The organism is Priestia sp. J2, from assembly GCF_020790095.1.
Lineage (GTDB): Bacteria > Bacillota > Bacilli > Bacillales > Bacillaceae_H > Priestia > Priestia zanthoxyli.
The window spans coordinates 247,501-305,171 of the sequence record NZ_CP086208.1 but is presented as its reverse complement, the minus strand read 5'-3'; the positions used below and the strand labels follow the sequence as shown (position 1 = coordinate 305,171).

Genomic DNA, 57,671 nt, shown 5'->3' with positions numbered 1-57,671 from the left:
CGTATCCGCGTCTGGCTTCGCCATCCTGCATCAGCATCTCCTGCTGAAAAAGAAGCAGATACTCTGCAGCTAGGAACTTTAGTTGTGAATGAAAAAACGCGAGAAGTCACGCGTGAAAATGAAGCTATTGAGCTGACTCCTAAAGAATATGATTTGCTTGTCTATATGCTTCAAAACAACAATCAAGTGCTAAGCTTTGAACAGCTTCTTACAAACGTGTGGGGATTTGATTACTACGGCGACACGAATATTGTATACGTATACATTCGTTATTTGCGCAAAAAAATTGATGCTCCATTTTCAACACCCTACATTCAAACAGTGCGGGGCGTTGGCTATATGCTTAAGGAGTAGCTCATGAAACTGCAAACAAAGATTATCCTTACATCAACTGTGCTGCTTTTTATTCTGCTAGTGATTGCGAACAGCTCGATTTACTTCATTTTCAAGAAAACCATGGAAGACAATGCAATTGAACGTTTGCAAGCAGAAACAAGCAACGTAACACATGGTCTAAAACAAACAAGTTCGACGGTTAAACAAGCCAATTTGCTTCGTGCCTATTTGCCTCCTAACGGAATGATTCGTATTTTGCCTAAATCAGGGAGGCCTTTAGTTGTATCGGTTACTGATCAAACGAAAGAGCTTCAGGACTTATCCTATTCTTATTATTCAAATGAACAAACAACCATCAAAGAAGACGACGGCCACCTATACGCAATTTCGCATACTCCGGTCATTTGGACGAACGGTGAAGTCGTTTCTTTAGAAGTCACGGAACAACTCGAAGACGTGGAACAATCTTTACAGACGTTAAAATTCATCTTGCTTATTGCCTCTCTTGTTATATTAATTCCGACCATATTTGCCGGACGGCTTTTAAGTAAAATCATTTTGCGGCCTATCAAATCTCTTATTCATACTATGGAAGAAATTCAAGTGTCTCGCACATTCAAAAAAATCGCTCTCTCTTCCTCTTCTAAAGATGAGTTAGATCAAATGGCCAACACCTTCAATAATATGATGGATTTATTAGAGGAAAACTATAAAAAGCAAGAGCAGTTCGTATCCGATGCTTCTCATGAATTAAAAACACCCCTGACCGTGGTAGAAAGCTATGCCAATATGCTAAAACGATGGGGGATGAAGCGTCCAGATATTTTAGAAGAAGCCATCGAAGCCATTCACTCTGAGTCTTTACGCATGAAACAGCTTACGTCTCAAATGCTGGTGCTTGCGAAAGATGAGTCGCAGTGGGAGCTTCACATGGAACACGTAGATGCGGCGGCCGTCTGTAACCAAACAATCAAGCATCTAGAACAAGCTTTTGAACGAACCATTTATTTAAATATAAAAACGGATCATCCCGTCGTAACAGCGGATGAAAAACGCTTAAAGCAGCTGCTGTACATCCTCTTAGATAATGCCATTAAATATAGTGAAAAAGCGGTAGAGGTAACCATAACAAGAAGCGAAAGCTTTATGATTACGGTCACAGATCAAGGAATTGGTATTCCAAAAGAAGATTTATCAAACGTGTATGAACGCTTTTTTCGCGTAGATAAAGCAAGAAATCGAGAAACCGGTGGTTCAGGGCTTGGGTTATCCATTGCTCGAAAGATTGTAGAAGCCCATAGCGGACGTATTGAGATTAGCAGCGATGAAGGCAAAGGGACATCCGTAACGGTTTGCTTTCCTCTTTGATTTCTCACCGTTTCTTAGAGATTTTTAAGAATTGCCTGCTATACTATTTTTCATAATACTGGAGGTGAATGTATGAAGAAAACGGTGCTTTTTATACTTATCTTTCTTGCTGTTGGTTCAGCTTGCTTTTATGGAATAGCAAAAGCAATGAATCGATCTGATACCATTTTATCCGAGTCTGAAATCAGCCGTATGATTCAGCAGAAATATGGCGGCACAATTGAAAATGCAAGCTTTTCTCAAAAAGATGATGAACCGATTTATCTAATTACTTTGCTTAAAGGTGATATTCCATACCACATCACAGTAAATGGAGAAAATGGAGAAGTCCAGTCATTAATCAAACAAAAAGTAGAGAAACAAACGTCTACTCAAACTAAAAATGATACAGAAAAAGAACAAAAAAAGAGCGAGCAGCCACCCGTTTCTCCTACATCCGACGAGCCTCTCATTTCAATGGAACAAGCAAGAGATATTGCTTTACAAAAAGTAAAAGGAACGTTTTCCTCAGTTGAAATAGAAGAGGAAGAAGGCCAAACCTTCTACGAAGTCGAAATTGATCAGTCTAAAACAAGAGAAGCTAAAGTAATGATAAACGCTTACTCTGGGCATGTAGATTCCATCACCTACGAAAATGACGACGACTAAAAGTACAGCGGAAAGCTGTGCTTTTTTTATACACCTTTATTTATTTCTAAGAAAATTTTAAACTTCTTCTTCTTTTCCTTTAAAGTTCATGGGCTAATATAGTCTTAACAACAAATCAAGGAGGCCGTAACATATGAAAGTTATTACAACTGTTTTAGCCAGTGCAGTATTAGTCGGTGGATTAGGTGCAAGTGCATATGCCATGACGGATCAGTCTAAAAGCAATGACAAGAAGCAAACCACAACGATTGAAGAAGCAAAGGCAAAAGACATTGCTCTTCAAAAAACAGAAGGCGGTGACATTACAAATATCCAATTAGCCGTAGATGACGGCGTTAAACAATATGAAGTAGACATCACAAAAGGTAATAAAGAATACGATGTAGATATTGACAGCAACAGCGGTAAAATCATTGAATTTGATGAAGAACAAAAAGACGATGAAGATAAGAAAGAAGAGAATCTTCAAAACGTTTCCCCTGCTGTTTCATTAGATCAAGCGATAAAAACAGCTTTAAAAAGTGCTAAAGGAACCGTGAATGAAACGGATTTAGAACAAGAAAACAACCGTTTAGTATATGAAATTGAAATTGACACAGCCGATAAACGTGAAGCAACTGTTTCAATAGATGCCAAAAACGGTGACGTAATCAGTGTAGAAATAGATGATTAATAGAAAAAGCACGCTCCAAAAGGAGCGTGCTTCTTTTTTATACCGCTAATTTAATAACCGTTAACACAATACCAATCAAGAATCCACATAGAGCTCCGTTCACTCGAATCCACTGCAAATCTTTTCCGACATTGTTTTCCATCATATCCACAAGCGTTTCATCATCTAATTTATCTAAGTTTTCTTGAACAAGCTGCCCAATTTTTGAATGATTCTCGTCTACAAAACTCATGATTTGCTTTTGAATAGCCGTATCAATTGCTTCTTGACGCTGTGCATCCCCTTCAAGAGCATTCAGCCAGCTCTCTACGTAAGGAACGGCGTAGCTTTTCATAAATTCAGGGCTTTCAATAAATGCCGTCACTTTCGCTTTCATTTTATCGACGATTTCTGTTAATTTATTCGTTACATTTAATTCATTAATCGTTTTTTGTTTCCATGCTTCTAATTTCTCAAGAAGCTCTTCATTGTGCTCCAAGCCTTGCAGCTCTTTTCTAATTCCATTTACCAAAGCAAGGCGATATTCATCATCTTCATTACGAAGACGACCTGTAATAGAAAGCAGTAGATTTTGCAAAATAGACCCTAGCTTCTCTTCGTTAATCATGCTTTGAAATGATTTGAGAGCAAATTGTAAAATACCGTCAAGCTCAATATTATCAAGCGCATTTTTAGCAATACTTCCGAGCTGATACTGCGTTTCTTCTTTTTTAATCCAGCCCTCTCCCTTATTTAAAAGAACATCAAGTGCTTTTTCATCATACTGATTTCTAACCACTTCTCCAACAACCGAATGCACAATAGGCTTTAACTCTATTGCTGAAAGCGATGACTTGAGCTCTTTTTCAATAATAGGAACTACTTTCTCTGTATCCACACGATTAATCGCATCAACAAGCAGTGCTGTTCCTTTTTGTTGAATCGTTTCCGAATGAACACCTTTTCGAACAATCGGAAGCAAACGCTTTGTAAACGCAATTCTTTTTACTTTTTCTTGAATGCTTTCTTTTGACAGCCAGTCGTTTTCAAGCGTTGAGACTAACCCTTTTGTAATACGCTGCCTGTTTTTAGGAAGCAGCGCAGTGTGTGGAATAGGAATGCCTAAAGGGTGACGAAAAAGAGCCGTAACTGCAAACCAATCCGCTAAGCCCCCGACTAATCCAGCTTCGAACCCACCTTGAAGCAACCGACCCCAAATTGAATCACCAAAAGGCATGGTGGCAACGAAGCCCACTCCCATAATCGCCAAAGAAATCGTGGCCAAGTGCTTTGATTTCTTTTTTGGGTTTGTTGTAAATACATTATTTGATTCCATTGTAGTCCTCATCCTTTATTTATTTAACTAAACATTTCATCTAGAAATATGTAACGTGATACAGAAATTTTCGCAAAAAAAGAAAGACAAGCTTTTACCCTCGTCTTTCTAGTATATTGCCTTTTTGCTATACTTCAAACTTTTTTTCTTTTCGACTTTTATTAATAAATGAAAAAATGAGGAGTACGACCAGGATAACCGCACATACGCTTGATCCAATCACATTGTTTTTGTTAAACATAAACGATACAAAAATAACAAGCAGTGCTGCTGTTGCAAAGAGCGTTGTATAAGGAAACCACTTTAAGGCAAAAAACGGCTTTTCTTTATACCCTTTACGCAGCTTTAATTGAGCTAAACAAATGCTCACCCAAATGAGAATGATCGTGAAACCTGGAATAGTCATTAAATAACTAATTACATTATCCGGCGTCTTATAGGCTAAAAACAAACCTATTAAAATACAAGCAGCCGTAATCATCAAACCGTTAATCGGAATGCCATTTTTTGAAACTTTCAAGAAGCGCTTGGATGCTTCTCCGCTTTGAGCCATAGCATAGAGCGTACGCGAAGTTGCATACATCCCTGAATTGGCTGCTGATAAAACGGCCGTCAATAAAACGAAGTTCATAATGTGAGCCGCACCTGGCAGACCGGTAATACTAAACACTTGCACAAAGGGACTGTCTTGCCCCGATACAGAATTCCAGGGCATAAGGCCGCAAATAATTAAAATAGGCAAAATATAAAAGCCAATCACTCGCCATACTGTGCCTTTAATTACTTTCGGTAACACGTTTTTTACATCTTTTGTTTCCGTTACGGCCACACCAATTAGTTCAGCTCCCCCGTAAGAGAACATCACAATTAAAAAGGCGCTCAGCACACCGCTCATGCCGTGAGGGAAAAAGCCTCCATGAGCCGTATAATTTGCCCAAGGATTTTGCACATCGCTTGGAATTACACCGAATAAAATGAAAGCTCCCAAAATGATAAAAGCAGTAAGAGCAATTACTTTAATACCGGCAAACCAAAACTCAATTTCTCCGTAATACTTCACTTGAAATAAATTCATCCCTACAATCAGCACTGCACAGAGAAAGCTTAAGAGCCAAAGAGGTACAGAAGGGAACCAAAACTTCAAAAAGCTTCCTCCCGCAAGCAGTTCAACAACCGTCACAACAATCCAGTTCACCCAGTACAGCCACCCTACAATGAAAGAGGTTTGCGTACCGAATGCCTTATGCACTAAATTTTGTACGTTCATATTCGGATAGACAATTGCCATCTCCGCTAGTGCCGTCATTACAATAAATAAGATAAGGCCGCCAAATAAATACGCAAGTACAACACTTGGTCCTGCAATACCTAGCGTGTCAGCGCTACCTTTAAAAATGCCTGTCCCAATCATGCCGGCAAGTGCAATGAGCTGCACATGACGAGGCAACAGACCTTTTTTTAAATTTTGATCTTGTTTTTCCATAATGCCCGTCCCTTCTGTTCATTTTACGTGTTAGTTTAACCAAATCACTTCTTGCACAAAAACCCCTACCGGATATTCAGTAGGGGTTGGACCAACACTGTTTTTTTCTTCTATATAATGAATGAAAATAATCTCATTTAATCACTGTTACTTTAGTCATTTTATGCGTTGCAACAATGCATTGTCAATGTTATTTATTTTCCAAAAATAAAGTCAAAAGAGTATCTACACCCTTTTGACTTCTAGTCTTCGTGCAATGATTGATAAAGCATAGTTTACAATAAAATACATCATCGCAATGATCAAAAACATCGGCACCACGTAACTTTGTTTCTGTCCATAAATGATTTGAGCATTATGCAGCAAATCAGGAAGCGCGATGACCACTGCAAGCGACGTATCTTTTAATAATGAAATAAATTGACTAACTAAAGGAGGTACCATTCGTCGCAAAGCTTGTGGCAATACAATAAAACGAAGCGTTTGGTAATAGTTTAAACCTGATGAACGTGCCGCTTCAATTTGTCCTTTTTCAATTGATTTTAATCCGCTTCGGATAATTTCTGAAATCATAGCAGATTCAAATACAGTGAGGGCCACAATCGCTGCTGACGTAATTTCCATATCAATTCCGATTTCAGGTAAAGCAAAGTATGTAAAAAAGATGATTAAAAGAAGCGGCAAATTCCGGATAATTTCTACGACAAAAGCGAGTACATGAGACAGAACTGGAATGCGGGCATACCTTAAAATACCTACTATACTTCCAATAAGAAAACTTAACACAATCGAAATGAATGCCACTTTTAAAGTGACCCAAAATCCTTCTACTAAGAAGGAAAGGTGATCAGGAGAATAAGCACTCATAAAATCCATCACTTTCACTCCTTTCAGCTTGTTTTACCAAGACGTTTCTCAAGATAACCAACTCCTAAACTCAACGGAATGGTTAGAACTAAATAGAATAAGGCCACAAAAATATACACATCAAACACTACGTAAGTTCGAGAGGAAACAAGATCTGCCTGATACATTAAATCAAAACCAGCAACAATCCCTAGCACGGATGAGTTTTTCACTAAATTAATAAATTGATTCCCAAGAGGAGGAATGACAATTTTAATGGCTTGAGGCAATATAATGAATCGCATCGCCTGACCGTACGTAAGGCCGGATGAACGCGCCGCTTCAAGCTGCCCTTTTGGAACTGCCATAATTCCCGCTCGTATAGCTTCGGCGATAAAAGCTGCCGTATAAATAGTTAATCCCAGCACTCCGGCTGCTGTACCGCTGATTCCTGCCACAATAAAAATAAAAAAGACGATAACCACAAGTGGAATATTTCGAATAAACTCTACGTAGACAGTGCCAATTACATTTACTATTTTGAAAGGAGCTATTCGCATTACCGCAATGATTGTACCAAGTACAAAACTGGCCACTAAAGCAATCAGACTGGCGATAATGGTGTACTTAAAACCTTCTAAATAAAGATCCATATTGTTCGTCAGAATTGAAAAATCCAGCAATTTTCTTCCTCCTTTCAACTAAACAAGCAGGATGAGCATAATGCTGCTCATCCTGAGAAAAGAAAACTGTACGCTTATTGTTTGATCCACTTGTCGTGAATTTCATCATATTTTCCAGAGTCTTTCATCTTTTTAAGCGCATCGTTTAATGCATCTACAAGCTCTTTGTTTCCTTTTTTCACAGCAATGCCATAAGGCTCTTCTGTGAACGGCTTTCCTACTAATTCATAAGAAGGATCTTCATCAGCCATTCCATAAAGAATAGCATCATCAGTTGTTAAAGCATCTCCTTGCTTAGATTTTAAAGCGGTAAATGCTTCTGCATAGTTTTCAAACTCTAATACCGTTGTCTCCGGTGCTTTTTCGCGAATATTAATAGCTGAAGTTGATCCTTTAACAGCCAACACTTTAGTACCTTTCTTCAAATCATCAACGCTTTTAATTTTACTGCCTTTTTTCACAAGAAGAGACTGGCCAGCTTGAAAATACACATCCGTAAAATCCACTTCTTTTTTACGCTCATCTGTGATGGTCATTGTTGCAACAACAGCGTCAATATCTCCTTTTTGAAGAAGAGGAACCCTTGTTTTGGACGTAACTTCTTTAAATTCTACCTTGTTTTCATCTCCTAAAATCTCTTTAGCCAGCTGCTTAGAAATATCAACATCAAAACCTTCTACTTCACCCGTCTTTGGATTCTTTAAGCCAAACAAACGCGTATCATTTTTAACTCCAATGACAATTTTCCCTCTGTCTTTGATTTCAGTGAGCGCATCTTTTTTAGCTGATGATCCACTCGTTTCTTCACTTTTCCCTCCACAAGCCGCTAACATCATAGCCGCTGCTAATGAAAGCACGGCTGCCTTTAAAAACGTTTTTGATTTCTTCATATTACTCCCCCTATTAAACAATTAATGATTTAAAATACGGCTAAGAAATAAACGTGCCCTTTCTTCTTGCGGGTTTTCATAAAACTCAGCCGGAGTTGCCTCTTCTAAGATTTTTCCTTGATCCATAAATACAATGCGGTCTGCTACTTCTTTAGCAAACCCCATTTCATGAGTTACAACTACCATCGTCATTCCTTCTTTAGCCAATGTTTTCATGACATCCAGCACTTCTCCAATCATTTCTGGATCAAGAGCAGAGGTAGGCTCATCAAAAAGCATAATCTCTGGTTTCATCGCAAGTCCCCTCGCAATGGCTACACGCTGCTGCTGGCCGCCTGAAAGCTGGGATGGGTAGGCGTTGGCTTTTTCACCGATTCCTACTTTATCCAAATAGTATAGAGCTGTTTTCTTAGCTTCTTCTGACGACTGTCCCAGTACTTTCATAGGCGCTAAGGTGATATTTTCTAAAACCGTTTTGTGCGGATATAAATAAAAATGCTGAAACACCATACCTATATTGCGGCGCAGTTTGTTAATATTTGTTTTTTTATCTGCAACTAATATATTATTTACCGTCAATTGTCCGTTAGATATTGTTTCTAAATAATTTATGCATCGCAGCATCGTGCTTTTACCCGAACCCGAAGGTCCAATTACGACGACAACTTCACCTTTTTTAATCGTTAAATTGATATCTTTTAATACGTGAAAATCACCGTAATATTTGTTCACTCCGTCAAAAACAATCATTTTCCTCCTCCTAATCTGCGAACAACAATAAATATTTAAATTTTTAAAATATTTAAAATATGTTAAAAATTATATTCTTACCCTTAAAGCAAAGTCAACAGTTGACAAATTATCTCTTTTTTGTAATCAAAATGAACTATCTTCAAATAAAATATGCTAGAAAAATAAAAGGTTTTGTTGGCATTTGCCGATATGTAAGCATACGTTCGCTAGGCTGAAGGTACTTGTATAAGCTTAATCAATAGATTATATTAGTTAACGCATATCTTTATACGAATTGTCTTTCATTTTTCTAGGGCAGTTCTCTCTAATCAGCCCTTTTTCTAATTATCTGTCTATCACTTTATTATATTAATATATATAATTCTCTTAGCAGTAAATTAATAAAAAAGTAAATACAAGCTTCCATTCATGTTAGAGGTTCTGACATAAATATAGTGAAATTATATTATTTCTCTAAAAAACACACGCTTTATTAGCGTGTGTGGCCTTTTATATTTTCCGGACTCATTTGAAAATGCGGATAGTCTTTAAAACCTTGCCAATCTCCTCCCCATTCAAACCCTAAACTTTTTGCGATATCTACAACCTCCATCCAATCAGACCGATTATTGTTATTACCGTCATATTTCATGTCCCAAATAACTTGTCCGTCTTTTAACCCAATAGCAAAATCAATAGCTAGTCCATAGTTATGATAAGACTGGCCGCCCTTTGAATAGGTAACAATGTTGCCTTCTTCCGTCCTGCCTTTTGCATAAAGCTTATCTTGTTCTTCTTTTGAACGGAAACCTTCCGTAATGACAATCGAGATTCCTTGGTCGTTTGCTTGTTGAACAAGTTTATTTTTCTTTTCTTCTACGACAGGATGCAACTCAGCTGCTCCTGAAAAATCTTTTAACGTTGGACCTGGCTTTAACTCATCGCGAAACAAAAATAACAGGCTTACCGCTATCACAACTATCAAAGCTATTGCCAATTTTTTAAGAACGTTCATCTATATAAAGTCTCCATTCTTTTTTGCTGTTACTTAGATAAAATCATATCGAATTTCATTTTGTTATCCAATAAAAGAGCTGTAGTGTTCAACAAACGTCTATATTTTTTCGTTTTTTATCTATTTTCACCATTTTTTCACTATTGGTGGTTACATTAACAATTGTGGACAGCTCTGTACCACACCCCTATAACTTTTAAGGAGTGACAACAGCATGAAAAAGAAACTATTCGGTTATATCATGGCAAGCGGTTTAACACTAGGAGTTATGGCCGCTGCAAACTCCACGGTATTTGCAGCAAGCAAAGATGAAACAAGCTCTTCAACGGTTGTAGAGCGAACAAATGGCAATACAACAACTACGAGTGATGCAACACAACAAAAAGTTGATGATATTATGAAAAAAGCACAGGAAAAATTACAGAAACTCGGCGTAAGCTTACCTCAGCATCATAAAGAAGGCCCCTTTAGCAATTTAGATGCTGGTACAAAGGCAAAAGCCAAAGCTATTATGGATCAGCTTCGCGACGGCACCCTGACTAAGGAACAAGCTGAAGCCAAATTAAAAGAACTTGGCGTAGACTTCCCTGAACATAAAGGTGGTCCTTTTAGCAATCTAGATGCAGCCACTAAGAAAAAAGCCAAAGCTATTATGGATCAGCTTCGCGATGGCACGCTGACTAAGGAACAAGCTGAAGCCAAATTAAAAGAACTTGGCGTAGATCTTCCTGCTAAAAAGAAAGATTTTCTAAATGGTTTAGATGCTGAAACAAAAGCTAAGGCCGAAACCATTTTAGAAAATGCAAAAAAAGAAATTCAAAAACTCGGTGTCACAATGCCGTTTGAAAAGAACGAGCACAAAGCTCAATAACTAAAAAAATCTACTTGGCTGTTGAGAGCCAAGTAGATTTTTTATGATGCAGTTTTCCGTTTCACTAATGCCATGTATACACCTAATGCTAATAAATCACAGACCATAATCACAATGCCCATCGGCAGAGCATTTTGCCCTCCTCCAAGTCCCACAAGAGGAGCTACGGCTGCTCCGAGCAAGAACGGCAGCAATCCTAGAAGCGCTGAAGCACTCCCTGCATTAGAAGCTTGATTTTGCATAGCAAGTGAAAAAACGGTTGTGTTCACAATTCCTACGCTTGATACAACAAAGAAAAGCAAGATGCAGACCAAAATAACGGATGTGTGAGTAGCAATTACAGCCACTAAAAGCACGCTTCCAACGGCTGCTTGAAGCAATCCATACATGAGAAGAGTAGCTTCTTTTACTTTACCAGCTAAACGTCCTGTCACTTGAGTAGCTATAATGAGACCAAAACCGTTAATAGCAAAAACAAAACTGAACATCTGCGGAGACAGTCCATAAATGTCTTGAAGAACAAATGTAGAGCCTGAAATATAAGCAAACATAGCGCTCATAATAAAACCTTGCGCCAGCGCATATCCCACGAAGACACTATCTTTTAGCAATACGCTAAATGTACGCAGTACTTCTGTTAATCCACCTTCTTTACGGCGTTCAGCCGGCAGCGTTTCTTTCAAGCCAAATAAAACGGCAAAAAACATTAGTGCACCAATTACGGCTAATACACCAAATACTCCGCGCCACGACATAACCGTCAGCAGCTGTCCACCGGCAACCGGAGCCAAAATGGGAGCTAAACCATTTACGAGCATGAGCATGGAGAAAAACTTTGTTAAATCCGAACCTGAAAACAAGTCTCGCACGCTTGCTCTTGAAATAACCATTCCTGCTGCTCCCGCCATGCCTTGAATAAATCGTAAAACGATAAAAATCCAAATAGAAGGCGCAAACACGCATAACACAGAGGCAACTGCATAGGTGATTAATGCTGCTACAAGCGGCTTTTTCCTTCCCCGGATATCACTGAATGGCCCCATTACCACTTGCCCAAATGCCAAGCCTAATAAGCAAGCTGTCAGACTGACCTGGGCTAAAGAAGCTGACGTATGCAGTTCTTTAGCAAGCGTCGGCAGCGCTGGCAAATACATATCAATTGATAACGGTCCAAATGCGCTTAGTGAACCCAAAATTAAAATAAATAAAATGCGATTTCCTCGGCTTAAAGACATTCCTTGGGAAATACTTTGCTGATTCATCTATTGTTGTCTCTCCCTTCAGCAGTTTTACAATAGTCTCATCTTAAACCCTCCAGCAACTGGATAGTCAAGACGTAATTCGAATTTGAATTTCCGTCAGCCGCTCTTCTTCATGATGAGAAATAAATGAATCTACAATTCGCCGAATTAAAAAAGGCCCTTCTGCTTTGTATCCTTCGGCTTTAATAAAGTTCAGTAACGTATCGTAATAGACTCCTGTGGTATCTCTCTTTTCTCTCATATAAATAGATGCGTAATCGCCTTCAGGTATTAACGTAACGAGTTCATGCTTAAAAGAAACATCGCTTTCGACCAATAAAAAAATGCCATCGTAATCTGTAAATTGTTGTTTTTTTGTGTTTTCTACAGATAGTATAAACCCTACTTTCCCAATCATAATCGGGGTAATATGACTAATTTTCTTTTTTAAATCACGGAGAACACTTTCAGTTCCGTCTAACGTACCTACCTCTGCTTTTACTTGCACAACTTCACGAGAAGGAAGGTGTTTGATGAACGGGGCTCCTATTTGGTTAATATGTCTCGTCTGTTCTAATTCCTTCATTCGAGTTGTTAACTGGGCATTCACTCTTTGAAGGTGACGAATTTTTTCTTTTGTTACCTTCTGATATTCCGCTAAAGTTTCAATAAATTCATCCAAGCTGCTGTGCTCCATCTTTCTTTTAATTTCTTTTAACGGAACTCCCATCAGCTTTAAATAGACAATGATATCTAATTTTTTAAATTGTTCTAACGTATAGTAACGATAACCGGTTTGCGGATCAACTTCATAAGGCTCGAACAGGCCAATTTCATCATAATAGCGAAGTGTTTTAATTGGAATATCGTGCAGTCTGGCCATTTGCCCAATCGTAAATTTGTTTTGCACTATAAGTTCACCTTCTTTATGTAAAGCTGCTTGCACTTAAAGCAAGCAACACCGTAATTCTCATCATTCATTTAGTTCTTGTACAAGCTCTTCCACAATAAGATGTGCAGGCAGTTCTTTTGCCAGCGTAAATCCAGTTCCTGCCCACAAAGAAGTGTACTCTGGATTATTCATTTGTGTAGCTTTTGTTCGAATAGGCTTTGTCATGTAATGAATATGAGGGTAAGCGGATGGTGCTGATTTATCATAGGAAATAAAAAAAGCATTCACAAATCCTCTAGCACGTTTCCCTGTAAAAGCTCTTGTAACACCTGTTTCATTAAAACGCTTTTGAAGAATGCTTTCTTTATGAAGAGCACTCGCTCCGCTTTCTGGACAACAAATAAAAGCCGTACCTAACTGCGCAGCAGAAGCACCTTCCTGTAACACGCGTTTAATGTCAGACCCCGTCATCAAGCCTCCCGCAGCAATTAATGGCTTTTTAGTGATTAGACGGACTTCTTTTAGCAAATTTATAAGCGAAAAGTCCACCGAACTCTCTAAAAAAGTAGACCGATGGCCGCCGGCTTCGATTCCTTGCAAGCACAGCGCATCTGCTCCTGCTCTCAAAGCCACTTCGGCTTCTTGAGGTGTTGTAATCGTAACGAAAATATGACTTCCAATTCCCTTTAAGCTTGCTACAATCTCTCGATCCGGGCACCCAAATGTAAAGCTCACAGCAGGTACTCGATGTTTTTGAATGATGTCGAGCTTGGCACTCCATTCATCATCATCATTCTTTGGTATGCCAACTTGACACTCCAAATATCCAGCGGCTTTTGACAATTCTTTTTGATAACAATCAAGTGCATCAACTGCTACTTTTTCATTTGTCGGAACAAACAGATTTACTCCAAAAGGTTTTTTCGTAAGTGAGTGCATCTCTATAATTTCCTGCTCCAATTCACGCGCACTTTTATATCCCGCGGCTAAAAACCCTAGCCCTCCGCTATTAGATACAGCTGCAGCTAGTTTAGGCGTCGAAACTCCTCCTGCCATAGGAGCTTGTACAATTGGATACTCACATATATTTTCCACACTTATCACCTCAGCCCTTCATGCGTTCTCTCTTCATTCTACTACAACCCCAGAAAAAAAAGCCCTCCAAAAGGGCTTTTCTTCCATATATAGATTATGCTCATTTCAAAAATTGGGATCATAAATGACGCTTAGGAATGCGCACTACCTAACTATTCCCTCAAAGGTTCACCTATGCGGATGGCACTAACCCCGAAAGGGGAGTGACAGCCGCTTAGGTTTAGAAAGCCAGACCTGATTGTTTTTGGATCAGGTCTGGCTTTCTACATCGATTACTTATAGTGGAGGAACTTTACGCATACAGCTTCTGGAACCGTAACGTTAGATTGAAGAAGCGTTAGCTTTCCATTTTCTTGGTCTCTTTCAAACAGCACCAAGTTTCCTGTCTCTTGATTAGACGCCACAATAAATTGTTCCGTTGGATCTAAAACAAAATCGCGCGGCCAGTCGCCTTCAGTGCCTGTCCATTCTACGAATGTTAACTGTCCAGAATCCTGGTCTACTTTGAATGTTGCAATCGAGTTATGTCCGCGGTTTCCTGCATAGACAAAGCGGCCGTCTGAAGAAATGTGGATCGCACTCCCTTGATTATTTTCTGTAAAATCAGCCGGAATTGCTAAAGTAGCTTGTTGTTGAGTAAAGCTTCCTGTGCTTTCGTCATACGTTAAAAATAAAACTTCGGAGCTGAATTCTGTCATTGCATACGCATAGCGGCCATTTGGATGGAACGTTAAATGTCTAGGGCCAGAACCAACAGATATAGAAAGGCTGTTGACTTCCTTCAATTTATTCTCTTCCACTTCATATGTCACGATTTCATCAATACCTAAGTCCACAACGGCCACGTGCTTTTCTCCAGGAGTAAAATCGGCATAGTGTACGTGTGGTTTTCCTTTTTGTCCTTTTTTGAGGTCTGAATGAGGATGTTCCACTACGGATGCTACATATTCAATTTCTCCTGTTTCTTCATTAACAGAATACGTCTCAACGCTCCCTTTATGAAAGTTAGCAGATAAAACAAGCGTATTATCTTCATTCACTGAAACGTAGCAAGGAGGCGCGCCGTCTAGCAGCTGTTTGTTTACAAACTTCAATTGCCCTGTGTTTGGATCAACCTTAAAAGCAGCTACGCCGCCTTTTTCTCCTTCTTTAATAACTGTATAAAGATGTTCGTTGTCTTTGCTTGCATTTAAGTATGTAGGATTTTCAATTTTAGCCACGGCTTTTACTTCTACAATTTTTTTAGCCTTCGTATCTAACGTAAATGTATAGACACCTTCACTGCCTGCTTTTGTATATGTACCTGCAAATCCAATAAATTTTCCATGTTCACTCATTTTCCTATACCCCTCCTAAAGAATTGTTTTGTTTCATTTATTTTACTATATCATACCGCATTTGTTATAGAGAATGCTCCAATTCAACGTTCATTTATCAGTTTTCCCTACATGCCTAGCGTCAAACCCTTCCTTTTTAAGCCTGCATCTTGCATTTTCCTACCATTGGGCGTTATGATTAAGGATGATTTTATATCGCCCAATAGCAGACGGTTCCTGTATTTCTTAGATTTTCAAACAAAGAAGAATGGGCTGATGAATAGTCGACTTCCATCGCTATAACCGCTGCTCAACTTTTTTCGTAAAGTTACATCAAAAAAGGAGTGAACAACAATGATCACATTAAAAAGTGAACGCGAAATTAATTTAATGCACGAAGCAGGTAAATTATTAGCTTCTTGTCATAAAGAAATCGCTAAAATGATCAAACCAGGCATAACAACAATGCAAATTGATAAATTTGTTGAAGAGTACTTAGCAAAGCACGGAGCAACGCCGGAACAAAAAGGATACAAAGGATATCAATATGCAACGTGCGCTTCTTTGAATGATGAAATTTGCCACGGTTTTCCAACAACTAAACCGTTAAAAGACGGGGATATCGTAACCATTGATATGGTTGTAAATTTAAACGGAGGCTTAGCAGATTCTGCATGGACTCATACCGTTGGAGACATTTCAGACGAAGCACAGCGTCTAGTAGATGTTACATACGAAGCGCTTTTAAAAGGAATCGAGCAAGCACAGCCAGGAAACCGTACAGGTGACATCGGCCACGCTATTCAAAGCTATGTAGAAGGCGAAAAATTCTCTGTCGTACGCGACTTCACAGGACATGGAATTGGAAATACCATGCACGAAGCGCCTACAATTCTTCACTACGGAAAAGCTGGCAAAGGTACACGTTTAAAAGAAGGTATGGTTATTACAATTGAGCCAATGGTAAACGCTGGTACATGGCATTCTAAAATGGATAAAAACGGTTGGACTGCTCGTACAACAGACGGTAAATTATCCGCTCAATTTGAACATACGCTTGCGATTACGAAAAACGGTCCTCTTATTTTAACAGCACATTAAAAAACAGCCCTTTTGAGGCTGTTTTCTTAATGTAGAGGAAATTTAATAACAAAAACTGTGCCGCGGGAAGAAGTAGATAATAATTTAATCTGTCCTCCGTGGCTTTCTAGAATACGCTGAGCAATGGGCAGACCAAGACCTGTGCCACTATCTTTTGACGTGGAAAACGGCTGGTACAGCGACTGCTGCATATGAACTGGAATACCTTTTCCAGTATCTTCAATGTATAGACAGTAGCTATCTTCATGAACCTGCGAGTAGATTGTAATAACTCCCTCTCCATCCATGGCTTCCATACTGTTTCGAATTAAATTATGAAGAACTTGTTTGATTTGTTTTTCATCTACCTTTAATACATGCGGCTGCAATTTCACATCGAAAATAAGCTTATCTTTTTCTGTAAATTTGCTTGAGTGAGTAATCAAAGGCAATAACTCATTAATAATATCCTGCATGCTGACTTTTTTCATCACCGGAGTCCCAGGCTTTGATAACAACAGCATTTCTTCAATGATGTAATTAATCCTCTCTAGTTCTTTCATAAGCAGAGGCAGGTAAAAACGCTTTTTCTCCTCATCAGAAAGAGACTGATTCATAAGAGATATAAATCCATGAATCACGGCAAGAGGATTACGAATCTCATGAGCAGCTCCGGCTGCCACTTCTCCAACCAAGGCAAGTTTCTCAGACTGATGCATTCGCTTTTCTAATTCTTCGGTATCCGATATATCAATGAAATAAAAAATCCTTCCAATGCTTTCGTTCTTCTCATTAAACAGCTGCGTTTGAGAGGCTAAAAAGCAATAGCACGTCTCTTTCGTTCCAAATAATACTTTTTTATTTTCGTGAATTTCTCCCGAATTCAACATGCTCCAAAATTCAGTATTATATTGAGGACATTCCTTCATATACCGGCAAATATCCTTTTCATCGAGATCTAAAAACTGTTTTGCTGAGGTATTAGCAAATATACTATTTGTCTCATCTTCTATTGTGATAATTCCAACAGGCAGTGAATTTAAGATCTGCTGGCGATATGCTTTATCTTTAATGATTTTCCAAAATGAATCTTCTAAACTAACCGACATTTGATTGATAGAAGCCGAAAGCTGCTTCAGCTCGATTTGCTTTGTGTCTTGAAGAACAAGACCGTATTCTCCGTCTGCAATGTCATTCACTTTTTCAATCATTTGTTCAATTGGTTTCGTAAGGCTTGCACTCATACGATAAGAAACATAAAGAGAAGCCACAATAGCACTTACTGTTAAAATTAATAGTAAAATTAATGAATCTTTAATAATAACAGACAGTGTATCTGATAGTGTATCAAGTGAATCAACCGTCTCTTCTTTTGAACTATTAATATCTTTTTTTATCTGATGCAGATCCGGCAAATAATTTCTCTTAAGATACTCTTTTGCTCCCTCTATATCTCCGTACTTCAGCAGTCCCTGCACGTTATTAGAAATCTTGAAATCAAGCAGCTCAATTTTTTCCTTCAGTGGAATCAACGATTTTGGCACAGGCTGCTTATACTTTTCATTGTCTTCAATAACTCGTGTATCATATGATTGATATTCTTCTATCAAAGAGACAGTGGGGTTCTTTAGATTATTTTTCACAATGTATTCTTTTATGTTCAGCTGCTCTTCCCAATAAGAAAGCCACACCATTTGAGGAACATCTTCATCTTTAATTTCGTTGCTTACATGATTCATTTTATCAATGGCATGCACTAAAACTAAAGAGAACCCGCTTAACATGAATGTAATCAAAAGAAGAATCGTTAATATTTGGCTACGGAATGACATGTTGCGAAATAATTGATTCATAATCATCTCTTTCTTTTTCATAGTTACTTCGGCTGTGTAGACATTCTAACTTTCGAATATAATATTTGTTTTTCTTGTTTACTGTACATTGGTCCAAAAGGCGCAAGCTTATAAACACCATCCCGGGCATCAAGTTTGACTTCTCCAGATCGAAGGCCCTTTTTACTAAAATAGTCTTTCATAATCGCGTTGTAAGCTTGAGGAACATCATTTATCACACTTGTTAAAATAACAGACCTCCCCATATACGCCTGATCATCTAAATATCCTATTACGTACATTTTTTGTTTTTTCGCTTCTTGAATCACTTCTTGATTATATGAATTTCCTTTAGCATAGACGATATCGACGCCTTCATCTTTTAACTCACGGAGCAGCTTTACTGCTTTTGCTCCATCGTCTCGGCTGTTTACCACTCGATAATAAAAAGCAATTGAGGAATCAGACGCTTTTAGGCCTTTTTCAAACCCTGGATTTTTTTCGCGTGCTTCAAATGCATCAATTAATCCAATTTTTTTCGTTCGTGTCTTCATGGCAGCTGCCGTGCCTGCCAGATACTCTATTTTTGTTTGATCAAATGTATATACAGTTTGGTTTTTATAACGTGAAGTACCGTGAATGGTGACGAAATGAACATGAGGATACTTAGGAGCGAGTTCTGTAAAAACGGTAGAAAATTCTCTTCCATGTCCAATTACGACTTTTGTTCCATTTTGAATAACTTTTTCAGCAGCTTCCTTCATTTTTTGGTTCGTATTTACTTCGCTAATAACTTGAGCCGAAACGGGGTACTTCTGCTCGATGTTGATTTTTCCTTTATAAGCTAGACTGCCCCAGCTTTGATCTGTCAGTACATCAGAGGTGAGAATTGCAACGCTTGTGTTTTCTACTTTTTTTGTCGTTTGCTGACTTATAATCCCTTGTGTTTTCGAAACAATAATAATTAAAAACGAAGCGACAACAATCAGGGCAAGCAATAAAATCAGCCTTAACTGTCTTGATCGTTGCATAGACCTTCTCCTTTTTGTTTAGCATACTTTCATTATATAAAAAAAGCATCTAAAAAGACTACATCTTTAACGAAATTCCAACTTTTTTCGACATTTCTTTCATATCTTACCTTTTTTAACACTTTCACTCCAAAAGAAAAAGCAGAAAACATCTGTTTTCTGCTTCGGCCTTCAATCTTCATCTTTTACGTCCATATCTTCAGGGATTGGCTCATTTAGGTATTCTTCAATTTGTTTTTTATACTTTTCCATTTGCTCTAAATGAGTGTTAAACTGCTCTTTATTTAATAAGTAGTTTTCACCATCAAATATAGCCCTTACTTTTCCTTCTTGAATCAATTTCTGTACATATTCTTCAGGGAAAGATAGATACTCTGCTGCTTCTTTTATCGTTAAATACATCCTGCTCCACCTTTTAGACGTTATAGTGTACTTCTTCTGTAGCTTTAACCATTAACTCATACTGACGCAAGCGAAGCTGGAATAATGTTAACGGACCATAGTAAGCTTCAGGATTGGCTTTCATATGACTTAATACGTCTTGATTTTCATTAATATGCGCCTGTGTTTCTTCAATCGTTTCTTTTAGAACCTCTTTTGGCTTTTCAAAGAATAGTTCAATATCAACTTCTAAATTTTTCTCAAATAAATTAAATTGCATAAAAAACTTTGCCAGCATAGATTCTGTGATATCTTGATAGTCTTGACTTTCAATGTACTTTTTATATTGATTATAAAGCAGCGTTTGATTTTGAAGAATGGAAGAAAACAGTTTTCCTGCTCCTTTTAACAAAAGCTGCGTTGGATTAACGCGAAGTAAAATATTTTCTTCATCCAGCTGAACCCGATTAGCCATACGATTAACGTCGCGGCGCCAGTCGTCCAGCACTTTAAAATCGCAGGCTAACGTTAATTTTTGCTCATTGTACATCTTATTTAATGACTCTGCTACTTCTTCAATATCTACTTGACTCGCAATCAGCTCTTCATTTGATGTAGCAATCCAGTCCTTTAAAGAAATGCGGAACTTAGGTAGAACATCTTGCTGCAAGTGCTCTTCCACGCGCATATTCATTTGTTTATTCAGCTCAATATGAACCGTACTAAAATCACTGTCTTCCTTCACTAATTCTGAAGACTTTTTGAGTAAACGAGGAATTTTATTTTTTAGCTTTTTGCTGATATCCTCTTTGATGCCGTGATAAGCCGAAACAATACTACTTGCTTTTTCTTGTTCTAAGTCATCCACTCGATGCAAGAAGCCATTTAATCGCACAAGCATATCTTCGTTCCATTTAATACTTTCAATCAAATGATTTTCTGTGTGATTTCTCTTCTCCACTAAGCCCTTTAGCATGCTTTGAATAAAGAACAGCAGTCTGCGCGCACGCTCTTCTACTCCAACGTCGTTTGGATCGTAATAGAAATTAGCTTTAATAAACTGAGCCAAGTCTCCGTGGTGCTGACTCGATACGTAGTGAGGCGTATAGGCTAATACATGCGCCTGTGGGAAATCAGCGCCAATGCTTGCCTCAAATTCTTTTGTAATTCGCTCAATCGTTGCTTGATTATAAAGACTGTCCATATTGTTGATGACAAAATGAACTGGCGTATTTGGCGCATATTCTTTAATCTCCAGCAATAATTCTCTTTCTTCATCAAGCAGCGATTCTTTTGCATCAAGCACAAACAGTAAACCATCTGCTAAAGGAGCATATTTAAATGCATCCTGCTCACGCGCCTCTTGTTCTGTAAAGCTTGGCGTAACAATGCATGAACAATTATGCTTATCAAGGAACGCAAAAGGTTTTTTCACTTCTACAAGCGCCTGGTGAGAAGATTGCTCCGCTCCGTCAATCGTTTCCATCGGAATGATTTCTTGATCAGCGATTTGCTGGATAGATTCTTCTTCATCATGAATGAACACAAAGGTTGTTTCATGATTTTGCGGTACCTTTTCTTCTGTAATCGATCCCACAAATGAAGACGTTGCAGCATTTGTTCCTGTAATTAATAAGTGTGTCGTATGAGCATCTAATAAAAAGTCTACCCACCATTTAAAGGTGTGCCCCACTTCTAAACCATTTTCATTAGCCCATTTAATAATGCCATGGCAAAGTTTGTAGTGATATTCAAGACCATCAATGTCGTTACGCGCCTCAAAAATTAATCTGCCTGCATTTTCGATTGTAATGGTATCAATAGTTGACGGAAACTTTTCATTCCATGAAAGCACGGCCGCAGACGGAAATAACGCACGTGACTTATTAGTAATTTTAAGCCAGTTTGTTAATACGTTCGGAATGACTTCATGCAATTCCTTTACAGAATGATCACTTTCCATTAAGTCAGTGTACGTCTCTTGATAAAGAGTTGAAATCTCTTGCCAATAATCATAGAGACCCACTTCAATATTCAAGAAAATATCATTGATGGTTTTAATCCAAGCAAGATAAGGAGGCTGACTCTTATATTGTTTCCATAAAGCTGAGACAAGCTGTTTGAAATATACTTGGTCCACTTTGTAAAATGAAATCATCACTTGATAAAAATAGTTAGGGATAAAGTTTGCTGTATATCCTTTATCTACGTAAGTCTTTAATACCGCAAACCAATTCAGCGATTCTGTTCGAATACACTCATCTACTGCAAGCTCCACTGCGCTATTAAAATCTTCTTGCTCTTCATAAAATCTTCGCGCAATCGCCGTGACGTTTGGATAATCCGGCTGAGAAGCAACCAGCTCGTTAATAACTTCATAAGCTCGTTCAATATTGTTATGGTCCGTATAAAGCGAAAACAGCTTTAGCGCTATTTCAGCTTTTAATACTTTTGAATCCGTTTCGATGGATAGGTAAAGCTCTTCAGCGAGCGTAGACAACCCCAATTCATAATGTGCGTCGGCTGTATTTTTCTTCGCCCACAGCTTAAACTCGCCATTTACATTCTCCCACTTAAAAATCGCGGATTCAAAATCTTGATTGTGGAAGTACACTTCTCCCTGAGCTAAGCGAATGAGCGATAAGTCGTACCACTCTTTTTGCTGCTCTTCGTAATAAGCTTGTCCAAGGACTTTTACAGGCGGCTGATTTTCATTTTCTTGCATAAACGTTTCGTAATATTTCTTTTTCGTTAACTGATATTCTACCGTCATATAGTCTCTCCTTTTTGATGTCAATATTTTATGTACTCTATCAAATTCCCTTTTTTATACTTTTCATACACGATATTTTCTTACTCATATTTTACGCAAAAAAAGCCTCAAGAACTACTCTTAAGGCTTTTTTTATAACTTTTATACTATAAAAATGGCTATTTATCATAAATCGGCGCTGAAATAACAAATATATTAATAGGCATCCCGTCGAAACAGCCCCATTACTTCTACCGTTTCCGTAATATTTACGAAAGCTTCAGGATCCACAGATTGAATTAACTGCTTGAGGTTTGCAAGCTCATAGCGTGAAATCACCGTCATTAATATTTTACGGTCTTCTCTTGAATAAGCTCCTTCACCGTTCATTAACGTCACACCGCGCACCAAATTCGTAAGAAGCTGCTGCTTCATTTCTTCGCCTTTTCTCGTAATAATGGTTAACGTGAGCTTAATGTGGCGAGTATGAATCGCATCCACTACTTTTCCTGTGACGAAAATCGAAAGCATCGTATATAAAGCCGCGTCCCAATTCACAAAGAAACCTGAAACAAATACGACCACGGCATTCATCGCTGATAATATAGCGCCAAGCGGAAATTCTTTTTTATGCGTAAGAAGCATCGCAATAATATCAAATCCACCTGTTGAGGCTGACTGACGAAAAACAAACCCTACGCCAATTCCAGTTAAAACTCCTCCAAAAACAGCTGACAGAATAGGATCTGTACTAACAGCTCTCAAGGGAATCACGTATAAAGCAATTGATAAAGCCACAACGGACAGCAGCGTATGTAAAACAAACCGCTTTCCTAACTTCATAAAACCAATAATTAAAAGGGGTAAATTCAACAAAAAATTCATTGTTCCCGTGCTTGCAGGCGTTAAAATTCCTATAATCATAGCAATACCGCTAATGCCGCTGCTTAGCACTTTATGGGGGATTAAAAACCAATTGTATGCAAATCCAATTAACACAGAACCCGCTATAATAGCAATTGCTCTATACATGATGTCCCTTCACCTCTTACCACAAATATAATGTTTTCATTTATTGCTTCTTTATTATAATTCCTAAAATATTGAAAACCTTAAAAAAAGTATATTCAGAAATTTGCTGTGTTGGTGGGGTGGACAAACGGCAAAATAAAACGGACATACAAGCGGATAATGCTTTTATATCAAGCTTTTGCTGCTTTTGGTATAAAAATGCTAACTTTACCTTTTCCGTACTTATTTAACCTAAAAGAAGTTGAGACATCATAATGAAATGAATCTAATTTAAAGGCGAACAACTAGTATAGATGAGCTTGTATGGAACCGCAGTTGATTTCCGTGCAAGACTTCGCTTTCCGCGGGCGGCCGCTGAGCCTCCTCGTCGCTTGCGCTCCTGCGGGGTCTCACCTGTTCCGCTTTTCCCGCAGGAGTCTTCGCCTTGCCCTCCAATCAACTGCTAGAAGGAACGAAACAGACGACACTTATTTGCCCTAACAAAAAAATAAACCATGAATCAAACATGTTAATTAATGGTTCGTTTTTTACTTGGGTTAAAATACTTTTGTCCCAGCCTCTTGGTGGAAAGTTATTTTAATTTTATTCTTCTTCATATAGACCATTAATAAATTCTTCAAATGAATGGGCGACGAAAAAAATACTGCTTTCAGGATTCTCGTATGCTAGTTCATGATTTATAAAAACGATAATAGGCCGCTGAGAGTTAGAACGGTAGTCAAAACATACATGATTATCCGCTATGTCATCTCCAAATGGGCAAATACCATCAACTAGCTGGTATTTAATATCATGATACACGTTTAAAATGTAATCCTTTTTCTCCTGATTAAAACTTAGTAAGTGGTAAAAAGAACATTCTCTCTTTCCAACATTAAATCCATCAGCTGAAGGTTCTCCACCATGATACTTTGTTACACATTCAATAAAGTGGATTGGAAACAATACATCCTATACTTTTTCTACATTCAAAATGGTTTCTAAACTTACCTCTTTTTCATCCGTTTCCCACGTAATCAATTTGCTTCCTCCATTTTTCCTTATGTATATTTAGGAATCTTTTTACTCCCATTTATAATTGCTTTTATTTGTTTCTCTATAAATCTTTTAGTATATTCCGTACTGTATTAAAAATAAAAGCCAATATAAAACACCACTACCATTCCTAATGATAGTGGTGTTTCAAACAATTTTCTTATTTTAATGTAAGCACCGCCACATTCTCCACATGCGTCGTATGCGGGAACATATCAACAGGCTGAACTTCAACCGTCTCATAGCCGCCTTTTTCTAGAATAGCTAGATCACGCGCAAGAGTTGCTGGTCCGCATGAAACATAGACAACTTTTTTCGGCTTCATCTCGATGATGGTATTTAAAAGGGCTTCGTCGCATCCTTTTCGCGGCGGATCTACGACGATGACGTCCGCTTTGATGCCTTGTTTGTACCAGTTTGGAATGACGACCTCTGCTTCGCCTACTTCGAATTCAACGTTGTGAATACCGTTTAGCTCAGCGTTGCGCTTTGCATCTTCAATCGCTTCAGGCACGATTTCAACGCCATATACTTTTTTCGCTTTTTGAGCGAGAAATAACGAGATTGTTCCGATTCCACAGTAGGCGTCAATGACCGTTTCTTCTCCTGTTAAATCTGCATACTCGAGCGCTTTGTCATAAAGCACTTTCGTTTGCTCAGGGTTTACTTGATAGAATGATTTTGCTGAAATGGCAAATTTAACGTCGCCGATATAGTCGTAAATATATTCTTCTCCCCAAAGTACGTTCGTTTGGTTCCCTAAAATGACGTTCGTGCGCTTGCTGTTGACGTTTTGAACAATTGATTTCACGTTCGGCACGGCTTCGATAATGTCTTCTATAATACGCTTTTTGTTTGGCAACTCAGCTGTACGAGTCACAATTACAACCATAATTTCACCCGTTACAAGTCCGTAGCGCGCCATGATATGACGAAGCGAGCCTTTATGCTTTTGTTCTTGGTAAGCAGAAACCCCATGCTTTTCACAGATTGATTTGACAGCTTGAACAACATCATCATTTGCCTGCTGCTGAATCAAACAGGCATCCATGTTAATGATATCGTGGCTTCGCTGCTGATAAAATCCAGCGACCAAACCGCCTTCTCGCTCTGCTACGGGAACTTGAGCTTTGTTTCGATAGCGCCAAGGATCGTTCATTCCTAGCGTCGAATGTACCGGAACGTCAGGTAAATGGCCAATTCGCGCCATGACGTCTTTTACTTGCTTTTGTTTAAATTGCAGCTGTCCTTCATAGCTTACATGCTGCAGCTGACAGCCTCCGCACTGCTTGTATACCGGACAGGGTGCTTCAACACGCTGCTCACTAATTGTATGGTGCTTGATAAGCTTGCCAAACGCATAGCCTTTTTTTACTTTAATGACTTTTACTTGGCCGCTTTCGCCGGGCAGCGCATTTTGAACGAAAATAGGAAATCCGTTCACTTTCGCTACACCCGCTCCGTCATGCGTTAAATCTTCAAACGCAACATCTATATATTCATTTTTTTCTACAGGTGGTTTTAATTTTTCCATTTATCGTTACATCCTTTTAGTCATTTGAAAATGCTGAACTGATTGTACCATAAGAGCGAAAGCCAAACAAAGGAAAGCATGAAAAAAGATCGCAATTAGGCGATCTCATTTTTTTCCATCAATTCAGCTGTTGCTTTTGGAACAAAGATTTCTACATGGCGATATAAGTTTACAAATTCCCCAGGCAATAACCCACCGTACTCGCCATCTAGATTTAGCTGCATTTTATCATTCGTATGAATTTTAACACGGTTCGCTTTTGTATAAATAATATGAGGATCATTGATATGTTCTCCTCGCAGCGCAAGTGTCGCAATTCGAATAAACTCAGCTAAATTTGCTTTCTTTAAAATAATTAAATCAAACATGCCGTCATCTAAAGAAGAGTCTGGTGCCAGCTTTTCAAAACCGCCGACTGAGTTCGTTAAGGAAACGAGGAAGAACATAATCTCGCCGCCAAAGAATTTTCCGTCATACTCAATTTCAACGGATGTTGGTTTAATAGAAGGAAGCATTTCCATGCCTTTTAAATAGTAAGCTAGCTGTCCAAGCATTGTTTTTAACTTGCTTGGCACTTCATACGTTAATTCAGTTAAACGGCCGCCTCCGGCGATATTTACAAAGTAATGCGTTTCTCCGTCGTTTGTTACACAGCCTAAATCAATTGGCTTCGTTACACCTTCTACAATAACATCAACAGCGCCTTCAATTGTACGCGGGACATTAATGGCACGAGCAAAGTCATTGGTTGTTCCAACAGGAATAATACCTAGCTGCGGACGATAGTCTTGTCCGGCAATACCGTTTACGACTTCATTGATGGTACCGTCTCCACCGGCTGCAATTACAACATCAAAGCGGCGCTCTACTGCTACTTTGGCAGCTTCTGTTGCATCGCCAGCGCAAGTTGTAGCATGACAAGATGTTTCGTAACCTGCTTGCTCTAGCTTTTGCAAAACTTCCGGTAAGTTTTTCTTAAAAATTTCACGGCCCGATGTCGGGTTATAAATAATTCTCGCTCTTTTCATATTCATCATCCTAATAATGATAATTTGTCACAAATCTTTGCCTACTTTTATCAGTGAAAGAATGCCCCCTCACATTACATCATCAACAAGAGGGGGCATGAACAAACATATTATAAAGAAATTAACCTTGATATACAATATTCACGTTTGGGTTTTTATTCATACCTTCAGCGCGATCGCCCTTACTCATAATAAATGTGAGATGGATACCCACCTCACATTTAGTTATCAAATTTAGCGTTTATTAATTTCTTCTAAAAGAATTTTATTAACCATAGGTGGGTTCGCTTGACCTTTTGAAGCTTTCATAATTTGACCAACTAAGAAGCCGATTGCACGATCCTTACCGTTTTTGAAATCTTCAATAGACTGAGGGTTTGCATCTAATGCATCTGTTACGAATTTACGTAAAGTTGCATCATCAGAAATTTGTACAAGACCTTTTTCTTTTACAATTTTCTTTGCATCTCCGCCATTTTCAATTAATTCTTTGAATACTTTTTTCGCAATTTTAGACGAAATTGTACCTTCTTGAATTAATTGAATCATACCAGCTAGACCTTCAGGTGTTAATGCTACATCTGAAAGTTCTTTTTGATTTGAGTTTAAGTAAGCAGAAACTTCACCCATTAACCAGTTAGAAGATAGTTTAGCATCTCCGCCTGCAGCAAGTGTTGCTTCAAAGAAATCAGACATTTCTTTTGTTAGCGTTAATACCATTGCATCATAAGCAGGTAAGCCTAGCTCTTCTACATAGCGCTTTTTACGAGCATCTGGAAGTTCAGGAATCGAAGCACGAACGCGTTCTTTCCACTCTTCGTCGATGTGTAATTCTAATAAGTCAGGCTCTGGGAAGTAGCGGTAGTCGTCAGATCCTTCTTTTACACGCATCAGAATTGTTTCACCCGTAGACTCATCAAAACGGCGTGTTTCCTGCTCGATTAGGCCACCAGACAATAACACTTTTTCTTGACGAATTTCTTCGTGTTCAAGACCGCGGCGCACATAGTTAAATGAGTTTAAGTTCTTTAGCTCAGCTTTTGTACCAAACTCTTCTTGTCCAACTGGACGTAAAGAAATATTGGCATCACAGCGAAGTGAACCTTCTTCCATTTTACAGTCAGATACGCCTGTATATTGAATGATTGATTTTAGTTTTTCTAAATAAGCATATGCTTCTTCAGGAGAACGCATATCTGCTTCCGATACAATCTCAATTAGAGGTGTACCTTGACGGTTGAAGTCTACTAGTGAATAGCCATCGCCTGTATGCGTTAACTTACCAGCATCTTCTTCTAAATGAAGTCGGTTGATACGAATGCGCTTCGTTTCACCTTTAACTTCTACTTCAATCCAACCGTTCTCGCCAATTGGTTTATCAAATTGAGAGATTTGATAAGCTTTTGGGTTATCCGGATAGAAATAGTTTTTACGATCAAACTTTGTATCTGTTGCGATTTCACAGTTTAGCGCAAGCGCCGCTTTCATTGCAAAATCAACTGCTTCTTTGTTTAACACAGGTAGTACGCCAGGATAACCTAAGTCAATTACACTTGTGTTAGCATTTGGAGCCGCACCAAATGCGTTTGGACTTGCTGAGAAAATTTTAGATTTTGTCTTAAGCTCAACGTGTACTTCAAGACCAATAATCGTTTCAAAGTTCATCTTTATCTCACCCCTTACAGTGCTGGTTTCGCTTTATGATGCTCAGTTGCTTGTTCGAATGCATGAGCAACACGATAGATTGTGCTTTCGTCGAAATGCTTACCGATAATTTGTAACCCTAATGGCAATCCATTTGATAAGCCGCAAGGCACAGAAATACCAGGTACTCCAGCAAGGTTTACTGGGATTGTTAAAATATCGTTTGCATACATTGTTAATGGATCATCTGTTTTCTCACCAATTTTGAATGATGGAGTTGGTGTAGTTGGTCCAATGATAACGTCATAGTTTTCAAATACAGACTCAAAGTCTTGCTTAATTAACGTACGTACTTGCTGTGCTTTTTTGTAGTAAGCATCATAATAACCAGAGCTTAACGCAAATGTCCCAAGCATGATACGGCGTTTTACTTCGTTTCCAAAGCCTTCGCTTCGAGACTGCTTGTACATTTCGATTAAGTTCTCAGCATTATCTGTACGGTATCCGTAGCGAACGCCGTCAAAACGAGATAAGTTAGCAGACGCTTCAGAAGAAGATAATAGATAATACGTAGCTAATGCGTATTTAGAGTGTGGAAGCGATACTTCTTCCCAAGTTGCGCCTAGTCCTTCTAACACTTTTAGTGCATCTAAAACAGACTGGCGAGCTTCTTCGCCCACACCTTCGCCTAAGTATTCTTTTGGAACAGCAATTTTAAGGCCTTTTACGTCACCTGTTAAAGCAGATACATAATCCGGTACATCAACATTAGCAGAAGTAGAATCCATTGGGTCTACGCCTGAAATTGCTTGAAGTAAGTATGCATTATCTTCAACAGAATTTGTGATTGGTCCGATTTGATCTAAAGAAGATGCAAATGCCACTAATCCGTAACGAGATACGCGACCATACGTTGGTTTTAATCCAACAACACCGCAATAAGCAGCTGGCTGACGAATTGAACCACCTGTATCAGAACCTAAAGAGAACGGAACTTCTCCTGCTGCTACAGCTGCAGCTGAACCACCGCTAGATCCACCCGGTACGTAATCTAAATTCCATGGGTTGCGCGTTAACTGAAGACCTGAGTTTTCAGTTGAAGAACCCATTGCGAATTCATCCATATTTAATTTACCGATTGTTACCGCTTCAGCTGCCTGCAGTTTTTGAACAACTGTTGCATCATAAATCGGATCAAAGTTTGCTAGAATTTTACTAGAGCAAGTTGTACGTAAATCTTTTGTGACAATATTATCTTTTACACCGATCGGCATACCAAATAATAGGCCAAATTCATCTTTTGTTTGTAATGCTTCATCTAGCTCTTTTGCATAAGCACGAGCATTGTCTTCATTAAGCGCTAAGAACGCACCTACTTTATCATCTACTTCATTAATACGTTTGTATGATTCGTCTACTAAATCTTGTACACGTACTTCTTTCTTGTGTAAAAGGCTATGTAGTTCTGAAAGTTTACGATCGAATAAAGACATCGTAAAGCCTCCTTCCTTATTCTAAAATAGTTGGTACTCGAATGTAGCCATCCTTGTGGTCTGGCGCGTTTTTTACTACGTCTTCAATTGGTAAGCCTTTAGCTGGCTTATCTTCACGCATCACGTTTTTCATATCCAATACGTGAGAAGTTGGTTTTACATTTGTAGTATCTAGCTCATCTAATTGTTCTGCATATGTAATAATAGCATCTAATTGTTTTGTAAATAGTTCTGCTTCGTCATCCGTCACCGCAAGTCTCGCTAAGTTTGCAACGTGTTTTACTTGATCAACAGAAATTCTTGACATGTTCCTTCACCTCCGAATATTCGTCCCACTACAATATACTGATAATACCAAACTTCACTAGCAACAGGCAACATTTCTGAGACTAGTTCCTAAAATATTAAAAACCCCGCCAGACAAGACAGGGCTTACATTTATCACTTCTATTTTATACCAAATCTATTTCATTCAAACAACATTCCATACTTTTCCTTCGTCATAAAATATTTCTCTCTTGCATAGGTATAAAATAACCTTCTTTTTAGAAAAGATAGATAGAAAGAGAAACATGCTTTAGAAGAACACACCACCATGTTTTAATTTCACTAGTCTTTGGGAAAGTAAAGAAAACGAATAACTACTTTACCGTAAAAGAGGTGCTATAAAAATTGAATAAAATACTTATACAGTCAGTCATCCACCAGCGCCCTGTGTATCAGCAAAGCGGAAGATGGTTTGTATTAGATGAAGAATTCAAGTGGGATTTGTCCACCTTGCAAAAAGATGTTTTTGCTTGTTTAAATAAAGCCTTTCATATTCCTATCATTTTTTGTGATTCATGTGAAGCCAATAAAATTGTCTCCGCTCTTGGAGAAGAAGAAGCAGAATACCTGCAGTTTGCCTCAGGTGTTTACTGGCGAGAAGTCGGCATTATATTTATTTTTAAATTTGATGACTACCTTCCGCTTGTTGAAACCATCTTTCACGAGCTGCGTCACTATATTCAAGATCACATCCCTTATTATCAGAAAGAATTTGAGCTGGATAAAAAACGCCCGTATGAAGAGCGGACAACCGAACAAGATGCATTTGCATTTGCTGCTTATTATCTTGCTAAGTTTACGAGACAAAATTCTCACGCCATTTCTTCATAGGAGGCAATTTCATAGAATTAAAAAAAGACACTGCTTGAGCAGTGTCTTTTTTTGCTTACTCTTCGTAAATATGAACGAACGGCTTGTCTTCATCTGCTTTTCTAACAATGAGAGCTTCCGGTCCGCTTACTGAGTTAATAGAGATACTCGTTTCCATATATGAAGGGAAATGATCAAGCATTAAACCAGCAACGTACTGAGTAAATCCTACAATTTCACCTTTTCCATAAAATTGTACGGGAATATCAATCGTCATTTTTTGAAGCTGTCCATCTTTGTAATACCCTTTCCCTACTACGCTTGTAAAGTTTGGGAAGTAGTCTTCGATTTGCGCTTTAAACTCATCAAACTTCATCGCATCATCTCGGTGATCTTTTGTTGCATCTGATGATGGGAATAAATAATATTGCTCGTCTAAATTATCCCAGCTGCCAACGGCCGTATCATTTGAACCTGCATTTCCGACAGCCATGAAGTTACCTGGCGTTAAAGAAGCCTTAGCACTTTGTTTGAATAGTGCTACTCGAATTGGAACGTTTTCTAAGCCCTTGATATTACGCATACGCTGCACAATTTCATCGGCCATCTTTTTGCCTTGCTCTTCAATATTTTTATCGGTTAGTTGTTTTTCACGGGCATAACCATTTTCCTCTGTATAATAATGAACAGAATTCATCGCCAGACCAATTGTGACGCCTCCAAGTTTTACCTTATCGTCTCCGTCTTGAATAAGGTAGTCTTGTTCAGTAATGTTCGCTAAGTACATTGGACTTGTTTCGTTGCGCGTTTTCAAATCGCCTTTTTCTGTATCAATTGGGTTTAACCCAGTGTTTTTAAGCTTCTTTTTCGCCGTATCATCTTTTGCTTTGCTTTGAAGATCTTTAAACTGTTTATCACTCAGCTTACGGCTTAACCATGAGCGAATAGTATCTTTATCAAGGTACTGGCCTTCTTGATACACATATTTTTTCGGAGAATAGCTATCTGTCGATAAGCGCATTAAGCCTGTTTCAAATTCTTGCGCATCCAAGCGGTTATTTAAGTTTGCTGCTACTAAGCCTCTTGCCACTCCCGCTTTAAATGGAAGAATTGTTCGGTAATAATCGTCTGAAATACTATACTTCGGAATAACTGCTTTTTCTTTCTTGTTGTTGGTTTGTTGAACAGTCTCTTTATCGTCCGAAAGGTTCGGTGCACACGCTGAAGTTACAAGCATGACCGCAAGAGAAAGTAACAATATCTTTTTCAACTACACACACCTCTTATTTATTTAATTCCGTAAGTAGCCTTGCTTCATCCCATACTTCAATTTCAAGCTCGTTAGCTTTTGTCAGTTTGGAACCAGCCTCTTCCCCTGCCACAACAAGGTCTGTCTTTTTACTTACGCTTCCTGTGACTTTACCGCCAAGTGCTTCAATTTGTGCTTTTGCCTCATTGCGAGATAGCTGTTCAAGCTTACCTGTTAATACAACGGTTTTACCAGCAAAAACAGAATCTACATTTTCTACACTTACAAGCTTGGGTCCTTTGTATGTAAGGTTTACTCCATACTCTTTTAATTCATGTATAAGTTCTTGAACCTCTTCTTGTGTAAAGTAAGCGACAATAGCATCAGCCATTTTGGCACCAATTTCATTAATTGCCACTAATTCATCATACGTTGCTTTTGTTAACTTGTCTATGGTTTCAAAGTGCTGAGCTAACGTCTTTGCAGCTTTTGCTCCAACGTGGCGAATGCCCAAACCAAAAAGCAAACGCTCAAGTGAATTTTCTTTAGAAGCTTCGATGGCCGCAATCAAATTATCAGCAGATTTCTCACCCATGCGCTCAAGCTCGATTAACTGCTGTTTTGTCAGCGTATAAATATCTGCTACATCTTTAATTAACTGTTCACGAAATAATTGTGATATAACTTTTTCACCAAGTCCATCAATGTTCATCGCATTGCGGGACACGAAATGAATAAGTCCTTCACGAATTTGAGCAGGACAGCTTGGATTAATGCAGCGAAGCGCAACTTCTCCTTCTAAACGCACCAGTTCACTTTCACATTCAGGGCAGTGAGTAGGCATCGTAAACTCTTGCTCTTCTCCCGTTCGCTTCTCTTCAATCACATTCACTACTTCAGGAATAATATCTCCTGCTTTTTTCACCACGACATAATCTCCGATGCGAATGTCCTTTTCACGAATCAAATCTTCATTGTGAAGAGACGCACGCTGTACCGTCGTACCTGCTACTTGAACCGGCTCCAAAATAGCTGTTGGCGTAATGACACCTGTCCGGCCTACCGTCAGCTCAATATTTACAAGCTTGGTTACAACTTCTTCAGCAGGAAACTTATAAGCAATAGCCCAGCGTGGACTCTTGGCCGTTGTTCCAAGCTCAGCCTGCTGATCAAATGAATCTACTTTTACAACAATGCCATCAATATCATAAGATAGTTCTGGACGTTTCGTTTGCCAGCTTTCGATATAAGCAATCACATCATCAATGGTTTCACACGTCTGTCTTTCTTTATTTGTTTTAAAGCCAAGATCATCGAGTAAATTCAAACTTTCGCTGTGAGAGTCGATTTCTAATTCTCCTGTATCAGTCATGGCATAGACAAAGATATCTAAATTACGTTTTGCCGCAATTTTAGGATCTAGCTGACGCAGTGAGCCAGCAGCTGCGTTACGGGGGTTAGCAAACGGAACTTCATCTCTTTCCATTTTTGCTTCATTAAGTGCTTCGAATGATTTCCTCGGCATAAATGCTTCTCCGCGAACTTCCATTGATAACGGTTCTTTAATTCGCAGTGGAATCGAGCGAATTGTTTTTAAGTTTTCAGTAATATTTTCACCAGTCGTACCATCTCCGCGCGTAGCACCCAGCACTAAGTATCCATCTTCATAGCGAAGAGATACAGCAAGGCCGTCAATTTTAAGTTCGCATACATAAGAAAACTCGTCTTCAACGGCTTGGCGCACTCGGCGATCAAAATCTCGAAGGTCTTCTTCATTAAATGCATTTCCTAAACTTAGCATAGACGTTTGATGCTGAACCTTCTCAAACGCATCGAGCACTTGGCCGCCGATGCGCTGAGTAGGTGAGTCAGCTGTTTTTAATTCTGGAAACGATTCTTCTATTTCAATTAACTCATTCATTAATTTATCGTATTCTGCATCTGGAACAGATGGCTGATCTAACACATAATATTCATAACCATATTGATTTAATAAGTCACGTAATTCTTGAACGCGTGATTTTGCTGTCTCAAACTCCATATTCTAGCTCCTTTTCACGATTACACTTTCGTAACCGGGGCAAATTTAGCAAGCAGTCTTTTTACACCTGTAGGACTAGGAAAAGCAATGTCTAATTCTTTTGAGTCTCCTTCTCCTTTTACACTTACAACTGTACCAATTCCCCATTTTTTATGCTCGGCCTTATCTCCAACGCTCCATCCAATCGATTCACTGCCCGTTGATACAAGCTTCGTTTTTGCCACGGCCGCTTGTCGGCGCGCTGCAAACGGCGAAGCTGAAGCCCCTGAACGACCAGCAGCAGGCTTGCGCATCGTTTCATTTAAAGATTCCACAAGCTCGCTTGGGATTTCTCCAATGAAGCGCGATTTTGGATTGACGTTTGTTTTACCAAATAGTGTACGCATTTGAGCATTTAATAAATACAATTCTTGTTCAGCACGTGTAATCCCTACGTAGGCTAAGCGTCGTTCTTCTTCCATTTCATTATCTTCGAATAACGATCGGCTATGAGGGAATACGCCTTCTTCCATACCCATTAGGAAAACAACCGGGAACTCTAGACCTTTTGCTGAGTGAAGCGTCATCAGAATCACTTGTTCGTTCTCTTCTTCTTCCTCGTCGTCAAGCTTATCGATATCAGCAACAAGCGCTAAATCGGTTAAAAATGCTACTAAGCTCTTATCTTCACTTGCTTCTTCAAACGTTTTTGTAACAGATAAAAACTCATCAATATTCTCTAAGCGACTTTGTGCTTCAATTGTTTTTTCTACTTTAAGCGCTTCACGGTACCCTGTTCTTTCTAATACTTGTTCCACAAGCTCTGTTACAGACATATAGTCTTGCATTTGAGCTAAGTTTGAAATCATGGATTGGAAATCACGAAGTGCTTTTGTTGCTTTACCCGTTAACCCCATCAATTCTACTTCATCAAGCGCTTTGAAAATAGAAATGTCATGAACGTTTCCGTAATTGGCTACTTTATCGACTGAAGTAGCTCCAACTCCGCGTTTTGGAACGTTCACAATACGAGCTAAGCTAATGTCATCATCTTGGTTGGCAATTAAGCGCAAGTACGCAAGCAAATCTTTAATCTCTTTGCGGTCGTAGAACTTAATCCCGCCGACAATCGTATAGTTAATATTGGATTTTAGCAGTACTTCCTCCATTACACGCGACTGTGCATTTGTACGATACAAAATGGCAAAATCGCTATATTTACGTTTGCCGCTGTCTACTGCTTCTTTGATTTTACGTGCTACAAACTGTGCCTCATCATGCTCACTCATTGCTTGGTAATGATAAATCTTCTGGCCTTCATCGTTTTCCGTCCATAAGTTTTTCACTTTACGATTCATATTGTTTGCAATGACGCCGTTTGCCGCAGCCAAAATCGTTTTCGTTGAACGATAATTTTGTTCAAGCAAAATGGTTTTGGCTTTTGGGTAATCTTTTTCAAATGACAAGATATTTGTAATATCAGCCCCGCGCCAGCGGTAAATAGACTGATCTGAATCCCCTACTACGCATACATTTTCAAATCGTGCGGCTAGCAAGCGAACCAGCATATATTGTGCATGGTTTGTATCTTGATACTCGTCCACATGAATATATTGAAACTTGCGCTGATAGTACGTTAACACTTCAGGAACTCGTTTAAATAACTGAATCGTTGTCATAATCAAATCATCAAAATCGAGCGCTTGGTTTTTCTTTAAACGCTTTTCATACTCTTTATAGACTTTACTTACAACTTCTTCATATGGTCCTGCTGCTGTTTTATCAAATTCTTCCGCTACTTTCAGTTCATTTTTAGCTGAACTAATGCTTCCTAATAGCGAGCGCGGATCGAATTTTTTTGGGTCGATGTTTTGATCTTTTAAAATGTTTTTAATAACGGACAGCTGATCCGTTGAATCTAAAATCGTAAAGTTGCGATTAAAGCCAATACGATCAATATCTCTTCGTAAAATACGTACGCACATCGAGTGGAACGTTGAAATCCAGATATCTTCTGCCACTCCGCCAACGATACTTGCCACACGCTCTCTCATTTCACGAGCTGCTTTGTTTGTGAAGGTAATAGCTAAAATATTCCAAGGTGCAACTTCTTTTTCCGCCATTAAAAACGCAATTCGATGCGTTAATACGCGTGTTTTCCCACTTCCTGCACCGGCCATAAGTAATAATGGTCCGTCTGTTGTTTTAACTGCCTCTTGCTGCTGAGGGTTTAATCCTGTTAATAATTTTTCACTTAAAAAATTCACGTTTTCACCGCCTATATCGAACATATATTCTCTATTCTACTTTATTTATTTTTCACTGTGCAATATTCTTTTTTACCGCTTTTACCGTTTTTAATGCTTCCGATAAATTTGTATAAATAACATTTCCTACAATAACTGTATCAGCTAGCTCTCCCATCTCACTTGCTTGCTCTTTTGTCTCAATACCGCCGCCGTAAAATAACTTCGTCTCATTTAGCGAATTTTTCACTTCTGCCACTAATGCAGGGTCTCCATATGTTCCACTGTATTCTAGATAGAAAACGGGCAAATGAAACATGCGTTCAGCCATGCGAGCATACGCTACAACATCTTCTGCATCCAAATCGGTTTTCGCTTCCGTTAGCGCAGCTACTTTTGCTTCGGGGTTAAGTACGCAGTATCCTTCTACAAAAATTTCATCCCAGTCCATGATTTCACCGTATTCCTTCATCGCCGCATGATGTAAGTCAACAATCCACTTTGGATCCTTGCTGTTTAAAACGGTCGGAATGAAATAAGAATCAAAACCAGGCGTTACAGAGTCAATTGTTGATACTTCTAGCGCACACGGCACCGTGTAGCGGCGAATACGCATTAACAGCTGCAGCACATTGTCTAAAGTTACTCCGTCTGATCCTCCAACAAGAACCGCATCCGTGCCGGATTCGCAAATTTTTTCTAAATCTGCATCTGAAATTTCTTTATTAGGATCTAATTTAAAGACATGTCTCCACTCTTTAATATCATACATATAGGTTCCTCCATTTCTTTACACTTAAAAGTTCGCGCTCGTCCATTTGTTCATTATAACAAAACTAGGAGGGTGAAATGAAAGGAAAACCGAACTTTTCATCACGTTTTTTGTTTTCAAAAAATATGGATAAAAGATACGGTTTTATCCTCAAATTCCGAAAGAAAACATCACAAAAAAAGCCCATTTTGCACAAGGTTATTGTTTCTCTGCATAGGATATGCTAATATATAGCTACTAAAATTCATATGATATACGCTGAAGGATCAATAGTACTTAAATCCTCTTCACAAAGCGAACTAGGGACGGTGAGAGCCTAGAGAATGGTTTAAGGAAAAGGCAATCTGGAGTATATACAGACGAAGGTGGATACATTTTGTATCAACCAGGGTGGAACCGCGGGAAAAACTCTCGTCCCTGGGCATATTGTTGATATGCCCAGGGACGAGAGTTTTTTTGTACCCGCTCTTTTTGTTTCGCTTGAATTACTACCATTTACAGGAGGAATTAGAATGTCAAAAACAATGGATCAAATCGTATCTCACGCCAAACACCGTGGCTTTGTATTTCAAGGTTCTGAAATTTACGGCGGTCTTGCAAATACATGGGATTACGGCCCGCTTGGCGTAGAATTAAAGAACAATATTAAAAAAGCATGGTGGAAAAAATTCATTCAAGAATCTCCATACAACGTTGGTTTAGACGCTGCGATTTTAATGAATCCAAAAACATGGGAAGCTTCTGGTCACTTAGGAAACTTTAATGACCCAATGATCGACTGTAAGGATTGTAAAGCTCGTCACCGTGCCGATAAATTAATTGAAGAAAAGCTTCAAGAAAAAGGCATTGAAATGATCGTAGACGGCCTTTCATTTGATGCAATGGCTGACTTAATTAAAGAACACGAAATTACATGTCCTGAGTGTGGTTCAGCTAACTTCACTGAAATTCGTCAATTTAACTTAATGTTCAAAACGCACCAAGGTGTAACTGAAACATCAACAAATGAAATTTATCTTCGTCCTGAAACGGCTCAAGGTATTTTCGTAAACTTTAAAAACGTTCAGCGCTCAATGCGTAAAAAGCTTCCATTCGGTATCGGCCAAGTGGGTAAAAGCTTCCGTAACGAAATTACACCTGGTAACTTCACATTCCGTACGCGTGAATTTGAACAAATGGAACTTGAGTTCTTCTGTAAACCAGGCACTGAATTAGAATGGTTTAACTACTGGAAAGAAACATGTAACAAATGGCTTCTTTCTCTTGGTATGAAAGAAGAAAACGTTCGTCTTCGCGACCATGATGATGATGAACTTTCTCACTACAGTAATGCAACAACAGACTTTGAATACAAGTTCCCATTCGGCTGGGGCGAACTATGGGGCGTAGCTTCTCGTACTGACTACGACTTAAAACAGCACATGGAACACTCTGGAGAAGACTTCCAATATGTTGATCAAGAAACAAACGAACGCTATGTACCTTACTGCATCGAGCCTTCTTTAGGGGCTGACCGTGTAACACTAGCTTATATGATTGATGCATATGAAGAAGAAACGTTAGAAGATGGCTCTTCTCGTACAGTTATGCAGCTTCACCCTGCTTTAGCACCATTTAAAGCTGCTGTATTACCACTTTCTAAAAAGCTTTCTAACGAAGCGCGCGCTGTTTTTGAAGATTTAGCAAAATACTTTATGATTGACTATGATGATGCTGGTTCAATCGGTAAACGTTACCGTCGCCATGATGAAATCGGTACGCCGTTCTGTATTACATTCGACTTCGATTCATTAGAAGACAATCAAGTAACAATCCGTAACCGCGACACAATGGAACAAAAACGTGTAGCAATTAGCGACCTTAAAAATATCATTGAAGAAGCAACTCAATTTTAATAAAAAAAATAAGCGTATGGCTGCTTCAGCCATACGCTTTACTTTTGATTTGAATCTTCTTGAAGGCGTTCTAACACCATTTGATACGCATCGCTTCCATAATTCAAGCAGCGTTTAACACGGGAGATCGTCGCTGTGCTTGCTCCAGTTTCCGTCTCAATTTTATGGTACGTGTTGCCTTCTCTTAGCATTCTTGCTACTTCTAAGCGCTGTGCTAATGATTGAATTTCATTAACTGTACATAGGTCATCAAAAAATTGATAGCATTCTTCAATGTTTTCTAATGATAAAATCGCTTGAAATAGCTGATCTAATTCTTTTCCTCGTAGTTTGTTGATTTGCATCGTATCGAACTCCTTTATCATTGGCTTTCTTTACTAGTTGTTTCTATCTATAAAATACAGTTTCTATATTTATTTGCACATACATTCATTCTGTATGAAGACAGCCAATTTCATACAAATTTCAAATTCCTTTGATACTTTTATATTTTAACGCATTATAGACGGAAAAAGTACTTTTTTATTCATAACGTCATAAATTCCTACTGGCGTGATACGAATATAAGGCAAATGTGTAGACGAAAAGAACAGCAGTGAATAGACAGGATCATCGTGTTTGTATCCTCGCTCACCCAGCACTTTCTTGAGTTCCACCTCTCGTTTACTTAGCTCTTCCATCGGCAGATTCGACATGACTCCTTTTAACGGAAGATCCAGTTCATATACTACTTTCTCACCTTCTGTAATAACAATACCGCCGCCAATTTCTTTCATACGTTTGAATGCACACATCATATCTTTTTTCGATTTTCCAATTAAAATAAAATCACCTGTATTTGAAAACGAACTCGCCATTCCCGATACATTTGTCGCAAATCCTTTTAACAGCGTATTGATGCGCCACTTGCCTTCTCGGTCCACCAGCACTAAAAAGCTTTCATCATGATCAGAGGCTAATACATCTCCGCTCACATTTAAGTGAATTGAATACGGCTCCATAATAACAGCATTTTTCATTTTCACGCCTACTGGCATTGAAAATTGAAAATCGTCCATCGTTAAATCAAAGTCTAACTTTAACGGTGAAAAACCAAACTTTCCCCAAGGAAATTCTACCGAGGCTAATGCTTGTTCTTTGCCTTCTTTTTTCATCCACTTTCCTTTTGCTAAGACAGATACCGGAGTAGGCCGCATAGGATCTTCTAAAATATTAATATTAGCCACACAGCCTGTTGCTACATGCCCGTGCAAATGTTCCATGTTGTAATAGCGGGCAATATTTACAGACACCATATTATAAGCATCTAACACGGGAACTCCTTCTGAAATAGCTAATGTAATTAACATATCTGACACGCCGTTCTGGTAAAAAGAAGGCGGAGAACCGTCTGTATTCATCGTGATATGGTCAAAATAATCTACCTGCAGCTCTTTTAACTCCTGCAGCAGTTTTGGCAAATCTGGCCGAATGGAAGAGTGGCGCAAAGCAACGTCATAGCCTTGCGTTAACCGAGCAACAACATCTTCCCCTGTCATAGACTCATGATCGCTGTCTGCCCCGAGCAATTTCATTTTTGCTAAGGTAAATGCTGACGCCCCCGGGAAATGTCCTTCAATATGCTTCCTCATCCGCTTTGTCTCTTGAACCCAGTGAAGCATTAAATCATCTCCGTCTAAAAGCTTCGGCCAACTTGTCAGTTCGCCTCCTTGTAAGACAGCTTCATTTTGTAGCCAAGAAGTAATGTTTGTATGTGAGAAGATATCAGCCTCTTCATCAATTTCTGTCTGCGAATCAAATCTGCACCACCAATACAGTGACTGTGGTAACGTTTTCATTTCTTCAATCAATGAAAATGCCGTTTTTTGTTCAAGCTGTAAAGCGAGAATTAAATTATCATTAAATAAAGTGGTTGTTCCGTGCTTGGCTGCATATTGGGAAAAAGTCTGGGGATTATATAACTGAAACGGGTGAACATGCGGCTCAATATACCCAGGAACCACATATTTCTCACTGCAGTCTATAATCTCTGTAGAAGCGTCTGTGTGCTTAGGCATCTCTGAGCCAACGTATACAATACGATCTTGGTAAACCCAAATATGTGCTTTTTTCCACTGCTTCATTCGAGCGTTCAAATATGTTGCATCTTTTAAGACAATAGTTGGTGCTTTTTGACCGTTTAATACTAAAAGCTGCTGTCTAATATGTTTGCTTTTCCAGCGGTATCTCTGTTCCGGCATGCTAAATTCCCCCTAATTTACTATGTATTTTTATCGTAACACATCCGTGATGTAAACGCATTCAGAAACTGTTATTAATTTTATGAATAAAGGTGATAAAACATGAAACCAAATATCGGTATTGTTAACGCATTAATTCGACTTACACTGGGCTTTACCCTTCTTTCTTGGACAACATCTCGTTTATCTCGCAGACCGTACAAAGATTCATACATCTTCTTAGGGTTAATGGGAGCTTTAAAAGTTGCAGAAGGCATCACGCGTTTTTGCCCCCTTACGTACGCATATGATTCGTGTCAAAAACACGATGAACATGAACACCATCCAAATGGAAACGAAGAAACGTATAATCCTTCATAAGGTAAAAAGGAGAGCCGGAGCTCTCCTTTTTTATTTTAAAGCTGCTTTTGCTAATGCACGATGGCCGATGTCTTTGCGATAGAAAAAGCCTTTTTCTACATCGATATGAGCCATTTGTTTGTATACTTCTTGCTGCGCTTCTTGAAGAGTTGCTCCTTTGGCACCTACTAATAGAACGCGGCCGCCGTTCGAAACGTATGTGTCGTTTTCTAAAGCCGTACCAGCGTGGAAAACAAGCGCGTCTTCACTGATCGCATCCAATCCGTTAATTGGCGCACCCTTTTGATAATCTTCTGGGTAACCCGCTGCTGCTAATACAATTCCAATAGCTGCTTCGTTATCCCATTCAATTTCTACTTTTTCTTCTTTCAAAATGCGAAGAAGCACATCGACTAAATCGCTTTTCATACGGGGCAGTACAACCTGTGTTTCAGGATCTCCAAAACGCGCATTAAATTCAATCACTTTTGGTCCTTTTTGTGTTTGAATCAGACCAGCATATAGAATTCCCGTATACTCACAGCCTTCTTCAGCTAATCCTTTAGCCATTGGAAGTAAGATGTTTTCTACAGCCTCTTGTACTTCTGCATCACTGATTTGCGGAACAGGAGAGTAAGCTCCCATGCCTCCTGTGTTCGGACCTTGATCGCCGTCAAAAGCACGCTTATGATCTTGTGCAATTACCATTGGATACACATTTGTCCCGCGTACGAATGCCATTAATGAAAATTCTTCACCATCCAAAAATTCTTCTACAACTACTTTGGCACTTGCTTCTTTAAATTTTTGGTCAACTAGAAAATCACGTAATGTATCTACAGCTTCTTCTACTGTTAAAGCAACAGTTACACCTTTACCAGCTGCTAAGCCGTCTGCTTTAATAACAATTGGAGCGCCTTGCTTTTCCACATATGCTTTTGCTTCCTCGTAAGACGTAAATGTTTCATACGCTGCGGTTGGAATATCATACTTTTTCATGAGCTCTTTTGCAAAGCTTTTGCTTCCTTCAATCATCGCTGCTTGTTTGCGCGGTCCAAAGACCGGAAGACCTTCTTGTTCGAATCGATCAACAATGCCTTCAATTAGCGGATTTTCTGGTCCAACAATTGTTAATCCAATCTTATTTTCTTTTGCAAACTGCACAAGCTCTTCTTGGCTGCTTTCATCGATTGGTACAATCGTTGCCACATCTCTCATGCCTGGGTTTCCTGGTGCTACAAACACTTCGTTAACAAGTGGACTTTTTGAAGCTTTCCATGCAATTGTATGCTCTCTTCCGCCTTTTCCAATAACTAAAACATTCACGTTCTTCACCTCATTAATGTTTAAAATGTCTTACGCCTGTAAATACCATTGCAATGCCGTATTCATCTGCTTTTGCAATTGACTCTTCATCACGAATTGATCCGCCTGGCTGAATAATAGCTGTGATTCCTGCTTTAGCTGCTGCTTCTACTGTATCGCCCATTGGGAAGAAAGCATCTGAACCTAAAGCTGAACCTTGTGCTTTTTCACCAGCTTGTTCAATTGCAATTTTTGCAGCGCCCACGCGATTCATTTGACCAGCACCTACGCCAATTGTCATGTCATCTTTTGCAAGTACAATAGCATTAGACTTAACATTTTTAACAACTTTCCATGCTAATTTTAAATCTGCCCACTCTTTTTCTGTTGGCTCGCGTTTCGTTGGAACAGTAATCGTTGCATCATCAAATCCGAATACGTCTTCATCCTGAACAAGCACGCCGCCTTTTACAGACGTTAAGAAAGCTTCTTTTTCTGCTTTTTCATCAAGCTCTATCGTTAGTAAACGAAGGTTTTTCTTAGCTGTTAATACATCTAATGCTTCTTGATCGAACGCAGGAGCAATGATAATTTCTAAGAAAATTTCTTTTAACTGAATAGCCGTTTCACGGTCGATAGGACGGTTAGCTGCTACGATGCCGCCAAAGATAGATGTAGGATCCGCTTCATATGCTTTTTGATAAGCTTGAGCAATTGTTTCACCCACACCTACACCGCAAGGATTCATATGTTTGATCGCTACGATAGCCGGCTCTTTGAATTCTTTTACGATTTGAAGAGCTGCGTTTGCATCGTTGATATTATTGTATGATAACTCTTTTCCATGCAGCTGCGTAGCTGTTGCAATAGAACCTTTTTGTGTTAACGGCTTTTTATAAAAAGAAGCTTGTTGGTGAGGGTTTTCTCCGTATCGTAAGCCTTGAACGCGCTCATACGTTACTGTTAATTTCTCAGGAGTTGTTTCACCTGTAATGTTTGTTAAGTATTCAGCGATTAATGCATCATAAGCTGCCGTATGACGGAATACTTTTGCTGCTAATCGTTGGTTGGTTTCAAATGAAACATTGCCATCCGCTTTTAACTCTTCTACTACGGTTGCGTAATCGCTTGGATCTACTACAACTGAGACAGAACGATAGTTTTTCGCAGCTGAACGAAGCATTGTAGGTCCACCGATGTCAATATTCTCAATCGCTTCAGCAAGCGTTACATCCTCTTTTTCAATTGTCTTTTTAAATGGGTATAAGTTTACAACTACAAAGTCGATTGGCGAGATATTATGCTCTTTCATTTGAGCTTGATGCTCTTCATTATCGCGTAACGCTAATAAAGCACCGTGAACGTTAGGATGCAATGTTTTTAAACGGCCGTCTAAAATTTCTGGGAAACCAGTTACTTCAGAGATTCCGATAACGTCAATGCCGTTTTCTTCTAGGGTACGCTTTGTACCGCCAGTTGAAATAATTTCTACTCCTAAGTCCTTTAATTCTTGTGCAAATGAAACAATACCTTCTTTATCAGATACGCTAATAAGCGCGCGTTTTGCTGTCATTTTGTAAACTCCTCCTGATCCGATCTCTCATTTAAAATCTTTCTTTCACTACTACTCTACCATAGTAAAGGATTAAAACTTTTTTGACAAGGTTACATCCTATTTATTTAACTGCGGCTTGTTCAAATAATTCATTCAGTACCGCGGGATAAAATTGATGTTCAATTTCATGAATACGGGCCTCAACTGTTTCTCTTGTATCGCCTTTTTCAATGCGAATAGCCTGCTGGTCAATAATTGGTCCTGTATCCATGCCTTCATCTACAAAATGCACGGTAATTCCAATCACTTTTACTCCTGCATCAAAAGCTTGACCAATAGCATCAATCCCAGGAAATGCAGGTAAAAGCGAAGGGTGGATATTAACAATACGATTTTTGTATGGCTTAAGCAACGTCGAACCAACTAATCGCATATATCCTGCTAAAACAAGAAATTCTACTTTAGCTGATGTAAGCTCTGCAAGAATTGCTGCTTCATACGCTTCTTTATTTTCATAGTTTTTAGGCGAACAAACAAAGCATGGTATTCCACATGCTTTTGCTCGTTCAATTACGTATGCATCCGGTTTATTACAAACAACAAGCGCAATATTTGCTTTTAATCGACCTGACTGAGTTGCTTCGTAGATGGATTGAAAGTTACTGCCGTTTCCAGAAGCAAACACTGCAATATTTATCATGCAAACGTCCCTCCAGCAAATTCAACACCTGTTCCTTCTTTGACACGTCCGATAACAAATGCTTTTTCGCCTTCGTTTTCAATTGCTTCAATGACTTTATTCATATCTTCAGGTTCAACAGCTAAAACAAATCCGATTCCCATATTGAATACTTCGAACATTTCTTTACGGTCTAGCTTGCCTTGCTCTTCAAGGAAATCAAACACGTATGGAATTGGCCAAGAACCGTAATCGATTTCTACACCTAAACCTTCAGGAAGCATACGAGGGATATTTTCAACAAATCCGCCTCCAGTAATATGAGCCATACCTGCAATCTTAGCTGCATGTAATGCTTTTAAAACCGGCTTCACGTATATTTTTGTTGGCGTTAATAACTCAACTCCGAGCTTTTCATTAAAACCAGCGTAAGTTTCGTGAAGATTTAACCCTTGATCATCAACAATTTTACGTACAAGAGAGTAGCCGTTGCTGTGAATACCGCTAGATGAGATACCGATCAACAGCTGTCCAGCTTTAATCTCATCTCCAGTAATAATTTCTGACTTTTCTACCGCTCCTACTGTAAACCCTGCAAGATCATATTCATCTTCTTCGTATAAACCTGGCATTTCAGCTGTTTCTCCGCCAATTAACGCACAGTTGGACTGTTCACAGCCGTCTGCAATTCCTTTTACAATCGATTCAATTTTTTCAGGAACTGCTTTCCCGCAAGCAATATAATCTAAGAAGTAGAGAGGCTCTGCTCCTTGTGCTAAAACGTCGTTTACACACATGGCCACTGCATCCACACCGATTGTGTCATGCTTATCCATTTGAAAAGCAAGTTTCAATTTTGTTCCTACTCCATCTGTACCAGAAACAAGAACAGGCTCTTTTAAATTCAATGTAGATAAATCGAACATTCCGCCAAAGCCGCCGACTGTTCCCATAATACCTGCACGAGCAGTTCGTTCTACGTGCTTTTTAATACGTGAAACAGCTTCATATCCTGCTTCTAAGTCAACTCCAGCTTGTTTATATGAATATGACATGTTGTCACTCCTTTTTTACGTTAAAACTAACAAGTTACCTTTTCATGAGGGTGTACAGTATCTGGATAAATTTCAGTTGGATACTTTCCAGTAAAACATGCCATACACTGTCCGCCGTTGCCTTCATACTGTCTGCCGATTGCGTCTACTAAACCTTCGTTGCTTAAGAAAACAAGTGAATCAGCTTCAATCAATTCACGAATTTCTTCAACAGAGCGCGTAGCAGCAATTAACTCAGAGGATGACGATGTGTCAATTCCATAAAAACATGGATTTTTAATAGGAGGTGAACTGATGCGTACATGTACTTCAGTTGCTCCTGCTTCTCGAAGCATACGAACAATGCGACGGCTTGTTGTGCCGCGAACGATAGAATCATCTACCATGACAACACGTTTACCCTCTACAATTTTACGTACAGGAGACAGCTTCATTTTTACACCTTGTTCACGCAATTCTTGTGAAGGCTGAATGAATGTACGGCCTACGTATCGATTCTTAATTAAACCTAATTCGTATGGAATCCCTGACTGTTCTGCAAAACCAATCGCTGCTGAAATACTTGAATCCGGAACGCCTGTTACAACGTCTGCTTCAATCGGTGACTCAACTGCAAGTTGTTTCCCAAGGTTTTTACGAGCAGAGTGAACATTGATTCCATCAATATTACTATCTGGTCTTGAGAAATAAATATATTCCATACTGCAAATAGCACGGTTTACGTTTAGTGTGAATCGCTCTGATTGAATACCTTCATCATTAATAATAAGTAACTCACCAGGCTCTACATCACGCTCATGAACCGCTCCAACAATATCAAACGCACATGTTTCAGAAGCTACTACATAGGCATCACCTAATCGTCCAATTGATAATGGACGCAGTCCGTGAGGATCAAGTGCAACCATCATCGTATCTTCCGTTAAAATAACGAATGCGTATGCGCCTTTAACCATGGATAAAGCATTTTTCACTTTATCTTTCATATCTTCATAGCCGCTTCGTTTAATTAAATGAGCAAGTACTTCTGTATCAGATGTTGATTGGAAAATACTCCCTTGGTTTTCCAGCTGATGCTTTAATGCATTTGCATTAACCAAGTTTCCATTATGAGCTAACGCAAGGCTTCCGCTATGAGAGCGGAAGTGAAGGGGTTGAACATTTTCAAACCCTCCGCCTCCAGCTGTTGCATAACGAACGTGTCCAATTGCTGCTTTACCGTTTAGTTGCTCTAACTCTCCGTGGCCAAATACTTCGTTAACAAGACCGACGCCTTTCATCACTGTCACTTTTTCTCCGTCTGTTACAGCAATACCAGCGCCTTCTTGTCCGCGGTGTTGCAAGCTATGCAAACCGTAATAAGCAATCTGGCTTGCATTTTCATGTCCCCATACACCGAATACGCCACATTCTTCGTTTAAGCCTTTGATTTCAGCAAGCATGGAAGCGCTCCTTTCCAAGCAGTAGTTAATTCTTCAACTGATAATTGAACAAGAACATTTTCTTGATGTTTAACAGTTAATGTTGCGTCTTCTGTTACGCGTCCTACTAATGTTGCATCTTGTACAAGCATTTCGAATTTTTCTTTATTCTCTGGTGAAACCGTTACGACAAAGCGTGATTGTGTTTCACTGAATAGCTCTGCTGTTGCTTCACCGTCTACCGTTACGTTTACGCCTAACCCGCTGCCGTTCATCACTTTTTCAGCTAGGGCTACCGCGAATCCTCCTTCTGCAATATCGTGAGCAGATTGAACTGCACCTTCACGAATTGCTTGAAGAAGCTGATCTTGACGTGTTTTTTCAACCGCTAAATCTAATTTAGGTGACTGGCCGAATACCGTACCGTTTTCTAGTACTTTTTGAAGCTCAGTACCTGCGAATTCTGCTTCAGCTTTACCAATAACATAGATTAAGTCATCTTTTTGCTTCGCATATTGAGTTGTAATATGGTTGATATCGTCGATTAGACCAACCATTCCAATAACAGGAGTTGGGTAAATTGCTTCACCTTTTGTCTCATTGTACAGAGATACGTTACCGCCGATAACCGGAGTCGATAGCTCACGGCAAGCGTCGCTCATACCGTCTGTTGCTTTTTCAATTTGCCAGAAGATTTCTGGCTTTTCAGGGTTGCCGAAGTTTAAACAGTCTGTAATCGCAAGAGGCTGTGCACCTGAACATACAAGGTTACGAGCAGCTTCTGCCACTGCGATACGGCCGCCTACTTCCGGGTCTAGGTATAAATAGCGAGAGTTACAGTCTGTTGTCATCGCTAATGCTTTATTTGTATCACGTACACGAACAACCGCCGCGTCAGATCCAGGAGATACAACTGTGTTTGTACGTACTTGGTAGTCATATTGGTTGTAAACCCACTCTTTGTTTGCAATCGTAGGCTGTTTTAAAAGCGTTACTAACATATCACTGTGATTTTCAACAGTAGGAGCGTATGCTGACTGCTCTTGGAACTCACGATAGTATGCTGGTTCTTGAGATGGTTTGTGGTATACCGGTGCATCTTCTGCTAATGCATCTACAGGAACATCTGCTACTACTTCTCCGTTATGAGTTAAACGAAGGCGCTTATCGTCGGTTACGTGACCGACTGAAACAGCTTCTAATCCGTATTTTTCAACGATTTCGACGATTTCATTTTCACGGCCTTTTTCAACAACGATGAGCATGCGCTCTTGAGATTCTGAAAGCATCATTTCATATGGTGTCATACCCGTTTCACGCTGAGGTACAAGATCAAGGTTCATTTCAATACCAGAACCTGCTTTACTTGCCATCTCTGCCGAAGAACTTGTTAAGCCCGCAGCACCCATATCTTGAATACCTACTAAAGCGTCACACTTGATAAGCTCTAAGCAAGCTTCAAGAAGAAGTTTTTCCATAAATGGATCTCCTACTTGTACAGCAGGACGTTTTTCATCTGACTGATCAGATAGCTCTTCAGAAGCAAATGTAGCGCCGTGGATACCGTCGCGTCCCGTTTTTGCTCCTACGTACATAACCGTGTTGCCAACGCCTTTAGCTTGACCTTTTTGAATATCTTCGTGGTTAATTAAACCAACACACATAGCGTTAACAAGCGGATTTCCTTCATATGAAGCTTCAAACTGAATTTCTCCACCTACTGTTGGGATTCCTACACAGTTACCGTAACCTGCGATTCCCGCTACTACTTCCTCAAACAAATGACGAACCTTTGGAGATGTTAATTCACCAAAACGTAAAGAGTTTAAAAGTGCAATCGGTCTTGCTCCCATTGAAAAGACGTCACGAATGATGCCACCTACACCAGTTGCTGCTCCTTGATAAGGTTCAATCGCTGATGGATGGTTATGACTTTCGATTTTAAATACAACGGCTTGGTTATCACCAATATCAACGATACCAGCTCCTTCACCAGGACCTTGTAATACTTTTTCACCCGTGATAGGGAATTTTTTCAGTACAGGCTTAGAGTTTTTATAGCTACAGTGCTCTGACCACATAACAGAGAATAAGCCTGTTTCTGTATAGTTAGGAGTACGACCAAGCAGTTGCTCTACATTCGCAAACTCTTCGTCTGTTAATCCCATATCTCGATATAACTTTTGTTCTTTAATTTGCTCTACATTTGGTTCAAGAAGTAACGACATTTTGTTCCCTCCACTGCTTTACAATTGATTGAAATAATTTAAGTCCGTCCGCGCTTCCTAAAAGATCGCTTACCGCTCTTTCTGGGTGAGGCATCATTCCTAATACGTTGCCTGTTTCGTTCGTAATCCCTGCAATATCTTGAAGACTTCCGTTTGGATTATCACCTGCGTATTGGAAAAGAATCTGGTTGTTTTCAATCAATTTTTGTAACGTATGTTCATCACAATAGTAGTTGCCTTCACCGTGTGCCACTGGAATAGCAATTACTTCATCTTTGCCATAAGCATTTGTAAACATTGTTTCGTTATTAGCTACTTTCAAATTCACTGTTTTACAGATGAATTTTAAGTTTTCATTACGGCGCATAGCACCTGGCAGTAATCCTGCTTCTAATAAAATTTGGAATCCATTACATACACCTAGTACTGGCTTTCCTTGGCTTGCTGCTTTTTTTACAGCATCCATTACATTTGAGAAGCGAGCGATAGCACCTGAACGAAGGTAATCTCCATATGAGAAACCACCTGGAAGCAAGATACCATCATATTGATCTAATGATTCTGTATCGTGCCAAACGTAATCTACTTCTTCACCAAGCTCATCTTTGATAGCATGATACATATCTACGTCACAGTTTGATCCTGGAAAAACAATTACAGCAAATTTCACTGTACGACAACCTCCTCAACCTCGTAACGGTAATCTTCAATTACTGTATTAACTAAAAGCTTTTCACACATTTCTTTTACGCGTTCATCTAATGAATCTGTGCTGTCGATTGTTAGCTCTAAAAATTTACCGATGCGTACTTCTTGAACTTCTTCATAAGACATACGGTGCAATGAATTTTTAACGGCTACTCCTTGAGGGTCTAATACACTTTCTCTTAATGTGACAAATACTTTTACTTTATACATGGTTGGGTTATCCTCCGATTCGCTGTAAGATTTTTTCGTATGCTTCTGTTAAACCGCCTAAGTCTCTGCGGAATACATCTTTATCTAATTTTTCGTTCGTATGAACATCCCAGAAGCGGCAAGTGTCAGGTGAAATTTCATCCGCTAAAATAATGTCGCCTTGAGAAGTACGGCCGAATTCTAATTTAAAATCCACTAAGAAAATGTCTTTATCTTTGAAAAATTTCGATAATACTTCGTTGATTTGAAGTGCTTGTGCCTTTAAACTATCAATCTCTTCTTGAGTTGCAGCCTTAAGGAAAATCGCATGTTCTGCAAGAATTAATGGATCACCAAGCGCATCATCTTTGTAGTAAAGTTCAACGATTGGCTGTTCAAAACGAATACCTTCTTCTACGCCAATTCGCTTCGCAAGGCTTCCTGCTGTAGCATTTCGTACAACGACTTCAAGCGGAACAATTTCTACTTTCTTAACCGCCTGTTCATGATCTGAAAGCTGCTTCACAAAGTGAGTTGTAATCCCTTGCTCATGTAACATTGAAAATAGTAAACTACTAATTTGATTGTTCAGCTGTGCTTTTCCGCTAATCTCTGCTTTTTTCTGACCGTTGAATGCTGTAGCTTCATTTTTATAAGCAACCCACAGTACATCTTGCTCATCAGTAGCGTAAATTTTTTTCGCTTTTCCTTCATAAAGTAACTCTTGCTTTTCCATGCTGTCACCTCTACATACAGAATATTCAGATACACTTTCTTAGATAAAGGCAAGGACGTGCCTTGCCTTTTTTATTAAAGACCTAAACGTTCAAAAATCATATCTACATTTTTTAAATGGTGCTTATGATCGAAGCAATCTTCAATCTCTTCTGGCGATAAGTGGCGAGTAATGCGCTCTTCGCCTTCAATTAAAGAACGGAAAGGAACTTGCGTTTCCCATGCTTCCATTGCTTTTGGCTGTACTAAGTCGTATGCTTCTTCACGTACCATACCTTTGTTAATTAATGTTAAAAGTACACGCTGTGAGTAAATTAGCCCTAGTGTACGATCCATGTTGCGCTTCATGTTGTCAGGGAATACTGTTAAGTTTTTAACAATATTTGCAAAACGATTTAACATGTAATTCAAAGCAATCGTTGCATCAGGTAAGATGACACGCTCTGCCGATGAATGAGAGATGTCACGCTCATGCCAAAGCGGTACATTATCATAAGCTGTAACCATATAGCCGCGAATTAAGCGAGCAAGTCCCGTTACGTTCTCAGAACCGATTGGATTACGTTTATGAGGCATTGCAGATGAGCCTTTTTGACCTTTTGCAAAATATTCTTCAACCTCACGTGTTTCACTTTTTTGAAGACCGCGAACTTCTACTGCAAATTTCTCAATAGATGTCGCAATTAACGCTAGTACTGACATATAGTGTGCATGACGGTCACGCTGTAATGTTTGCGTAGAGATTGGTGCTGGTGAAATTCCTAACTTCTCACATACGTATTTTTCAACGAAAGGATCGATGTTAGCGAACGTTCCAACTGCTCCTGACATTTTACCGAATTCCACTTCAGCTGCAGCACGTTTTAAACGCTCTAGGTTACGCTTCATTTCTTCATACCATAATCCCATTTTCAAACCAAATGTCGTTGGCTCAGCGTGTACACCGTGCGTACGTCCCATCATAACCGTATATTTATGTTCTTGAGCTTTTTCCTTTAGTACTTCTACAAAGCGCTCTACGTCACTTAGCAAGATTTCATTAGCTTGCTTTAATAAATAAGATAGAGCTGTATCAACTACGTCAGTTGAAGTCAAACCGTAGTGTACCCACTTGCGCTCTTCACCAAGCGTTTCAGATACTGCACGAGTGAAAGCTACTACGTCATGACGCGTTTCTAGTTCAATTTCATTGATGCGGTTAATATCAAAAGATGCATTTTGACGAATTAACTTCACATCTTCTTTCGGAATATGTCCTAATTCTGACCATGCTTCGCAAGCTAGAATTTCAACTTCTAACCAAGCTTTAAATTTATTTTCTTCTGTCCAAATAGCTGCCATTTCTGGTCTTGTATAACGTTCAATCATGTTGTTACTTCCTCCGTTCTTTCCCAAATTCCTAGAGATTCGGCTTTTTCTATCGCCTCATCTATCTTATCAGCTAATACCGTGATATGTCCCATTTTTCTCTTCTCTTTTGCAACTTTTTTTCCGTACAAATGTAAGTGCATATCATCTAAACATTCGATTTTTGCCATTGTGTTCTCAATATGTTCCCCTAATAGGTTAACCATCACAGCAGGTTTTAATAAAGTCGGCTGTGCTAGGGTCCAGTTACAAATGGCTCTTACATGCTGCTGAAATTGAGAAAGATCACAAGCATTGATTGAATAATGACCTGAGTTATGAGGTCTAGGTGCCATTTCATTTATATAAAGCTGACCTTCTTCAGTTAGGAACATCTCAACTGCTAATGTACCAACTAAATCTAATCCTTTTGCTATTTCTTGCGCATATTGAAGAGCTTTCGCTTCTTGATCTGCTGTAATACGTGCCGGAACAATCGTTTGGTGCAAAATATGATGCTTATGAATGTTCTCAGCTACTGGTAAACATACCGTTTCGCCTTTTGCATTTCGGTGTACAATAACTGATACTTCTTTATCTAAGTTCATCCACTGTTCTACAATGCATTCCGACTGTGCTAATAGCTCAGCTGCTTCACGAATATTATTCTCATTTTTCACTAGAACTTGCCCTTTACCGTCATATCCGCCTCGGCAAGTTTTTACGACACATGGATAACCAATTGTTTCGACAGCTTTTAAAAGTTCTTCTTCAGTCGTAACGATTGCGTAATCAGGAACCTCTAGATTAAGCTTTGTAATCATTTCTTTTTCTAAACGACGATTTTGTGTAACGGCTAGTAAATGACTGCCTTGTGGCACGTAGCATTTTGTTTCTAGCCATTTCATCATCTCAACATCAACGTTTTCAAATTCATAGGTGATGACATCTGACACTTCAGCAAGCTGTTCAACCGCTTTTCTATCATCATAGTTGCCAATGACTTTAATATCTGCTACTTGACCGCAAGGAGAATCTTCTGTTGGTTCAAGCACTGCAATGTAATAACCCATTTCTTTAGCAGATAGTGCAATCATTCTTCCTAGCTGTCCACCGCCTACGATTCCAATTGTTTTACCAGGAGGTATAAGTAAATTAGACAAGTTGATCACTACTTTCTAACACAGATGATTTAATAGACTCTCTACGATTTTCAAGTTGATCACTTAACGTTGGATCCTGTGTTGCTAAGATTTGTGCTGCTAGCAGGCCAGCGTTCGTAGAACCAGCTTTCCCAATAGCTACTGTAGCTACCGGTACGCCGCCTGGCATTTGAACAATCGATAAAAGTGAATCTAAACCGTTTAAGTTACTTGATTTAACGGGTACTCCTATTACAGGTAAAATTGTTTTTGCGGCAATCATACCAGGTAAGTGCGCAGCACCCCCAGCGCCAGCAATAATAACTTTAATCCCTCGTTCTTTCGCTGTTTCAGCATATTCAAACATATAATCCGGCGTTCGATGTGCTGATACAACTTTCTTTTCATATTGAATATTTAATTCATCTAAAATGTCACACGCATATTTCATAGTGCTCCAGTCTGACTGACTGCCCATTACAACAGCAACTTTTACATTCATGAATAAAAGCTCCTTTTTCACGTTATAAAAAAACCTAGGGTAAGTTATGGCTCACTAAAGGAAAGCCACAACTACCCTAGGTTTCATGTATCAACATTCCTTTTGAAAAGGAATCATGTTTACCTATTTAGTAATTGTACTCTCCTCATAGTCCAATGATTTACGGTCATCGGGTAGAAACTCGTGGGCCATATTCCCACTATTATATGAGGTTTCGGATATCTCAATTGACAACTTAATAATAACAGCCAAACTAGAAAAAAGTCAACCTAAAAATCGAATGTTTACTATTTTTATCATTAAAATGTTCGTATTTAGAGACTTTTCCCTTCGAAAACAATCTGTTGCTTTACCGGAACATAGTCCTTTTTACCATTTATTTCTTTTTCTTCAAAAATAGGCTTTTCCATTCGTCGAACAGGCATATACCCATCTTTTTTCATCCGATCTAAACAACTTGCGATTGTTTCATTTTCTTGTAATTCATACAGTACTTTTTTTGATTTCTTACCCAAAATGCAGCCTCCAGTTCGAAAAAAGTTTCTTACAGCGTCAAAAAGAGCTTTTATAACAAAAATTAAATGAATCCACTATAGTGTAACATAATTTAAAAGTTAAATTCATGCTGTAATTTTTAGAAACAAAAAAGACTAGTCATTGAATGACTAGTCTTTTTATTGGCCTGGCAACGTCCTACTCTCACAGGGACAAAGTCCCAACTACCATTGGCGCTAAAGAGCTTAACTTCCGTGTTCGGTATGGGAACGGGTGTGACCTCTTCGCTATCGCCACCAGACAAGAGATTGTTCTCTCAAAACTAGGTAACAGTTTGCTGAGTAAAGCTTACGCTTTTAAAGTTTGGTTAAGTCCTCGATCGATTAGTATCAGTCAGCTACACATGTCGCCACGCTTCCACCTCTGACCTATCAACCTGATCATCTTTCAGGGATCTTACTAGCTTGCGCTATGGGAAATCTCATCTTGAGGGGGGCTTCATGCTTAGATGCTTTCAGCACTTATCCCGTCCACACATAGCTACCCAGCGATGCCTTTGGCAAGACAACTGGTACACCAGCGGTGTGTCCATCCCGGTCCTCTCGTACTAAGGACAGCTCCTCTCAAATTTCCTACGCCCACGACGGATAGGGACCGAACTGTCTCACGACGTTCTGAACCCAGCTCGCGTACCGCTTTAATGGGCGAACAGCCCAACCCTTGGGACCGACTACAGCCCCAGGATGCGATGAGCCGACATCGAGGTGCCAAACCTCCCCGTCGATGTGGACTCTTGGGGGAGATAAGCCTGTTATCCCCGGGGTAGCTTTTATCCGTTGAGCGATGGCCCTTCCATGCGGAACCACCGGATCACTAAGCCCGACTTTCGTCCCTGCTCGACTTGTAGGTCTCGCAGTCAAGCTCCCTTGTGCCTTTACACTCTACGAATGATTTCCAACCATTCTGAGGGAACCTTTGGGCGCCTCCGTTACATTTTAGGAGGCGACCGCCCCAGTCAAACTGCCCACCTGACACTGTCTCCCGGCCCGATCAGGGCCGCGGGTTAGAATTTCAATACAGCCAGGGTAGTATCCCACCGACGCCTCCACCGAAGCTAGCGCTCCGGCTTCTCAGGCTCCTACCTATCCTGTACAAGCTGTACCAAAATTCAATATCAGGCTACAGTAAAGCTCCACGGGGTCTTTCCGTCCTGTCGCGGGTAACCTGCATCTTCACAGGTACTATAATTTCACCGAGTCTCTCGTTGAGACAGTGCCCAGATCGTTACGCCTTTCGTGCGGGTCGGAACTTACCCGACAAGGAATTTCGCTACCTTAGGACCGTTATAGTTACGGCCGCCGTTTACTGGGGCTTCGATTCAGAGCTTCTCCCAAAGGATAACCCCTCCTCTTAACCTTCCAGCACCGGGCAGGCGTCAGCCCCTATACTTCGCCTTGCGGCTTCGCAGAGACCTGTGTTTTTGCTAAACAGTCGCCTGGGCCTATTCACTGCGGCTCTCTCGGGCTATACACCCTACCAGAGCACCCCTTCTCCCGAAGTTACGGGGTCATTTTGCCGAGTTCCTTAACGAGAGTTCTCTCGATCACCTTAGGATTCTCTCCTCGCCTACCTGTGTCGGTTTGCGGTACGGGCACCTCCCGCCTCGCTAGAGGCTTTTCTTGGCAGTGTGGAATCAGGAACTTCGGTACTATAATTCCCTCGTCATCACAGCTCAGCCTTTATGATGAGCGGATTTGCCTACTCATCAGCCTAACTGCTTGAACGCGCATATCCAGCAGCGCGCTTACCCTATCCTACTGCGTCCCCCCATTACTCAAACGGCGGGGAGGTGGTACAGGAATATCAACCTGTTGGCCATCGCCTACGCTTTTCAGCCTCGGCTTAGGTCCCGACTAACCCTGAGCGGACGAGCCTTCCTCAGGAAACCTTAGGCATTCGGTGGACAAGATTCTCACTTGTCTTTCGCTACTCATACCGGCATTCTCACTTCTAAGCGCTCCACCAGTCCTTACGGTCTGACTTCACAGCACTTAGAACGCTCTCCTACCACTGACATCAAAGATGTCAATCCACAGCTTCGGTGATACGTTTAGCCCCGGTACATTTTCGGCGCAGAGTCACTCGACCAGTGAGCTATTACGCACT

The 57,671-nt window shown here is 39.5% G+C and carries 51 protein-coding genes, 2 rRNA genes and 1 riboswitch (2 of these 54 only partly in view); of the genes, 9 read left to right on the top strand and 44 right to left on the bottom strand.

Features of this window, described 5'->3' with window-relative positions; all coding sequences use genetic code 11:
• The 4 genes from LJY09_RS01650 to LJY09_RS01635 form a co-directional block, all read left to right on the top strand.
• Positions 1 to 354: the 3' portion of a response regulator transcription factor gene (locus tag LJY09_RS01650; protein WP_154974135.1), read on the top strand. It extends 339 nt beyond the left edge of the window; 354 of the gene's 693 nt are visible here — the last part of the coding sequence; its start codon lies beyond the left edge, outside the window; its stop codon occupies positions 352 to 354.
• A 3-nt stretch (positions 355 to 357) separates the two neighbouring features.
• Positions 358 to 1,704 (top strand): HAMP domain-containing sensor histidine kinase, encoded by a 1,347-nt coding sequence (locus LJY09_RS01645; RefSeq protein WP_108674360.1) that lies wholly within the window; start codon positions 358 to 360, stop codon positions 1,702 to 1,704.
• A 72-nt stretch (positions 1,705 to 1,776) separates the two neighbouring features.
• The gene (locus LJY09_RS01640; protein ID WP_028412500.1) at positions 1,777 to 2,352 is read left to right on the top strand and encodes a PepSY domain-containing protein; all 576 of its coding nucleotides are present in this window, start codon (positions 1,777 to 1,779) and stop codon (positions 2,350 to 2,352) included.
• A gap of 133 nt (positions 2,353 to 2,485) precedes the next feature.
• Positions 2,486 to 3,025 carry a PepSY domain-containing protein gene (locus tag LJY09_RS01635; RefSeq protein ID WP_155010622.1) on the top strand — a complete coding sequence of 180 codons (540 nt, stop codon included), beginning with the start codon at positions 2,486 to 2,488 and terminating at the stop codon, positions 3,023 to 3,025.
• A 37-nt stretch (positions 3,026 to 3,062) separates the two neighbouring features.
• Here the strand turns inward: LJY09_RS01635 and LJY09_RS01630 are convergent, their stop codons facing one another.
• The 7 genes from LJY09_RS01630 to LJY09_RS01600 form a co-directional block, all read right to left on the bottom strand.
• Positions 3,063 to 4,340 (bottom strand): DUF445 domain-containing protein, encoded by a 1,278-nt coding sequence (locus tag LJY09_RS01630; RefSeq protein WP_034327421.1) that lies wholly within the window; start codon positions 4,338 to 4,340, stop codon positions 3,063 to 3,065.
• A gap of 127 nt (positions 4,341 to 4,467) precedes the next feature.
• Positions 4,468 to 5,823, bottom strand: coding sequence for an amino acid permease (locus LJY09_RS01625; RefSeq protein ID WP_028412503.1), 1,356 nt, complete (start codon positions 5,821 to 5,823; stop codon positions 4,468 to 4,470).
• Positions 5,824 to 6,048: 225 nt separating this feature from the next.
• Positions 6,049 to 6,699 (bottom strand): amino acid ABC transporter permease, encoded by a 651-nt coding sequence (locus LJY09_RS01620; protein WP_099330582.1) that lies wholly within the window; start codon positions 6,697 to 6,699, stop codon positions 6,049 to 6,051.
• A gap of 14 nt (positions 6,700 to 6,713) precedes the next feature.
• Positions 6,714 to 7,352 carry an amino acid ABC transporter permease gene (locus LJY09_RS01615; RefSeq protein WP_140451841.1) on the bottom strand — a complete coding sequence of 213 codons (639 nt, stop codon included), beginning with the start codon at positions 7,350 to 7,352 and terminating at the stop codon, positions 6,714 to 6,716.
• Between the two features lie 74 nt (positions 7,353 to 7,426).
• A complete protein-coding gene (locus LJY09_RS01610; protein WP_033580702.1) occupies positions 7,427 to 8,242 on the bottom strand; it encodes a transporter substrate-binding domain-containing protein in 816 nt (271 codons plus the stop codon).
• Between the two features lie 21 nt (positions 8,243 to 8,263).
• A complete protein-coding gene (locus tag LJY09_RS01605; protein WP_028410185.1) occupies positions 8,264 to 8,992 on the bottom strand; it encodes an amino acid ABC transporter ATP-binding protein in 729 nt (242 codons plus the stop codon).
• Between the two features lie 475 nt (positions 8,993 to 9,467).
• On the bottom strand, positions 9,468 to 9,989 hold the full coding sequence (locus LJY09_RS01600) for a M15 family metallopeptidase (RefSeq protein WP_048021637.1): 522 nt from the start codon (positions 9,987 to 9,989) through the stop codon (positions 9,468 to 9,470).
• Positions 9,990 to 10,203: 214 nt separating this feature from the next.
• Between LJY09_RS01600 and LJY09_RS01595 the strand changes: the two genes are divergently transcribed.
• Positions 10,204 to 10,860, top strand: coding sequence for a hypothetical protein (locus LJY09_RS01595; protein ID WP_165573877.1), 657 nt, complete (start codon positions 10,204 to 10,206; stop codon positions 10,858 to 10,860).
• Positions 10,861 to 10,901: 41 nt separating this feature from the next.
• On the opposite strand, the gene LJY09_RS01590 is transcribed toward LJY09_RS01595, so the two are convergent.
• The 4 genes from LJY09_RS01590 to LJY09_RS01575 form a co-directional block, all read right to left on the bottom strand.
• Positions 10,902 to 12,122, bottom strand: coding sequence for a multidrug effflux MFS transporter (locus tag LJY09_RS01590; RefSeq protein WP_047751756.1), 1,221 nt, complete (start codon positions 12,120 to 12,122; stop codon positions 10,902 to 10,904).
• A gap of 67 nt (positions 12,123 to 12,189) precedes the next feature.
• Entirely contained in the window at positions 12,190 to 13,011 is an 822-nt protein-coding gene (locus LJY09_RS01585) for a MerR family transcriptional regulator (protein ID WP_028412508.1), read from the bottom strand.
• A 63-nt stretch (positions 13,012 to 13,074) separates the two neighbouring features.
• Positions 13,075 to 14,088, bottom strand: a complete 1,014-nt coding sequence (locus tag LJY09_RS01580) for a nitronate monooxygenase (RefSeq protein WP_033580819.1) — start codon at positions 14,086 to 14,088, stop codon at positions 13,075 to 13,077.
• 272 nt (positions 14,089 to 14,360) lie between these two features.
• Positions 14,361 to 15,425: a lactonase family protein gene (locus LJY09_RS01575; RefSeq protein WP_155010620.1), complete on the bottom strand. Its 1,065-nt coding sequence runs from the start codon at positions 15,423 to 15,425 to the stop codon at positions 14,361 to 14,363.
• Between the two features lie 333 nt (positions 15,426 to 15,758).
• Between LJY09_RS01575 and map the strand changes: the two genes are divergently transcribed.
• The gene (gene map, locus LJY09_RS01570; protein ID WP_025752900.1) at positions 15,759 to 16,505 is read left to right on the top strand and encodes a type I methionyl aminopeptidase; all 747 of its coding nucleotides are present in this window, start codon (positions 15,759 to 15,761) and stop codon (positions 16,503 to 16,505) included.
• A 26-nt stretch (positions 16,506 to 16,531) separates the two neighbouring features.
• Here map and LJY09_RS01565 read toward each other — a convergent pair whose 3' ends face one another.
• From LJY09_RS01565 to gatC, 12 genes are all read right to left on the bottom strand, one after another.
• Positions 16,532 to 18,337, bottom strand: coding sequence for an ATP-binding protein (locus LJY09_RS01565; RefSeq protein WP_155010619.1), 1,806 nt, complete (start codon positions 18,335 to 18,337; stop codon positions 16,532 to 16,534).
• Between the two features lie 23 nt (positions 18,338 to 18,360).
• Positions 18,361 to 19,347 carry a BMP family ABC transporter substrate-binding protein gene (locus LJY09_RS01560; protein WP_028412512.1) on the bottom strand — a complete coding sequence of 329 codons (987 nt, stop codon included), beginning with the start codon at positions 19,345 to 19,347 and terminating at the stop codon, positions 18,361 to 18,363.
• 171 nt (positions 19,348 to 19,518) lie between these two features.
• Entirely contained in the window at positions 19,519 to 19,749 is a 231-nt protein-coding gene (locus LJY09_RS01555) for a helix-turn-helix domain-containing protein (RefSeq protein WP_013055062.1), read from the bottom strand.
• A gap of 13 nt (positions 19,750 to 19,762) precedes the next feature.
• Positions 19,763 to 22,501 carry a GTPase domain-containing protein gene (locus tag LJY09_RS01550; protein WP_228307468.1) on the bottom strand — a complete coding sequence of 913 codons (2,739 nt, stop codon included), beginning with the start codon at positions 22,499 to 22,501 and terminating at the stop codon, positions 19,763 to 19,765.
• Between the two features lie 195 nt (positions 22,502 to 22,696).
• Positions 22,697 to 23,512 (bottom strand): YitT family protein, encoded by an 816-nt coding sequence (locus LJY09_RS01545; protein ID WP_013055060.1) that lies wholly within the window; start codon positions 23,510 to 23,512, stop codon positions 22,697 to 22,699.
• A gap of 265 nt (positions 23,513 to 23,777) precedes the next feature.
• The gene (locus LJY09_RS01540) at positions 23,778 to 23,951 is read right to left on the bottom strand and encodes a hypothetical protein (RefSeq protein WP_165635405.1); all 174 of its coding nucleotides are present in this window, start codon (positions 23,949 to 23,951) and stop codon (positions 23,778 to 23,780) included.
• 143 nt (positions 23,952 to 24,094) lie between these two features.
• Positions 24,095 to 24,457, bottom strand: a complete 363-nt coding sequence (locus LJY09_RS01535) for an SMI1/KNR4 family protein (RefSeq protein ID WP_155010617.1) — start codon at positions 24,455 to 24,457, stop codon at positions 24,095 to 24,097.
• 250 nt (positions 24,458 to 24,707) lie between these two features.
• A complete protein-coding gene (rlmD, locus tag LJY09_RS01530) occupies positions 24,708 to 26,081 on the bottom strand; it encodes a 23S rRNA (uracil(1939)-C(5))-methyltransferase RlmD (RefSeq protein ID WP_155010616.1) in 1,374 nt (457 codons plus the stop codon).
• Positions 26,082 to 26,176: 95 nt separating this feature from the next.
• Complete coding sequence (locus tag LJY09_RS01525; protein WP_028410196.1) at positions 26,177 to 27,109, bottom strand: diacylglycerol kinase; 933 nt, start codon at positions 27,107 to 27,109, stop codon at positions 26,177 to 26,179.
• Positions 27,110 to 27,343: 234 nt separating this feature from the next.
• Entirely contained in the window at positions 27,344 to 28,774 is a 1,431-nt protein-coding gene (gene gatB, locus LJY09_RS01520; RefSeq protein WP_013055057.1) for an Asp-tRNA(Asn)/Glu-tRNA(Gln) amidotransferase subunit GatB, read from the bottom strand.
• A 14-nt stretch (positions 28,775 to 28,788) separates the two neighbouring features.
• Positions 28,789 to 30,246 carry an Asp-tRNA(Asn)/Glu-tRNA(Gln) amidotransferase subunit GatA gene (gene gatA, locus LJY09_RS01515; protein ID WP_013055056.1) on the bottom strand — a complete coding sequence of 486 codons (1,458 nt, stop codon included), beginning with the start codon at positions 30,244 to 30,246 and terminating at the stop codon, positions 28,789 to 28,791.
• A gap of 16 nt (positions 30,247 to 30,262) precedes the next feature.
• On the bottom strand, positions 30,263 to 30,553 hold the full coding sequence (gatC, locus tag LJY09_RS01510) for an Asp-tRNA(Asn)/Glu-tRNA(Gln) amidotransferase subunit GatC (protein ID WP_013055055.1): 291 nt from the start codon (positions 30,551 to 30,553) through the stop codon (positions 30,263 to 30,265).
• Between the two features lie 365 nt (positions 30,554 to 30,918).
• Here gatC and LJY09_RS01505 point away from each other — a divergent pair, with 365 nt between their 5' ends.
• Positions 30,919 to 31,404: a DUF3920 family protein gene (locus LJY09_RS01505; RefSeq protein WP_047751762.1), complete on the top strand. Its 486-nt coding sequence runs from the start codon at positions 30,919 to 30,921 to the stop codon at positions 31,402 to 31,404.
• A gap of 55 nt (positions 31,405 to 31,459) precedes the next feature.
• Here the strand turns inward: LJY09_RS01505 and LJY09_RS01500 are convergent, their stop codons facing one another.
• Genes LJY09_RS01500 through LJY09_RS01485 form a run of 4 tightly spaced genes read right to left on the bottom strand, consistent with a single transcriptional unit; the run spans position 31,460 to position 37,670 of the window.
• Positions 31,460 to 32,653 (bottom strand): CamS family sex pheromone protein, encoded by a 1,194-nt coding sequence (locus LJY09_RS01500; protein WP_047751763.1) that lies wholly within the window; start codon positions 32,651 to 32,653, stop codon positions 31,460 to 31,462.
• A 13-nt stretch (positions 32,654 to 32,666) separates the two neighbouring features.
• The gene (gene ligA, locus LJY09_RS01495; RefSeq protein WP_028412523.1) at positions 32,667 to 34,673 is read right to left on the bottom strand and encodes an NAD-dependent DNA ligase LigA; all 2,007 of its coding nucleotides are present in this window, start codon (positions 34,671 to 34,673) and stop codon (positions 32,667 to 32,669) included.
• A gap of 20 nt (positions 34,674 to 34,693) precedes the next feature.
• A complete protein-coding gene (gene pcrA / locus LJY09_RS01490) occupies positions 34,694 to 36,919 on the bottom strand; it encodes a DNA helicase PcrA (protein WP_028412524.1) in 2,226 nt (741 codons plus the stop codon).
• 52 nt (positions 36,920 to 36,971) lie between these two features.
• Positions 36,972 to 37,670, bottom strand: coding sequence for a heptaprenylglyceryl phosphate synthase (locus LJY09_RS01485; RefSeq protein WP_033580830.1), 699 nt, complete (start codon positions 37,668 to 37,670; stop codon positions 36,972 to 36,974).
• A 512-nt stretch (positions 37,671 to 38,182) separates the two neighbouring features.
• Between LJY09_RS01485 and LJY09_RS01480 the strand changes: the two genes are divergently transcribed.
• Positions 38,183 to 39,565, top strand: a complete 1,383-nt coding sequence (locus LJY09_RS01480; RefSeq protein ID WP_013055049.1) for a glycine--tRNA ligase — start codon at positions 38,183 to 38,185, stop codon at positions 39,563 to 39,565.
• Between the two features lie 38 nt (positions 39,566 to 39,603).
• Here the strand turns inward: LJY09_RS01480 and LJY09_RS01475 are convergent, their stop codons facing one another.
• Both LJY09_RS01475 and LJY09_RS01470 read right to left on the bottom strand, forming a co-directional pair.
• On the bottom strand, positions 39,604 to 39,909 hold the full coding sequence (locus tag LJY09_RS01475; protein WP_013055048.1) for a YerC/YecD family TrpR-related protein: 306 nt from the start codon (positions 39,907 to 39,909) through the stop codon (positions 39,604 to 39,606).
• Positions 39,910 to 40,056: 147 nt separating this feature from the next.
• Positions 40,057 to 41,805 carry an adenine deaminase C-terminal domain-containing protein gene (locus LJY09_RS01470; protein ID WP_034263936.1) on the bottom strand — a complete coding sequence of 583 codons (1,749 nt, stop codon included), beginning with the start codon at positions 41,803 to 41,805 and terminating at the stop codon, positions 40,057 to 40,059.
• A 102-nt stretch (positions 41,806 to 41,907) separates the two neighbouring features.
• Here LJY09_RS01470 and LJY09_RS01465 point away from each other — a divergent pair, with 102 nt between their 5' ends.
• Positions 41,908 to 42,165, top strand: coding sequence for a YgaP family membrane protein (locus LJY09_RS01465; RefSeq protein ID WP_016762773.1), 258 nt, complete (start codon positions 41,908 to 41,910; stop codon positions 42,163 to 42,165).
• Positions 42,166 to 42,195: 30 nt separating this feature from the next.
• On the opposite strand, the gene purD is transcribed toward LJY09_RS01465, so the two are convergent.
• The 15 genes from purD to LJY09_RS01390 all read right to left on the bottom strand — a co-directional run.
• Positions 42,196 to 43,470 carry a phosphoribosylamine--glycine ligase gene (purD, locus tag LJY09_RS01460; RefSeq protein WP_033580832.1) on the bottom strand — a complete coding sequence of 425 codons (1,275 nt, stop codon included), beginning with the start codon at positions 43,468 to 43,470 and terminating at the stop codon, positions 42,196 to 42,198.
• Between the two features lie 13 nt (positions 43,471 to 43,483).
• Positions 43,484 to 45,022, bottom strand: coding sequence for a bifunctional phosphoribosylaminoimidazolecarboxamide formyltransferase/IMP cyclohydrolase (purH, locus tag LJY09_RS01455; protein WP_025752921.1), 1,539 nt, complete (start codon positions 45,020 to 45,022; stop codon positions 43,484 to 43,486).
• A gap of 103 nt (positions 45,023 to 45,125) precedes the next feature.
• Positions 45,126 to 45,704 (bottom strand): phosphoribosylglycinamide formyltransferase, encoded by a 579-nt coding sequence (gene purN, locus LJY09_RS01450; protein WP_014461934.1) that lies wholly within the window; start codon positions 45,702 to 45,704, stop codon positions 45,126 to 45,128.
• Positions 45,701 to 46,738, bottom strand: a complete 1,038-nt coding sequence (purM, locus tag LJY09_RS01445) for a phosphoribosylformylglycinamidine cyclo-ligase (RefSeq protein WP_028412529.1) — start codon at positions 46,736 to 46,738, stop codon at positions 45,701 to 45,703. The genes purN and purM overlap by 4 nt, the downstream gene beginning before the upstream one ends.
• Positions 46,739 to 46,764: 26 nt before the next feature.
• Positions 46,765 to 48,180 carry an amidophosphoribosyltransferase gene (gene purF, locus LJY09_RS01440; protein ID WP_013055041.1) on the bottom strand — a complete coding sequence of 472 codons (1,416 nt, stop codon included), beginning with the start codon at positions 48,178 to 48,180 and terminating at the stop codon, positions 46,765 to 46,767.
• A complete protein-coding gene (gene purL / locus LJY09_RS01435) occupies positions 48,156 to 50,387 on the bottom strand; it encodes a phosphoribosylformylglycinamidine synthase subunit PurL (RefSeq protein ID WP_028412530.1) in 2,232 nt (743 codons plus the stop codon). Before purL ends, purF begins: the two co-directional genes overlap by 25 nt.
• A complete protein-coding gene (gene purQ / locus LJY09_RS01430) occupies positions 50,371 to 51,057 on the bottom strand; it encodes a phosphoribosylformylglycinamidine synthase subunit PurQ (RefSeq protein ID WP_013055039.1) in 687 nt (228 codons plus the stop codon). Before purQ ends, purL begins: the two co-directional genes overlap by 17 nt.
• Positions 51,054 to 51,305, bottom strand: a complete 252-nt coding sequence (gene purS / locus LJY09_RS01425) for a phosphoribosylformylglycinamidine synthase subunit PurS (RefSeq protein ID WP_014461938.1) — start codon at positions 51,303 to 51,305, stop codon at positions 51,054 to 51,056. Before purS ends, purQ begins: the two co-directional genes overlap by 4 nt.
• Positions 51,306 to 51,312: 7 nt before the next feature.
• Positions 51,313 to 52,020 (bottom strand): phosphoribosylaminoimidazolesuccinocarboxamide synthase, encoded by a 708-nt coding sequence (gene purC / locus LJY09_RS01420; RefSeq protein ID WP_028412531.1) that lies wholly within the window; start codon positions 52,018 to 52,020, stop codon positions 51,313 to 51,315.
• Positions 52,021 to 52,094: 74 nt separating this feature from the next.
• A complete protein-coding gene (purB, locus tag LJY09_RS01415) occupies positions 52,095 to 53,387 on the bottom strand; it encodes an adenylosuccinate lyase (RefSeq protein ID WP_013055036.1) in 1,293 nt (430 codons plus the stop codon).
• A complete protein-coding gene (purK, locus tag LJY09_RS01410; protein ID WP_144635131.1) occupies positions 53,384 to 54,529 on the bottom strand; it encodes a 5-(carboxyamino)imidazole ribonucleotide synthase in 1,146 nt (381 codons plus the stop codon). Before purK ends, purB begins: the two co-directional genes overlap by 4 nt.
• Complete coding sequence (gene purE, locus LJY09_RS01405) at positions 54,522 to 55,010, bottom strand: 5-(carboxyamino)imidazole ribonucleotide mutase (RefSeq protein WP_028412533.1); 489 nt, start codon at positions 55,008 to 55,010, stop codon at positions 54,522 to 54,524. Before purE ends, purK begins: the two co-directional genes overlap by 8 nt.
• A 128-nt stretch (positions 55,011 to 55,138) precedes the next feature.
• Positions 55,139 to 55,240, bottom strand: a riboswitch (purine riboswitch).
• An 84-nt stretch (positions 55,241 to 55,324) separates the two neighbouring features.
• Complete coding sequence (locus tag LJY09_RS01400; protein WP_016762769.1) at positions 55,325 to 55,525, bottom strand: NETI motif-containing protein; 201 nt, start codon at positions 55,523 to 55,525, stop codon at positions 55,325 to 55,327.
• A 165-nt stretch (positions 55,526 to 55,690) separates the two neighbouring features.
• Positions 55,691 to 55,806 (bottom strand): 5S ribosomal RNA (rrf, locus tag LJY09_RS01395).
• A 62-nt stretch (positions 55,807 to 55,868) separates the two neighbouring features.
• Positions 55,869 to 57,671, bottom strand: a 23S ribosomal RNA gene (locus LJY09_RS01390); it runs 1,133 nt beyond the window's last position.

What these genes read in the sequence shown, in the direction of transcription:
- LJY09_RS01645 (WP_108674360.1), top strand. Translation starts at nt 358, where the DNA reads ATGAAACTGCAAACAAAGATTATCCTTACATCAACTGTGCTGCTTTTT.
- LJY09_RS01640 (WP_028412500.1), top strand. Translation starts at nt 1,777, where the DNA reads ATGAAGAAAACGGTGCTTTTTATACTTATCTTTCTTGCTGTTGGTTCA.
- LJY09_RS01635 (WP_155010622.1), top strand. Translation starts at nt 2,486, where the DNA reads ATGAAAGTTATTACAACTGTTTTAGCCAGTGCAGTATTAGTCGGTGGA.
- LJY09_RS01630 (WP_034327421.1), bottom strand. Translation starts at nt 4,340, where the DNA reads ATGGAATCAAATAATGTATTTACAACAAACCCAAAAAAGAAATCAAAG.
- LJY09_RS01625 (WP_028412503.1), bottom strand. Translation starts at nt 5,823, where the DNA reads ATGGAAAAACAAGATCAAAATTTAAAAAAAGGTCTGTTGCCTCGTCAT.
- LJY09_RS01620 (WP_099330582.1), bottom strand. Translation starts at nt 6,699, where the DNA reads ATGGATTTTATGAGTGCTTATTCTCCTGATCACCTTTCCTTCTTAGTA.
- LJY09_RS01610 (WP_033580702.1), bottom strand. Translation starts at nt 8,242, where the DNA reads ATGAAGAAATCAAAAACGTTTTTAAAGGCAGCCGTGCTTTCATTAGCA.
- LJY09_RS01605 (WP_028410185.1), bottom strand. Translation starts at nt 8,992, where the DNA reads ATGATTGTTTTTGACGGAGTGAACAAATATTACGGTGATTTTCACGTA.
- LJY09_RS01600 (WP_048021637.1), bottom strand. Translation starts at nt 9,989, where the DNA reads ATGAACGTTCTTAAAAAATTGGCAATAGCTTTGATAGTTGTGATAGCG.
- LJY09_RS01595 (WP_165573877.1), top strand. Translation starts at nt 10,204, where the DNA reads ATGAAAAAGAAACTATTCGGTTATATCATGGCAAGCGGTTTAACACTA.
- LJY09_RS01590 (WP_047751756.1), bottom strand. Translation starts at nt 12,122, where the DNA reads ATGAATCAGCAAAGTATTTCCCAAGGAATGTCTTTAAGCCGAGGAAAT.
- LJY09_RS01575 (WP_155010620.1), bottom strand. Translation starts at nt 15,425, where the DNA reads ATGAGTGAACATGGAAAATTTATTGGATTTGCAGGTACATATACAAAA.
- map (WP_025752900.1), top strand. Translation starts at nt 15,759, where the DNA reads ATGATCACATTAAAAAGTGAACGCGAAATTAATTTAATGCACGAAGCA.
- LJY09_RS01565 (WP_155010619.1), bottom strand. Translation starts at nt 18,337, where the DNA reads ATGAATCAATTATTTCGCAACATGTCATTCCGTAGCCAAATATTAACG.
- LJY09_RS01560 (WP_028412512.1), bottom strand. Translation starts at nt 19,347, where the DNA reads ATGCAACGATCAAGACAGTTAAGGCTGATTTTATTGCTTGCCCTGATT.
- LJY09_RS01555 (WP_013055062.1), bottom strand. Translation starts at nt 19,749, where the DNA reads ATGTATTTAACGATAAAAGAAGCAGCAGAGTATCTATCTTTCCCTGAA.
- LJY09_RS01550 (WP_228307468.1), bottom strand. Translation starts at nt 22,501, where the DNA reads ATGACGGTAGAATATCAGTTAACGAAAAAGAAATATTACGAAACGTTT.
- LJY09_RS01545 (WP_013055060.1), bottom strand. Translation starts at nt 23,512, where the DNA reads ATGTATAGAGCAATTGCTATTATAGCGGGTTCTGTGTTAATTGGATTT.
- rlmD (WP_155010616.1), bottom strand. Translation starts at nt 26,081, where the DNA reads ATGGAAAAATTAAAACCACCTGTAGAAAAAAATGAATATATAGATGTT.
- LJY09_RS01525 (WP_028410196.1), bottom strand. Translation starts at nt 27,109, where the DNA reads ATGAAAAGAGCGAGAATTATTTATAACCCGACATCGGGCCGTGAAATT.
- gatB (WP_013055057.1), bottom strand. Translation starts at nt 28,774, where the DNA reads ATGAACTTTGAAACGATTATTGGTCTTGAAGTACACGTTGAGCTTAAG.
- gatA (WP_013055056.1), bottom strand. Translation starts at nt 30,246, where the DNA reads ATGTCTTTATTCGATCGTAAACTTTCAGAACTACATAGCCTTTTACAC.
- gatC (WP_013055055.1), bottom strand. Translation starts at nt 30,553, where the DNA reads ATGTCAAGAATTTCTGTTGATCAAGTAAAACACGTTGCAAACTTAGCG.
- ligA (WP_028412523.1), bottom strand. Translation starts at nt 34,673, where the DNA reads ATGGAGTTTGAGACAGCAAAATCACGCGTTCAAGAATTACGTGACTTA.
- LJY09_RS01485 (WP_033580830.1), bottom strand. Translation starts at nt 37,670, where the DNA reads ATGTATGATATTAAAGAGTGGAGACATGTCTTTAAATTAGATCCTAAT.
- LJY09_RS01480 (WP_013055049.1), top strand. Translation starts at nt 38,183, where the DNA reads ATGTCAAAAACAATGGATCAAATCGTATCTCACGCCAAACACCGTGGC.
- LJY09_RS01475 (WP_013055048.1), bottom strand. Translation starts at nt 39,909, where the DNA reads ATGCAAATCAACAAACTACGAGGAAAAGAATTAGATCAGCTATTTCAA.
- LJY09_RS01470 (WP_034263936.1), bottom strand. Translation starts at nt 41,805, where the DNA reads ATGCCGGAACAGAGATACCGCTGGAAAAGCAAACATATTAGACAGCAG.
- LJY09_RS01465 (WP_016762773.1), top strand. Translation starts at nt 41,908, where the DNA reads ATGAAACCAAATATCGGTATTGTTAACGCATTAATTCGACTTACACTG.
- purH (WP_025752921.1), bottom strand. Translation starts at nt 45,022, where the DNA reads ATGACAGCAAAACGCGCGCTTATTAGCGTATCTGATAAAGAAGGTATT.
- purN (WP_014461934.1), bottom strand. Translation starts at nt 45,704, where the DNA reads ATGATAAATATTGCAGTGTTTGCTTCTGGAAACGGCAGTAACTTTCAA.
- purM (WP_028412529.1), bottom strand. Translation starts at nt 46,738, where the DNA reads ATGTCATATTCATATAAACAAGCTGGAGTTGACTTAGAAGCAGGATAT.
- purF (WP_013055041.1), bottom strand. Translation starts at nt 48,180, where the DNA reads ATGCTTGCTGAAATCAAAGGCTTAAACGAAGAATGTGGCGTATTCGGT.
- purL (WP_028412530.1), bottom strand. Translation starts at nt 50,387, where the DNA reads ATGTCGTTACTTCTTGAACCAAATGTAGAGCAAATTAAAGAACAAAAG.
- purS (WP_014461938.1), bottom strand. Translation starts at nt 51,305, where the DNA reads ATGTATAAAGTAAAAGTATTTGTCACATTAAGAGAAAGTGTATTAGAC.
- purC (WP_028412531.1), bottom strand. Translation starts at nt 52,020, where the DNA reads ATGGAAAAGCAAGAGTTACTTTATGAAGGAAAAGCGAAAAAAATTTAC.
- purB (WP_013055036.1), bottom strand. Translation starts at nt 53,387, where the DNA reads ATGATTGAACGTTATACAAGACCAGAAATGGCAGCTATTTGGACAGAA.
- purE (WP_028412533.1), bottom strand. Translation starts at nt 55,010, where the DNA reads ATGAATGTAAAAGTTGCTGTTGTAATGGGCAGTCAGTCAGACTGGAGC.